Below are 57,671 nucleotides of genomic sequence, written 5' to 3' on the forward strand. Positions count from 1 at the left end.
TCAGTTGTCATTGTTGAAGATGAAGTAGAAGTAGCCCAATTATTGGCGCAATATTTATTACTTCCTCATGGCGTTGCTGGCCAACAAGGGACGCGGCAAACACTGCGTCAGGGGCAGTATCAGGTTGTGGGTATTGCAGGCAATCTTGCCACTGCGAAAGCGTTATTATCGGCGATTAATGCCGATTTAATTTTGCTCGATATTCATTTACCCGATGGTAATGGTCTTGATTTACTCAATGAACTACGCCGCGAAGAAATGAAAAGCGAAGTAATGCTGTTAACCGCAGCAAAAGAAGTAGAAACACTGGAAAAAGCCATGCAGCTTGGCGCTTGTGACTTCTTAGTTAAACCATTAATGCTAAATCGCTTAGATCAAGCACTTGCTCGATTCGAAGCAAGGCAGCAATGTTTATCGGATGCTGATGAAGTAACCCAATCTATGGTCGATACTTTATTTGGATCGCAAGAACAGTTAAAAACACCCGTTAGGTTGCCAAAAGGGGTGGATCAGCTCACTTTGCAAAAGATCTTAAAAGCCTTTAAGGCGAATATTGGCACGACTTTTACTGCTCAGCAAATGGGGGATTTAGTGGGTGTAAGTCGCTCAACGGCCCGTCGTTACCTTGAATATCTGCTTGAAGCAGAACAAGTCGGTGCTGATCAGAGCTACGGAAGCATTGGCCGACCCGAGCGCTGTTATAAAATGACAAGTAGCTAATCACATCATTTAATAACCTAATCATCGCTAAATTAGCGATTTTAGTAGCATAAATTCACTGATCGGCACCTTAAAAAGTGCCGCTTATCTTGACCATAGAAAAATTTTATAAAATTGATTGCATTTTAAGCGACTTCGATGGTGATGTTCGCTTTAAGTAATGCTATACTCCCGCCGAATAATTTTTCGACTTTATTAAGAGTAAAATAATGGCAGATTTATCGAAGTACAGAAATATTGGTATTTTCGCCCACGTTGACGCGGGTAAAACTACCACCACTGAGCGTATCCTTAAGCTTACGGGTAAAATTCATAAGACTGGTGAGGTACACGACGGTGAGTCTACTACTGACTTCATGGACCAAGAAGCTGAGCGCGGTATTACAATCCAATCAGCTGCTGTAACTTGTGAGTGGAAAGGCCACCGCTTAAACGTTATCGATACTCCGGGACACGTTGACTTCACAGTAGAAGTATACCGTTCACTTAAAGTACTAGACGGTGGTATCGGTGTATTCTGTGGTTCTGGTGGTGTTGAGCCGCAGTCAGAAACTAACTGGCGTTATGCGAACGAATCAGAAGTTGCACGTGTAATCTTCGTAAACAAACTAGACCGTATGGGTGCTGATTTCTACCGTGTTGTTGGTCAAGTTGAGAAAGTACTTGGTGCTAACCCACTAGTTATGACTTTACCAATCGGTATCGAAGACCAATTCACTGGCGTTGTAGACGTACTTGAGAAAAAAGCATACGTTTGGGATGACACTGGTCTTCCTGAAAACTACGAAGTACAAGACGTTCCAGCTGACATGGTAGACAAAGTTGATGAATACCATGAGATGCTTGTTGAGTCTGCTGTTGAGCAAGACGAAGACTTAATGATGGCTTACATGGATGGTGAAGAGCCGTCTTTAGAAGATATCAAACGTTGTATCCGTAAAGGTACTCGTGATCTTGCATTCTTCCCAACTTACTGTGGTTCTGCGTTCAAAAACAAAGGTATGCAGTTAGTACTAGACGCGGTTGTAGATTACCTACCTTCGCCTACAGAAGTTGATCCTCAACCTCTAACTGATAAAGACACAGGTGAGCCTACTGGTGAAGTAGCAACTGTTTCTGCAGATGAGCCACTTAAAGCGTTAGCGTTCAAAATCATGGACGACCGTTTCGGTGCACTTACGTTCATCCGTATCTACGCTGGTCGTATGAAGAAAGGTGACACAGTACTTAACTCAGCAACTGGTAAAACAGAGCGTATCGGCCGTATGGTTGAGATGCAAGCTGATGAGCGTAACGAACTTACTGAAGCACAAGCGGGTGACATCATCGCTGTTGTTGGTATGAAGAACGTTCAAACTGGTCACACTCTTTGTGATCCTAAGCACGAATGTACACTTGAAGCGATGATCTTCCCTGATCCAGTAATCTCAATCGCTGTTGCTCCTAAAGACAAAGGCGGTAACGAGAAGATGGGTATCGCGATCGGTAAGATGGTTGCAGAAGATCCTTCATTCCAAGTTGAAACTGACGAAGATTCAGGCGAAACCATCCTTAAAGGTATGGGTGAGCTTCACTTAGATATCAAAGTAGATATCCTTAAGCGTACTTACGGCGTAGACCTAGTTGTTGGTCAACCTCAGGTTGCTTACCGTGAAACTATCACGAAAGAAATCGAAGATAGCTACACGCATAAGAAACAATCTGGTGGTTCTGGTCAATTCGGTAAGATCGATTACCGCATCAAGCCAGGCGAGCAAAACTCAGGCTTCACGTTCTCTTCATCAGTTGTTGGTGGTAACGTACCTAAAGAATTCTGGCCTGCAGTTGAGAAAGGCTTCGCATCAATGATGCAAGAAGGTGTTCTAGCTGGCTTCCCAGTATTAGACGTTGAAGTTGAACTTTTCGACGGTGCTTTCCACGCAGTTGACTCATCAGCAATCGCGTTCGAAATCGCTGCTAAAGGCGCTTTCCGTCAGTCTATCCCTAAAGCGGGTGCACAACTTCTTGAGCCAATCATGAAAGTTGACGTATTCACTCCGGAAGACAACGTAGGTGACGTAATCGGTGACCTTAACCGTCGTCGTGGTATGATCAAAGACCAAGAAGCTGGCGCAATGGGCGTTCGCATCAAGGGTGATGTACCGCTTTCTGAAATGTTCGGTTACATCGGCCACTTACGTACTATCACTTCTGGTCGTGGTCAGTTCTCTATGGAGTTCTCACACTACGCACCATGTCCTGCAAACGTTGCTGAAACAGTAATCGCTGCAGAAAAAGAGAAAAAAGCTGCTAAGTAATTAGCCTCTTAACTTCTTTTAAAAAAACCCGCACTTGTTGCGGGTTTTTTATTGCCTAAAAATCGTAAATGTATTGTCGTAATTTTTTCGATTACAAAATAATCATTTCTTTCCTTTGTATGTTAATTAACCATTCAGCTTTGAGTTATTAATGTACCGGTACAGGCATCGCACTTTTAAAGTATTTTCTAAATAGTGAATACGATTTAAGTGCTGCCGCTCTTGAATTGTACGATTTTAATACAAATTTAATTTTCCAGAAATATATAAGGTTATTAGTATGTTGTAAGCTAATTACTTTGTTCTAGTAAAAAAGTGCTTTTTTGTACCTTGTGTACCTTTTTTAGTCTATGTAAAATGGCGCCCGAATGATTTTTTTAATCATTTTGTATTAAACGTCTGCTTATTAAATATTACAACTATAGAAATATACTCATGAAAACGATTAAGTTAAGTCCTAATTGGACTCTACAGGGAAGCAAGATAGCACTAGCTATTCTTGTTGCATTAAGCGTTAGTTTGCTAGGAGCATCAATTTTGATGCTATTGTTGCCCGTTCTGCTATTTATTACTCTATTAAATTTTTTAGAATTGCGCTTCTTACACTGTTACAAGGCGGGGATTTGTTATTCGCGAGGATTAGGTAAGCGTTACATCAACGCTGAAGATATTGTCACTGTTGAATTTAACCCAATGGCATTCATCACAGTATTTAAAATTACCTTAGCGAATGGTAAAACACACCAGTTTATGAACTGGCAGATTGATGAGCAGCAACAGAGTGACATTGCTAAGCTCTATAAGTCAAAAGCAGGTTGTGCCATAAAGCCTAATCTGCAATGTAAAGCCTAATACTGGCAAGTCTCAATATTGCTAAATAAAGTGAACTGAAATAAAAAAGGCCGCGAAATGCGGCCTTATTCATATGCAGTGTCGTTTATTTTTTCATACGACGACGAAGTGCAAACGGTAAAGCAAGTAAGCTTAACCAAGCAAATGAACCAGAATCATCGTCTTTTGACTCTTCTTCTGTTTCTTCTTCAACTTCTTCAGCTACATCTTCTGCTTCATCATCAGCTTCATCGTTTGTGATGTTGATGTATAGCAGTTGTGCTTCTGATAGGTTACCTGCGCTATCTTCTGCACGGATCATCAGCGTAAGCTTGTCTTCTTCTTCGAAGTCTAGCTCTTTAGCCACTGTGATTTCACCTGCAGCACTGATTGCAATCGCATCAGCATGCTCACCTTCAATACTAAAGCTTACTACTGGGGTGTAATCAGCATCACCATCAGAGAAAACTAGTTGGCCAATCACAGCGCCAATTTCACTATTTTCTACGATTTCGAATGATTGACTCGCTTCGATTACTGGTGCCTGCTCTGCAGGAATAGGCTCTGCAGATTGAATATCAACAATCACTGGGTCGTGATCAGATGCGCGGTATGCATTGTCAGCGTATAGGCTAGCTTGTTGTGTCGATGACTTATACTCAAGGTTGTAGTCTAGGCTAATTGGCTCATCGGCATTGATATGCCAATCCGTAGCAGCAACAACTTTAGCAAGCATAGATTCAGAGACTAGTGCGTGGTCAAGGCTACCAATGCGGCCAGAGAAGCTATAAGAGTAACCTAATGTGTCGCCGTCTAGTTCAGCAACCGCACTCTTCAGACCTTTATCTGCAAATGCGCGGATAGGATCTTCCATCGCATAAGCGTTCATATCACCGACTAGGATGATATCTTCATCTTCAACTTCAGTTGGGTAAGTTGCTAACCAATCAGCATATGCATTTGCACCTGCAACACGGATTTCATTCCAACATGCTTGACCATCGCCTAAGTCAGCATTACTACCTTCAGCACTACCACAGCCGCCTTTAGATTTTAGATGGGCAACGGCAACAGTGAAGATTTCTTCGCTTTCAAGAGATTGGAAGCTTTGTGCAATTGGCGGGCGATTACTATAATCGAAAGGTTCGACTGTAGTATGAGCAGCCTTACCAACTTCAGATACTTTATTTGAGCGATAAATCAGTGCTGTTGTGATTGCATCAGTACCAATTTGGTCAACACCGAAATCAACAAATGCGTAGGTATTTTCTGCATCTTCATCATTAAGTGCAGATACTAGGCTAGCAATAGCGCTATTTTCACCGAAACCGTCATTTTCGATTTCCATTAAGCCAATAACATCAGCGTTAATAGCTGTAATTGCGCTAACTAATTTAGCTTCTTGGCGAATCAGCTCTTCTTCGCTATCTGCACCACGGCTAGTAGGGAAGCCAGCGCCTTGGCCATCACCATTGAAATAGTTTAAGACGTTGAAGCTTGCTACACGTAGGTCTGCACCTTCGTTAAGCTCTGGTGCATCTGTACGAGGGTTAGTCGCAGTGAACTCAGGTTGTACTGTAGGGTGAATACGGTAACGGTCGAAGCTGTAACCCATTACACCAGTAATCGTATTAACAGTATCGCCTAAACGTAACGTGTTATAGGCATCAAGGCCGGTACCTGGGTAGGCAATAGGATCAAGGTTTTGCTTTGTCGAACCATCGTCGATTAAGATTTGTTTTTTCAGGTTTTCAGCTTCAACAGCATTTGCTGCATCGCCTGGTAGCGCAACTTGAGTACCTTGGTATAAACGCTCAGTACCTAAGTCAACTTCACCATAGCGACCAAGACCGTAGTTGTTATTAACGACTAAAGGTTGATCTATGGTTACTAACATACCTTCGTAAGCTTCAAGGTCTGCCACATCAGTAACTGGTAAAGAAATAGCGGTAGCGTCAGTAGATAAACCTGTCGCACAGATCTCAACTTGGCTAACATCGCCTAGTTGTGTTGCGCTGTAGTATTCAGCCACGCTACCTTTAACGCGCACATGGTCACCAACAGCAACGTCGGTATCTGCGAAATAAACGAATACACCTTCAGAAGTAAGTGCATTTTCATCAATATCAGCAGCAAGTGAGCTAATGAAGAAGCCTTTTAGTTGATCATCACCTTGGAAGTCAGCTGTAACAACACCTTCAACTTCTACTTCAGTGTCTATAAGCGGGCTGTCGCCGCCTTCACCTTGAATTGCGCTGATTAAGGTTTTTTCTGCACCACACTCAAGAGGAGTAACTGGCTCTGGTTCAGGCGTTGGCTCTGTGCTCTCACCATATTGACCTATATTGCTGAAATCGTCTTGGTCGAATTGCTCCCACTCATCGCTTGGGTTAAACGCTGAGGTTGCATCAGTACGGCCTGAAGTGATTGAAGCTTTACGGCGAAGTGTTTTATTTTGTGTTGAAACGCCGCCTTCATCCCATGCTGAACCTGGATCTACACCCAGTTGACCAAAGCTATCAACAATTGCACCGTCTTTAGTTAGCACTAATGCGTCATCACCGTTGAAATAAGTGATTGTTGATTCAGTGTCCGCGTTGGCTTTTAACTCATCTGCAGAGCTTGCATTAACAATAACGTAAGTTGCGTTTGCTGCAAGAGTACCGGTTAAAGCTAAGCTATTATTAGGGTCTGCTAGATCGCCGTTACCATTTGAGTATAAAGAGATGGTGTAACCGTCAAGCGATAGCTCAGCACCAGAAGTGTTGTAAAGCTCTACCGCTTTATTGTTAGAGCTTCCTTCAACGTATTCAGAGATGATTAGGTTGGCAGAAGCAGGTGCGCTCAGGCTTGCAATCACAAGCGCGAGCGGCGTTAATTTTGTATTTATCATTATTTTTCCCGTGTATGTATTATTAAAGTCCCAATATGGGACACAGTACTTTAAGAAAAATCTATGACAAATTAAATACAAAATGTTAATAAAATAGGAATAATTACCAATTTTTAGAACATTTACTTTAGATTAGTTATTTTTTAACCAAATAGCTGCTTGTTTTGCAAAATAAGTCAGGATGCCATCGGCGCCAGCACGTTTAAATGCTAGTAATGATTCCATGATTATTGCTTCTTCTGCAAGCCAGCCGTTATCAATGGCTGCTTTATGCATGGCATATTCACCACTTACTTGGTAAGCAAAAGTGGGCACACCAAACTCATCTTTTACGCGGCGTACTACATCTAAATATGGCATACCTGGTTTTACCATCACCATGTCTGCACCTTCTTGTAGATCGAGGGCTACTTCACGAATTGCTTCATCAGAGTTCGCAGGGTCCATTTGATAGGTCTTTTTGTCGGCACCTTTTAAGTTGCCTGCAGAACCTACCGCATCACGGAATGGGCCATAATAGCTAGAGGCGTATTTAGCAGAGTAAGCCATGATACGAGTGTGGATATGGCCTTCGGCTTCGAGTGCTTCACGAATTGCACCAATACGTCCATCCATCATGTCTGATGGTGCAACTACATCCGCACCCGCTTCGGCATGCGATAGCGCTTGTTTAACTAAAATTTCAGTTGTTACATCGTTAATCACATAACCGTCTTCATCGATAATGCCGTCTTGACCATGAACAGTGAACGGGTCAAGTGCAACATCTGTGATCACACCTAATGTAGGAAAAGCTTCTTTAAGCGCGCGAACAGTACGTTGTGCTAATGCATCTGGGTTATAGGCTTCTTCAGCAAGTAGAGACTTTTTATCGCTCGGTGTTACCGGGAAAATAGCGACTGCAGGAACACCTAAATCAACAAGCTCTTTTGCTTCTTCAAGTAGTAAATCAATAGAAAGACGCTCAATGCCAGGCATAGACTCAATAGCTTCACGGCGATTTTTACCTTCTAACACAAATACAGGAAAAATAAGGTCATTAACAGTTAGTTGGTTTTCAGCCATTAGGCGACGAGAGAAGTCATCACGACGCATGCGGCGCATACGTGTATAAGGGAAAAGGTCGAGTCCTGATTGGGCCATGCTTTGTATACTCCTAGTCTGGTAGAGGATAACTCACTACGCGATTTCGACCTGTTTGCTTTGCATGATATAAGGCTTTGTCGGCATAGTCAGTGAATAAACTTGGGTTATTAATGTCTTCAGCAATTGCGCTGTAAACACCTGCACTCAAAGTAAATTTAATCGTTGTTCCGGCAACTATTATATCAGTATTTTGGGCTGCTTTGCGTATTTGTTCGGCAATTTCTAATGCACCTGTCAGTGGCGTATTAGGCAACAGCACGACAAATTCTTCGCCGCCATAGCGCGCCACTTCATCGAGAGGTCGTTTCAGGTGCTGTTTAATGACATCGGCGGCAGATTGAATGGTTTGATCACCGGTTAAATGACCGTAGGTGTCATTAATTGCTTTAAAATGGTCAATATCCAACATGATGATGGCTAAAGGTGTTTGTTCACGTCGCGAGCGACGAATATCCATCAGTAGCTTTTTATCGAAGTAACGGCGGTTCTTGGTTTTTGTCAGCGCGTCTTCCATATTGAGTTGTTCAAGTTCACGGTTTTTCTCTTCAAGCTCGCGTAATGTCACTTGTAACTCAAAGGTACGCTCCTCGATATTCGCTTCAAGGTCTTGGCGAGCTTGTTCTTGCAGTTCAAGGCGCTCGCGCATTAAGGTATCTTTAGCTTTGCTTTCAGCTAAGGCATTTTGTTGTGCTGCAACTTCAGCATCGCGCTGCATCAAAAACAGTTTTATAACTGCATAGCTTAAACTTAAGCTACAAACCAAAAAGCAAATAAAGGTAAGTGAAAGCACCCCGATATTTAAATTAAACGGGTTAAATACCCCAAGTGCGCTGTAAATAATAGCGCAGAAAAAAGCGAATAGGGCTATTAGAAAAGCGCTACAAGGCTGCTTATACTCACGGTTAAACTGCTTTAGAGCAATACTTGCAAAGATGATAAGCACCACAGGTAAACTTAATAAGCAAAGTGTAATTGCAATATGAATTGGTAAGAACCACATTATTACGGTGACAAGCACTACGACCCACGCTAACCAATACTGAAAACGATTTAAGCGAGATTTGGCAAAGCCGAATATATAGCCTTGCAAGGGCACAAATAACGCACCACAAATGAAAAATAGGCTCGGTATGGTGAGTTGTTGAAACGATGAACCGCTCGGTTGTAAGTAACGATAACCATAGCCATAAAGGTAGGCTAACGACAACCAAAGTAAGGTAAGTAATAACCCTGTGTAGGCGAAATAGCGGCGTCTAGAAAAGCCATAAAGTACTAAATTAGTGAGTGCGAGAGATAAAATAAAACCGACTAATAAGCCGTACAATAAATTGAACTTACTTTTATGCTTTAGGTATTCAGAGGGGCTCCAAAGGCTTAGGGGCACTCTTAAACCACCATTGTTTTTAACTTTGAGGAAGATTTCGGAATGGCTGGCTTTTGGAATAGTTAGTGAGGCTAGCAGCGATTCATTTTTAATTTGCCGACTACCTAAAGGAACGGCATCACCTATTTTGGTGTTAAATAACACATGCCCACCTTGCAGATGAAAGACGCTCACTTCATCGAGTAAAGGGTTATCTATCGATAATATCAGGGGTACATCATCTAATGAGGTGTTTTTTATCGATAGCTTGAGCCACAGAGGCTTTAAAGTCATGCCTTGATTTAAGGTTTCACCTCGGTTTTTCAGCCATTTTACATTAGCATTGCTAAATGCTTGTTGTTGAGTAATAGGATCAAGGGTGTACTCAACATTTAGCGTATGTTGAGACTTAAATTGTGAGCTAACAATGAGTGGGTTAGCCAATAAATAAGGAGTAAATAAAAAAACGAAGAGTACGCCACAAAGTGACCATAGGCGCTTCATCTTAACCCTTTATGGAAAATAATTGCTGAAAGTTTAGTGTAGTTTGTTTTGCCACTTCAGTAAATTCACAGCCTTTTAAATCAGCAATTTGCTGACACACATAAGGAAGGTTCTGAGGTTCATTGCGACGAGACTTCGGTCTTGGTCTAATATTTCTTGGCATTAAAAAAGGCGCATCAGTCTCGATTAACAAGCGTTCTAAAGGGATTGATGGCACTAAGGCTTGTAGTTGCTCACCACGGCGTTCATCGCAGACCCAGCCCGTAACACCGATATAAAGCCCCATTGCTAGGTAACTTTGTAGCGCTTTTTCATCCCCCGTAAAACAGTGCAATACGCCTCGTACTTTGAAGTCACTTAAAATTGCGAGCATATCTTCACTAGCATCTCGCTCATGCAAGTACACTGGCATATTTAGCTGCTCAGCTAGCTGCAGTTGGCGTCTAAAAACGCTGCGCTGAACGTCCCGAGGAGAAAAGTCACGATTGTAATCGAGGCCACATTCACCAATAGCAACTACTTCCTGGTTTTGGCTAAGCGTTGTTAAGTGTTCTTCAAGGTGTTCGTCGGCGGTTTTTGCATCATGAGGGTGAACCCCCGCAGTGCTAAATTGCTTAAATTGTTTGGCGAGGTTAAGAGAGGCTTGGCTAGTTTGCAGATCGCAGCCAATAAGAAGCAGCTGCGTTACATTTGCCTCAGCGGCACGTTGTAACACAGCTTCATGAATATCATCAAATTGATGATTGCTTAAGTTGACGCCAGCATCAACCAGCGAAATGCTCATTAGTTAGTGCGCTTAACACGAATCGAACGGTTTTGGCCTTCAATTTTTAAAAGGAAAGAATTGAAAACGCCACGTTCAATAACTACAACATCTTGTTTTTTTAGACGTAAGCTATCAGAGCCAACTTGACGCCATTGTTGACCATTATCAAGTTCGATGATGAGCTCACCGTAAGGGGCTTTTTTCACGCTTTTTACACTAGCGCTAATTTGGTCATCGTTTACTTTAGCAACTTCTTTATGCTCTAAACCAAAGTCTTCATTTTTTGTTCTTACGATTTGTTCATTTGTTGCTCCTGCTGCGGCAACAGGTGCTGCCGTAGCTGCAGCTGAGCTTGCAACAGGTTGTTCAATTTGTTTTTTTGTCGCAGGCTTTGATAGTGATTTACCTGCCATCACGTTGTCGTAACAAAGTAAGCGGTTAAAATCATTTTCAACAAAAGTACACGCTTGTAGTGCTTGTAAGTTAACTTCGTTTGCTTGTGCAGTGCCAGTAATCGTTAACAGTGCAACTAATGGAATGAGTTGTTTTTTCATTTATTCCTCTGATTCCTGTTGAGGTTTGGCGGTATAAAATGCAGCCAAAATTAAACCTAATTCAAATAATAACAGCATGGGTAATGCTAGTAATGTTTGTGACAGTACATCAGGAGGTGTTAAAAACATGGCAACCACAAATACACCTACCACGATATAAGGTCGTTTTTCTTTTAAACTTTTTGTTGTTGTTGCGCCACTCCAGCATAACAGCATGATTGCAACTGGTATTTCAAAGGCAATACCAAAAGCAAAAAATAGCTTTAAAGCAAAACTTAAGTAGCTACTAATATCAGGCGCTAATGTCATCATATCAGGGCCAGTGTTAGTGAAAAACCCTAAAATAATGGGTAGCACTACAAAGTAGCAAAATGCGATACCACTATAAAATAGCAAGATGCTAGAGGCCAAAATTGGCATTAGCATACGCTTTTCATGTTGATACAAGCCAGGTGCTATAAAGCTCCAAACTTGGTGCAGTATCATAGGAATAGCAGCAAATAACGCCACAAATAAGGTGAGTTTAAACGGTGCAAAAAAAGGTGCCGTTACATCCGTTGCGATCATGGTGGCAGTGCTAGGCAAGTTTGCAACAAGTGGTGCTGCAACAAAGCTATATATATCGTTGGCAAAGTACACCAAGGCGATAAATATTAGCAAAATGCTTAACAAAGCTTTCATGAGTCGATTTCGTAACTCAATTAAGTGGCCAACAAAGCCTGTGTGAGCTTGCTCGGTCATAGTTTACTATTCATCATCATTGTTATTGACCACAAAAGCAGAGATTAAATTCACTTTTTTTCGTCATTATTGTTACTTTCTGCTTTTTCAGGCGTGTCTTTTTTGTAACTGTGGGTGACTGACTGAGCAGCCTTTTGAAGTTCGTTTACAGAGTCTTGCAGATCTGGAGATAGTTCTTGCAAGTTTTGTTGCTCTGCTTTTTTTAAGTTTTCGTGAAGCTCATGGATACGGAGTTCTTCGTTCACTTCTGCTTTCACTGAGTTGGCGACTGACTTTAAGGTTTTTACCCAGCGGCTAACCGTGCGAATTGCTACAGGCAAGCGCTCTGGGCCTAATACGATTAGACCCACGATCAGTACGACAACAAGTTCCCACATCCCCATGTTGATTAAGCCTTATGGTCGTCTTTGCTTTTCTCTACGGTTTCTTTGTTTTGCGTGTTAGAAGCTTGTTCTATTTGCTCGCTTTTAGCGCTAGCTTGGTCATCATCAGACACGGCTTTTTTAAAGCCTTTTACTGCGCTACCTAAATCACCGCCGATGCCACGAAGTTTTTTTGTGCCAAATAACAACACGATGATTGCCAAAATAATGATTAATTGCCAAATACTGATACCACCAAAACCCATGGGTTACTCCGTTTTTTCAAATTTATCGAATAGACTTGTCTCGATTATACTCACCAAAACATAAATAGCACTTAGTTTATGCGCTACGCCATGCTGCAATAAAGCCTGCTACAGCAAAGCCTGCGGTAATTGCACTGGCAACTAAGTCATGCTGTAAATAACACAAGCCTGAAACAATCAAACAGCTACCAGCAAAGATGCTAAGTAACAAAGGTTTAGCAGATTGCGGCGCTGGCAATTGTACAGGTTGTTGTTGACGCTTTAAGTTTTGATAAATTAAATCAGGTAATTCAGGCATTTTTTCTGCCCAAAATGGCAAGTTCGCATACATTTTTTTAATTACTGCAAGCGGACCAACTTGTTCTTTGACCCAATCTTCTAGAAAAGGTTTAGCGGTTTTCCATAAATCAAGCTGCGGATACAGTTGTCTGCCAAGGCCTTCAACATACAACAGCGTCTTTTGCAGTAACACTAATTGCGGTTGAACTTGCATATTAAAGCGACGAGCCGTATTAAACAGATTGACTAACACATGGCCAAACGAGATTTCGGCCAGTGGTTTATTGAAAATTGGCTCACACACAGTACGAATGGCAAATTCAAACTCTTCAATGCTGGTATCGGCGGGTACCCAGCCAGAATCAACGTGTAGCTGTGCTACTTGGCGGTAATCACGATTGAAAAAGGCAATAAAGTTCTCTGCTAAATAGCGCTTATCTTCACGATTAAGGGTGCCTACAATACCGCAATCAATACCTATGTATTTTGGGTTATGAGGGTTTTCGCGAGAAACGAAGATATTACCTGGGTGCATATCAGCGTGGAAGAAGCTATCACGGAATACTTGTGTGAAAAATACTTCGACACCGCGCTCAGCTAGCAGCTGCATATTGGTATTTTGTGCCAGCAATGCTTCGGTATCTGATACCGGAATACCGTAAATGCGCTCCATTACTAATACGTTACTGCGGCTGTAGTCGCTGTAAACAAAAGGAATGTAGAGCGAATCTGAGTCTTCAAAGTTACGGCGTAGCTGAATCGCATTCGCCCCTTCGCGCATTAGGTCGAGCTCATCGAGCAAAGTTTTTTTGTACTCGTTTACTACCTCAATAGGGCGTAAACGTTTCGCTTCTTTTAATAGCTTAGCAACTAAGCGCGCGACTTTTTGCATTAGCATTAAGTCGGCATCAATTTGCTCTTTAATGTTAGGGCGAATGACTTTAATCACCACATCTTGTGGCGCGCCATGCTCATCAATTAAGGTTGCAGTGTGAACTTGTGCAATTGAGGCTGATGCTAAAGGTGTTTGCGAAAAATCACTAAACAATTCACTAATATCATTAATACCCAGCGCTTTTTCGATAAGTTGCTGGGCAAGTTCACCTTCAAAAGGTTCAACTTGATCTTGCAGTAGTGCAAGCTCTAATGCGACATCATGAGGGAGTAAATCACGGCGTGTTGAAAGCATTTGGCCAAACTTGATCCATACAGGGCCAAGCTCTTGCAGAGCAAGTCGTAAGCGCATACCTGCAGGTTTATCTTTATGTTGGTTACGTAACCAAAATAAGCTGCCACGGGCGAGTTTGGCAAACCAAGGCACTCGTTTACGTGGAATTAATTCGTCTAAGCCATAGCTCAGTAGGGTTTTAGTGATGTAATAAAGACGAGCAGACGACACACAAGTTCCTTAGCGCATTAGCGAGACTGTAACAGCGCGTTAATTCGCATCTCTAATTGAGATACTTGGCTTTTTAATTGGCGGTTTTGCTGTTTAAATTCAGCAAGCTCAAGAGGGTGTATAGTCACTGCTAACTCATCTTGGCAAAGCGTTGTTAAGGTGTTTTCTAACTTGCTTTTCGTTTGTGAGCCACGACGTTTTAAAGCTTGAATAGAGAGCCACAACTGTTGTGCTGGGGCATCGCCAATGTACCGAGAAAAATGTTCTGGCCAATCAATATCAAGCTCAGCAAATGCATTGCTGAAACCTTGTGCAAGATTTAAGTCGCCTTGTAAGTCGAGCTTATCTTGGCGAATGAGTTGCGTGAGCATTGATGGATCTTTAAGCGCCAACAAGGTGTCGATATCGGCGCTGATCATGCAATCAAAACTACGCTCTTGCGTACTGTATAAGTGAATTTGCTCGTCGCTGTAAACACACAAAATTGACTGTTGCCAATCACGTATCTCAATCAATAGCTGTTTATCAGCAATTGCTGCAAGCTTACCCTTTAACTGAGGGTCTAACTGCAGCAGTTGATTAATGATTCGTTCGACGAGTGATAACAGAGCGTTTGCTAACATCGCGTTACCTACTTAATTTACAGAATTTTTAGTATTTAAAACCACGGTGAAGGGCAACAATACCGCCAGTAAGGTTTTGATAACTGGTTTGTTCAAAACCCGCATCTTCCATCATGCCTTTTAATGTTTCTTGATCTGGATGCATACGAATAGATTCTGCAAGATATTGATAAGACTCGCCATCATTCGCTACCAGCTCACCCATCTTAGGTAAGATATTAAATGAGTAGAAATCGTAGGCTTTGCTTAATATTTCTTGTTCTGGTTTTGAGAACTCAAGCACGAGTAAACGGCCACCTGGCTTAAGAATACGATACATTGAACGCAGAGCTTTATCTTTATCGGTCACGTTACGAAGACCAAAGGCAATCGTAATTAAGTCGAAGCTGTTATCAGGAAATGGCAATGCTTCTGCATTCATTTGAACATATTCGATATTGCCAACACGACCAAGGTTACGAAGTTTCTCACGGCCAACTTTCAGCATTGAAGAGTTAATATCGCCTAAGATAACCTGACCGGTTTCACCCACTAACTGACTAAATTTAGCGGTTAAATCACCTGTACCGCCGGCAAGATCTAATACATAGTGACCTTTGCGAACACCTGAACTTGCAATAGTTTGGCGTTTCCATAAACGATGAATACCGAACGACATAAGATCATTCATTACGTCATACTTTGCAGCGACTGAGTGGAATACATCTGCAACCATTGATGCTTTGTCGTTTTCAGCAACGGTTTTATAGCCAAAATGCGTGGTCTTTTCTTGATTCTCGTTCATGATTAATCTCTATCGTGGCAATAAAGACTAGTGTACTTGATTGTAGCTGTGGGGTGCAATTTGATTATAACTAAATCATCAGATTAGCATGGCTTTTCATGACTTAGCGCAGTTTTGAACTTTATTGGCCGGCAATAAAACTACTTTGTCCAAGTGACTTGGCTTTAGCGGCTGCTAAAGAGGCTTTACGGGCTAAACTGTTAAAGTCGCCATCGCCTTCATGTTTAGCGATACCTAGGGCTAGGGTGATTGCAGGAAGTTTGGTGCCATTTTTTGAGCTGACAAAGCGCAGCTTTTCTACGCCATTTCGTACTTTTTCGGCAATTAAGTTTGCAGTTTCAGGCTCTATATCAGCAAGTAAGATGGTAAATTCATCTTTACTTGTGCGCCCAGGTAAACCGCTTTCTTGTACGTATTTTTGCACTTGCTTGGCGACTTTGTTCAAAATAACTTCACCAATGACATCGCCATAGTTTTCAATAAAATGGTTTAAGTTCTCAATGTGAATAGAGATAGCGCAAACCGCTTTATTTTGGCCGACCCAGAGTTGGGTTTGTTGATTCAAGTAATGGCGCTTGTATAAGCCAGTTTGTTGGTCGGTAATGTGTTGTTTGCGTAATTGAGTGAGTTGTTTTTGAGTTTTTTCTTGCAGCGATTTGGCTTTTGCTATTTCTTGCTTAAATTGACGATGCTGGTTGAGCAGTACTTCTGATTGTTTACTGAGCATTTTTAATGCGTGACGCGTTTGCTCAATATTGTTTTCATCGATTGAATGCACACAGTCACTAACTTGATCAGCAAAGCGCACAATATTTTGTTCGTTATTGCTAGCATTACGCGAAAGAGTGTTAATTACTGAGTCAACGTTGCGAACAATGGCGGTTTTCATTTTATGGCCTTGCTCTATAAAATCGAAATAAAGCTGTTCTACATAGACACAATCGATGGTTTTTCTTTGTGCGATGGCACGGTCAATAGCGGCGTTAAGTTTTGGGTTAGACTGGCTGACGTAGGTGTAAACAACTTGGTAGTTAAGTGGTGACGGCGGTAATGCATGATGTTCTAAAAAGATACATACCTTTGTCATTTTTTCTTGAGCAATAGCCATGGGATCATGGAACATCATTTTTCAATACCACTAAATACGCATATCAACCAATTAATCATCTCTTCCGTAAAGTTTATTTGCTTCCAAGCATAAATACTGAGTCTACAGTAATCTGTAATCAGTCTATTTAAAAGCAAAATCGCTAATTTTGGAACTTAAATTTGTTTCGTTTGTGTCTATTAGCTGATTTTCTCAACAACTTTAACAAGTGTAATTAAAAATTGCTTAAACCTTGCTCATTCTTATGTACACAACGCTGTTAATTTGAGCGTATTTAACCTGAGCTTGGTCGCATTTGCTTGGGTTTTAGCCAGTGCTGCGCTACTTTAGCGATACTGATTAAAACGAAAAAGAATGCTATGAAACAAACACTGTCGCGAACTTTAAACCGTTCTGTTATTGCGGTTGCTTTAGCTTGTACTTTAAGCGCTTGCCAAGTAACAAATATTGATGCTGATCAGCAATTTACTCAAGTAGCCGAAAATATTGTTAATTACCGCCAAAGCATCAGCCCATATGGTAAAGAAAATGGCGTTGATGGTTATTTATTAGAAAATCTATCGGCTGAATTTTTAGAACAAAAATATAAGAAGAATACTGAGTTACTTGCCGAGCTAGACGCTATCGACCGTGATAAGTTATCGGAAGAAAATCGCATTAACCTGACTATTTTGCGTGGCCAAGTGCAAAATAGTGTCGATGAATATGTGTTTAATGCGCACTATATGCCGCTGACATCTGAGTATGGCTTCCATTCTAGCCTATCATTTATGATATCAAGCTCAGATTACACAAAACCAGAAGATTACCAGCTATATCTTGCTAAATTACAGCAAATTCCTCGCTATTTTTCGCAAAATATCGGCTGGATGCGAAAAGGTCTTGAAGTGGGTCTAACCCAACCAAAGGCTGTTTTAGAAGGCTATCAAGACTCAATCACGGCTTATATTGTTGATGATGCGACACAGTCTGAATTTTACAAACCATTTTTAAATAACACGGCAGGTTTAAGTGATAGCGAGTTTGCAGCGCTACAAAAGCAAGCGCAAACCATTATCAAAGAACAAGTTATTCCGGCATATCAAGGTTACTTAACTTTCTTTAACAATGAGTATCAACCGGGTGCACGTACAGATATTGGTATTTCAAGTACGCCGAATGGCAAAGCGTTTTACGAAAATCGCGCTAAGTACTACACCACCACAGATATGACGCCAAAAGAAATCCATGAGCTGGGTTTACAAGAAGTTGCGCGTATTCGTGCAGAAATGGAAAAAATTATTGAGAAAGTAGGCTTTGAAGGCTCGTTTGCTGATTTTGTGCACTTTTTACGTACTGATCCGCAATTTTACGCAAAAACACCTAAAGATTTGCTAAAAGAAGCGTCTTACATCGCCAAGAAAATGGATGCGCAGTTACCTAAGTTATTCCACACCTTGCCAAGAATGCCGTACGGTGTTGCGCCAGTGCCAGAGAGTATTGCCCCTAAATATACAACCGGCCGTTACTCAGGTTCTCGCCGTGATGACCAAGCAGGTTATTACTGGGTTAATACCTATGCGCTAGATAAGCGCCCGTTGTATGTTCTTGAAGCATTAACTTTGCACGAAGCTGTACCAGGGCATCATTTACAAATCTCGCTAAATGCAGAACTTGAGTCATTACCAAGCTATCGCCGTAATGCATATTTGTCGGCATTTGGTGAAGGTTGGGGCTTATATTCGGAGTTTTTAGGTATCGAAGCGGGCTTTTATCAAGACCCATACAGTGATTTTGGTCGTTTGACTTATGAAATGTGGCGTGCAGCACGTTTAGTGGTTGATACAGGTATGCATATGTATGGCTGGAGCCGCGAACGCGCAATGAAGTTTATGAGCGAAAACACAGCGCTATCATTACATAACGTGAAGACCGAAACCGACCGTTATATTTCATGGCCTGCACAAGCGTTGTCATACAAAATTGGTGAGCTAACAATTAAACGTTTACGCCACGAAGCTGAGCAAGCACTTGGTCAAGATTTCGATATTCGCGAATTCCACCATCAAATATTACGTCATGGCTCAGTGCCAATGTCAGTGCTTGAAGAGCAAATTCAACTTTATATTAAAGCTGAATTAGCCAAACGAGCAGCATAGCGGCATAAAATAAACGAAAAGGCGTGACTTACATCACGCCTTTTTTGTTTATTGCACGTAATATAAACACCTTATATGCTTTGAAGGATGTCATTTCGCAAAGGGGCCTTGGATGAGTGATTTTATAATTTTTAGTATCGATGTTTTTGCCAGCTTGTTTATTTTTGCACTCGGCATAGGCTTGCTGGTGATTGTGTGCTTTTACATTAGTGATGTGACGCAATCTAAGCAGGCGATTCGCCGTAATTACCCAGTGATCGGCCGCTTTCGTTATTTTTTTGAACGCCAAGGTGAATTCTTCCGACAATACTTTTTTGCTATGGATAGGGAAGAGCTACCATTTAACCGTGCTGAGCGAAGCTGGGTTTACCGCGCTGCGAAAAATGTTGACCGCACTACGGCCTTTGGTTCAACCCAAAGCCTTGAAGCAACGGGCACTGTGATGTTTATGAACTGTGCGTTTCCAACCTTAGATGAAGATGCACTCGACCCGAGCGAAGTTACGTTAGGGCCTTATTGCCAAGCTCCTTATACAACAAGCTCGTTATTTAATATTTCTGGCATGAGCTTTGGTGCCTTATCTAAGCCTGCGGTGCGCGCACTATCGCGAGGTGCAAAGTTAGCAGGCTGTTGGATGAATACCGGTGAAGGAGGGCTCAGCCCTTACCACCTTGAAGGTGGCGCTGATATTGTGTTTCAGATTGGCACGGCTAAATATGGTGTACGAGATGAGCACGGTAAATTAAGCACCGAAAAACTCAAAGCAATTGCTGAGCACGAACAAGTTAAAATGTTCGAAATTAAAATGAGTCAAGGTGCTAAACCCGGTAAAGGGGGTATGTTACCAGGGCGCAAAGTGACTGCTGAAATTGCAAAAATTCGGGGTATTCCTGAAGGGCATGACTCTATTAGTCCAAATGGTCATCCAGAGATTAAATGCCCAGCAGATTTACTCGATATGATTGAAACGGTACGCAGTACCACAGGTAAACCAACCGGTTTTAAAGCGGTGATTGGTGAATATACTTGGCTCGAAAGTTTGTTCAGTGAAATTAATAATCGTGGTATTGAATCAGCCCCTGATTTTATCACTATTGATAGTGCCGACGGTGGAACGGGCGCTGCCCCTCAACCCTTGATGGATTCAGTTGGTTTACCGCTACGAGAGAGCCTGCCTTTGGTTGTTGATCTGCTAAAAAAACATGGTCTCAGAGAACGAGTGAAAGTGATTGCATCAGGTAAGCTAATCGTACCGTCAAAAGTGGCTTGGGCACTTGCATTGGGTGCTGATTTTATTGTGTCGGCGCGTGGTCATATGTTTTCGCTTGGTTGTATTCAGGCTCTACAATGTAATAAAGATACCTGCCCGACCGGTATTACGACTCATAATGAACGCTTACAGCGAGGCCTCGATGTGACCGATAAGGCACAACGTGTCGCCAATTATAATAAGTTTATTCATTATGGTGCAGGGCTGATTGCTCATTCATGTGGTGTATCAAGTGCCCGCGAGTTAGCTCGCCAGCATGTACGAGTGGTACAAGAAAATGGTTTATCAGAGCCGCTCGATAAAATGTATGAGCACTACAATAAATAATTTAGTTGAATAATTAAAAGGCGCATTAAGCGCCTTTTTACTTTTTGATTATTAGTTTAATAAACTGATTAACAAAGAAAAGAACTCATCTTTATTGTTACAGCTTGTGGCATTGAGCATCAGTTGCTCACCGAGTACAAGCGTTTGTTGTTGTACTGCTAAACGAGCTTGTGCATCTTCAATACCGTCTATATCTGCAACATGGGCTAAACCAATAGTACGGCGAATAAGTTCAGCGCCACAGTAGCCAATCGCATCACGCAATACGTGTTGTAAGTAATCTTCGCTAAAGGCGCGGTTTGCAAAGCTAATATCAGTTGCTTCGCTGCTTGCTAGGTTTAACCAATGTTGCTCAAATTGGCTATAACAGTCTTGTAAGCAGGTTAATAAATGGGTTTGATACTGGCGGCGTTTTGCTTGCTCTGTGATACGGGCGTTTTGGGCACAGTAATTTAGTAGCAAGTTACCCATAAATGAGCCGATATCAAAGCCAACAGGGCCAAAAAAGCCAAACTCTGGGTCGATCATTTTAGTTGTTTTGCTATCAACAAAAATGCTGCCACTGTGCATATCGCCATGCAATAAAGTTTGTGGGCACGATAAAAATTTAGCTTTTAATTTGGCCGCTGCCAGTTTTAAACCGTCATTATTTCGAATACTTTCGACGTGCTCATTAAGCTCAGTTGGGAAATTATTGCGCTCATGCTCAATGTACGGATCAGTAAAGAATAAGTCTTCTGTGATCTTACATAAATCAGGATTAATAAATTGACTGACTTTGGCTTTTTTATCTTCAGCAGATAAGTAAAAGTCTGAGTTATAAAAGCCTGTTCGGCTTAAATAGAGCGCAACATGACTTGCCAATAATGGAAATTGCTCTGCGTTGATTTGTGCGCCACGTAAAATTTGTAACTCACCTAAATCTTCTAACACGGTTAATGCCAGCTCTACATTGTGATGCAATATCGCCACGGTATGCTCTGGGCATAACTTACCATGATTAATCAATACTTCGGCTTCGATTCTGGCGCGGTCTAACGATAATGGCCATGACTCACCTACGCAGCGGGCATAAGGGAGTGCTTGCTTTAGAATTACACTGTTGTTGTGCTGATCAGCAACCCGAAAAACTAAGTTTAAGTTTCCGTCTCCAAACTCGTATGCAGTCAGTGTTGCATCCGCAGGGAAGACTGAAATTAGTTCACTTTTAACAAGTTCTTTAATGTAATCAACAGCATGCTCTGCATTAAAGGCAGTGTATTTAGCCATGGCTCTATCTCGTAATACAATTAACTTCGAGCATTCTATACCTGTAACCGTTTAGATGTCCATACATCTAGCTTGTTAGTTATCAAAACTGATGTAAAATAACTATTCACTTAAATTAGTTATTCATTAGTTATTCGGATTCAGTATGCAAGATCTCATCGCCAGCAGTATTAAATATCAGCAAGGTACGCTAACCGTGCTTGATCAGTATTTGTTGCCACATCAACAGCATTGGCATGTATGTAACGATGTTGAAACGATGAAAGATTTGATTCTGACTTTGAAAATCCGGGGCGCACCTTTAATCGGCTTAGGTGCGAGCTTATTGGTTGCACACTTAGCTGAGCAAGGCATGAGTCAATCAGCACTTGCTATTGCCATTGATGAACTAGAAGCAACCCGCCCAACAGCGGTAAACCTTATGCACTGCATGGCCAAGTTACGTGCAGCGCTTGCAGAGACTGATTATGTTGTTGCTGTTGTTTCTACTGCTGAGCAGTTATTTAAAGAAGATATTGCCCTTTGCGATAGCATGGCAGAACGTGGTGCTGCCTTGGTTGATAAAGGCGATAACATTTTAACCCATTGTAATACCGGTGCTTTAGCGACTGCGGGCGTAGGCACTGCATTAGGTGTGATTTATAAAGCGCAGCAACGCCATAGTGATATTCATGTTTGGGTTGATGAAACAAGGCCGTTACTGCAAGGCGGCCGCTTAACGGCTTTTGAGCTTGAGCGCTGGCAAATTCCTTATACCCTGATTTGCGATAACATGGCGGCCAGTTTAATGGCTGCGGGCAAAGTAGATAAAATCTTTGTAGGTGCAGACCGTATTGCTGCAAACGGTGACTTTGCCAATAAGGTAGGCACATATAACCTTGCAGTGTTAGCGCGTTTTCATAACATTCCATTTTATGTCGTTGCGCCACTTACTACACTTGATACACAAACGGTGTGTGGTTCAGATATCGAAATTGAGCAACGCAGCCCTAATGAAGTGCGCGGTGTTAGTGGTAGTTTTGGTGAAGCAATGTGGGCACCGACTAACGCAAAGGTTTATAACCCAGCATTTGATGTTACACCGGCGAGCCTAGTCACAGGCTGGGTGCTCGATAGCGGAGTTTATAACCAATCCGATATCGAGCAAGGTATTCTAAAGCAGTTAAAGTCGTAAATTACTCAGCACTTTTTTTAGTGTAGAGCTCAATGCTATTTTGATTGTTGGCAGTTAAGAAGGTCACTGCCAGCTTGTCGTTTTTAGCATTAAGGCGCGATATATAGTGAGAAGGCTTCATTTGAAGTACTGACTCAACGCCCTGCATTTTGGCTAAATTAATGCTGAAAACTTCAGTATCAGTGGCGATATACAAGCTATGTAGGTTACTTGCCATCGACACTATAGAAGGCTTTAACTCAGTTAGTTTGTCTGGTGTAGTCAGCTCACTATAGGTATTGTTATCGCTGTCTAAAAGCAGGTATTTATCGTATTTAGAATGCACAATCAGCTGTGTATCGTCATACCATGCAATAGCTAGGGGTGTATCTATAGTGCTTTTGATCACTTCATCGCTGTTGGTGTGAAGAATCATTATTTGATTTAGCTGATTGCTAAGATCGGTATATAGCACGGCAATCTTGTTACCTCTTATAGCTGCCAGCTTGGTACTACCTGGAAGTGTCCAGTGCTTAATTTCTGAGAAATCAGCAGCATTTAATAATGTTAATTGCTGATTGGTTTTATTAAAGCTAACAAGTCGGCTACTGTCACTATTTGCTGCAATTACTGAACTATCTTCACCAATTTTGCCAGTGATATTTATGTATTGGTTTGCTTTTCTGAGCCAGTGTTGTCGTTCTGAAAACTCAAAGTCAGAGAAGTACACATCATTATTGGCTAATGCGACTAAGTCGTCTTCATGCTTATTCGCTGTGGCGATGTAACTCATTGTTTTTGAATTAAGGTCAAAGACTGCGGCATCTTTATCGTGAAGGTCAGTACTGATCAACACACTTTCTTTGCTTAAAGGGTAAGCATAATTTGCTCGTTTTACTGGCGCTTTTATAGCGGGTTGTCGACTCATACTATCAAAAGAGAATGATTCAATAGTTGAGGTGCCGCGGCTATACCAAATTAGTGAGTTGGTCTGCTCATCATATGTGGCTACCCATGCACGGTAATCGTTGGTAGTTAAAAGCTTTAGCGAGCTGCCATCTAAATTCGCCATGTATATCTCTACTTGGCCAACATTATGGCGCTCAAAGATGATGCGGCTCGGGTTTTTTATAGTTGTTAAAATAAAGTCCCCAGTGCCAGTGATATTGGGTGTGCTGATGCGAATTTCTTCACCGGTTTTTAAATCTTGTGCATATAAAGCATATAAATGAGTTAAGCCACGGTAATTATTACGCCTTGAAATTGCGACATCACCCACTTCAATGTACTGACTTGGCTGAGAATTAAGCAAAGATTGGTTGATACGTGGCTTTATTAACGCTTCACTTGATAACAGGTTGCTTGCTTGCCAAGTGATGCAATCGCTGTAGTCTTTGTTTTCACAAGAGCCGTAAAATAATCGCTCTCCATCCTCAGACCAACCCTGTAAAAAGATATTGCCAGAGGCAATCACGTATTCCTTTTTAGTGGTTAGATCGACGACAAAAAGACTTTGACCATCATTTTCTAGAATATAAGCAAGCTTAGTTTTGTCATGGCTTAGCATTAAACGATAGTGAGAGCCTTTATGCCATGAAATGGTTTCAGCTTGCAGGTCTAAAAATGGCGCCTCGTTTTGTACTTCATCATTTGCTTTAGGCTGTTGTGAAAATAACCAAATAGCAGTAATCAATAAACCAAGCACTAACGCTGCAAAAGGCCATGGCCAGCGTGAAGAATTCGCTTTTTGTTCATTAATGGCCGTAGGTTTAACTTGAGTATCAGCGTCTTTATCTACTGTTATTACATTTTCTGTTTTTAGCGGCTCTGTACTCACAGCGTGATCAAGAGGCTTAACTTCAATAAAGAGGCTATAACCTTTGCGATAATGGGTTTTAATGGTTTGCCCGGGCTGTTTTTCTGATTTAAGAACTTTTCTTAGTTCAGAGATGGCACGGTTAATGGCATTGTCATCAACAAAGCTTTGTTGCCAAATATTTTCAACCAGCTCTTGGCGAGTGATAATGCGATCATTATGCTCAATAAAGAAACACAGTAATTTAAATAATAAAGGTTCTAGTTCACGCTTATGAGTGCCATCGCTGATGGTTTGCTGCTGAGTGTTAAGTTGCCACTCACCCACATAAATAACGGTATCGCGTAAGGGTGAAAATGCCGACCCCATGTTTAGTCCTTTAACTAAAAATTTATACCAATGCACTTAAATAAGCGATTTAGTATTAGTAATAATCTTGATGGGGAGGATAATAGCAGCTTTTGTTCTTAATTTGGGTCTTTTTGTTTTATATTTGTAAATTAAAGGCTGTTTTTTGCAACATATAGCCAAGCTTGGTTGTTACATTGGAATGTTTCTGCAATTCGCTGATAATCATCTACTTCGTAAGCATCTGCCTGAGCAAGCTCTTGTTCGGTGATTAAATAAATAGTGCCATTAACAATATCACTTTGTTTGCTTGTTTTGATTAAAGCCGGGTGAAAACGTTGACCACTACTTTTAAGTACGGCTTCGTCGGTGATCTCGACTTCACCAATGACATACCCAGTTAGCGTAGCTGGTTGACCTTCGAGCAAACGCCCGAAGGTATCAAGCTGAACCTGCGGGTACTGTAAGGTACCGTACGAGAATAGTTTTTCCATGTTAGTCCAGCAGTGGGAAGTTGGTAGCAATGGTTGACTCAGTGCTTTTAGCGACCCAACCTTCGGTATTATTGAATAAGCGAATTGCAGTGAATTCAGGGTCGCTGCCCATATCAAACCAATGTGGTGTGAGTTCTGGTACTGAAATTAGGTCGCCTTGTTGGCAAAGCACTTGATACACTTTATCGCCTAAGTGTAAGCAGAATAAGCCTTGGCCTTTCACAAAAAAACGAACTTCATCTTCGCTATGTGTATGTTCAAACAAGAACTTACTGCGTAGTTCGCTGGCATTTGGATTACCCTTAGTAAGCGAAATAACATCCACTGTTTGATAGCCCCCTTCAGCTTTTAAGCGCTCTATATCTTTAGCATAAGCAGTTAAAATTGCGTCATGACTGGTCTCTTGGTCAATCTGTGCTGTTGCTTGCCACTGCTCAAAGCGAACGCCAACTGTATTTAGTTCATTGGCAATAACGCTTAAGTCTTCACTATGAAACAGTATGTCGTTTGCGTTGTTATCGTTATAAATAGTTAGTTGGCTCATGCTAACAGCTCCGCGCTAAATTCCGAAAAGTCGTTGATATATGGGTGAGCATCACTTACCGCTTGGCCATCGCGAACAAGGTGCAAAGTTCCAAGACCAGTAGCTTTGGCAGCATCAAGCTCTGCTACCACATCGCTTAAGAACAATACTTCGGCAGCGTCAAATGGTAGCTCGGCAATAATATTCTCATAAGAGCTTTGCTGTTGTTTCGCACCGACTTTAGTGTCGAAGTAATCACTAAATAAAGGTCTAACATCACCGTAGTCAGAAAACTCAAAAATCAGGTGTTGGGCTTTTACTGAGCCTGAAGAGTAGACATATAAACTTTTACCAGCTTGTTTTTGGGCTTGTAAAAAGTCATAAGCATCTGGGTAAAGGTGGCCAGTAAAATCACCACTTTCGTAGCCTGTTTGCCAAATTAAGCCTTGTAACTGCTTAAGCGGGGTAATTTTTTGATCTGTTTCAATCCAATGAATTAAATGGCTAATAACCGTGTCGATATCGGCTTCGGGTTGTTCAATATGTGCTTTAACGGCCTCAATTTGGGCTGCTACTTCTGGGTCTGTTTGATGTGATTTTACAAACTCAGGTAATTGCCCTGCCGCGTAAGGAAATAATACGTCTTTAACAAATGAGATGCGGGTAATAGTGCCTTCAATATCAGTTAAAATTGCTTTGATCATGGTTGAACTCCAGCTTGAATACCTTCTAGTTTTAGGCGCTCAAGCTCACAGCTAAATAGAAACTCTAATCCTTCTAAATGGCGAAGTACTTCTTTGATATCTCGACCAACGACATATAAACCATGGCCACGAATTAATACAGCATGCTCAATAGGCGTGTGAAGGTGATGATCACTGACTAGTAAGCTTAAACGGTCAATGTCTTGGTCATTATCAAAAATAGGAATAGTTAAGGTATCTAAGTGCGATTTGACACCGCTTAAAGATTTTTGCATTTCGTAGCCATGTAAATTGATAGCATGACCTTTGATCACCCGAGATAACACGGTTGCCGCAACAGAATGAGTGTGCAAAACAAATTTAGCTGATGGGATCAGCTTATACATATTTAAATGTAGCTCAGTTTCAGCTGATGGATTGCCAGAACCTTTAGTACGATTGCCTTCATGATCAAATTCAATAAATGCATGAGTGCCGAGTTGACCTTTATCGAAACCACTTGCTGTGACGACATAACCGCTTGCTGTGCGGGCTGAAAAGTTACCACCAGTAGCAGGGACCCAGCCACGTTGGCTTACCCATTTACCAGCTTCAATTAGTTCTGAAATAGCGGTATTGTTATGCATATATTCCTCGACATTCTAAAAGTTATTTAGACGGCTATACATCTGTTTTAAGCAATGATAGCATCGCTTCGGGCGCAAAACCATCTTTAAGGAACCTCTGTGTTTGAAAGTAAATTGCCGAATTTAGGCACCAGTATTTTTAGTCAAATGACCGCTTTAGCAAATAAGCACCAAGCGCTTAATTTATCTCAGGGTTTTCCTGAATTTGATGCGCCAGAATTACTAAAAAAACAGCTCAATCATTATGTACTTGAGGGGGTAAATCAATATGCGCCTTCAAGTGGGGTTGCAAAGCTACAACAGCAAATAGCGGCTTTGATAGCTAGAAAATACCATAACAACATAAATTACGAGCAACAAGTTACTGTCACTTCGGGGGCAACAGAGGCATTATTCGTAGCAATTCAAGCGCTTGTTAAAGAGGGTGATGAAGTTGTGGTATTTGACCCCGCGTATGACTCGTATCAACCGGCAATTGAACTTGCTGGCGGTCGCTCAGTTCATGTTGCTTTGCATGCGCCAGATTATAAAATCGATTGGCAAGCTGTAGCTGATGTTATTACAGACAAAACACGTGTCATCATCATCAACACGCCACATAACCCAAGCGGTAAAATCTTTAAAACAGAAGATATTAATGCCCTTAAAGCGCTTGTTACTAAGCATGATTTATATGTCATTAGTGATGAAGTGTATGAGCACATCACCTTTGATGGCGCTTTGCATTTAAGTGCGCTGACCGATTCTGAGTTATTTGCACGTAGCTTTGTGATCTCAAGTTTTGGCAAAACCTTTCACAGCACCGGCTGGAAGATGGGTTATTGCATTGCACCTGCACAGTTGATGGTGGAGTTTCGTAAAATTCACCAATATGTGACCTTTTCAAGCTTTACGCCTGCCCAGCATGCACTAGCCGATATGCTCGAGTTAGAGCCAGAACATGTTGATGAACTTAGTTGTTTTTATCAACAAAAACGCGACTTGCTCAGCGAAGCACTAGCGCAAAGCCGTTTTAAAATATTACCAAGTGAAGGCACCTACTTTTTGCTACTCGATTATAGTGATGTGTCTGATCTTGATGATGTTGAGTTTTGCCAATGGCTGGTTGAGCAAGCGGGTGTTGCAGCTGTACCACTCAGTGTGTTTTATAACAGTACAAGCAGCGATAAAGTGATTCGTTTATGCTTTGCAAAAAATGATGACACATTAAAACGTGCCGCGGAGATTTTATGCCAACTTTAACCTTAGCTTTAGTGCAGTCATCACTGCATTGGCTTGATAAAAGCGCCAACCTTGCGAACTTTACAGAGCAGCTTAACAGTTTTAACGAGCAGGTTGATTTAATTGTCTTGCCAGAAACATTTGCCACGGGTTTTACGATTAATCTAGATTGCAGCGAACCAGAACAAGGCGAGGTACTTAGCTGGTTAAAAGCCACAGCTAAGCAAAAAAATGCTGTGGTTGCAGGCTCTGTTTTAGTTGCGAAAGGCGACAAAAAGGCTAATCGCTTTTATTGGGTTTGGCCAAATGGCGAAGTGAAGTATTACGACAAACGCCATTTATTCTGTTTAGGTAACGAAGGCAATTTCGTCGCAGCAGGCGAGCAGCGCGAGATATTCGCTATCAATGATTTTCGCATTTTGCCGCAAGTGTGTTACGACTTACGCTTTCCTGTATTTCAGCGTAATTGCAACGACTACGATGTGATGATCAACGTAGCTAATTGGCCAGCTGCTCGTCGCCATGTCTGGGATACTCTTCTAAAAGCACGCGCAATGGAAAACCTGTGTTATGTCGTGGGTGTGAATCGCATTGGTGCTGATGGTAATAATGTAGCCCACAGTGGTGGTACTGCCGTTTATGATTTTAAAGGCGACACCTTGGCTAAGCTTGAAGATGATCAATCGGGTATCATTATTCAGCGCTTAGAAAAATCACCGCTTGATGACTTTCGAAGAGCGTTTCCTGCTCACTTAGATGCTGATCAATTTCAGTTACTGTAATTGCTCGAAGCCGCATACTCAAAAATTTGTTAAACTCATGGTTGGATTATTTACTATAAGCAATCATGAGTCGCAAAATCACCCCCGTTATTCTTGCTGGTGGCATAGGTTCTCGTTTATGGCCTTTGTCGCGTAAAGCGATGCCTAAGCAGTTTTTATCTTTACTTAGCGAAAAATCACTCTTACAGAGCACGTTGTTACGAGTGGCTGACTCACGATTTAATGCGCCAATTTTAGTGTGTAATGAAGAGCATCGTTTTATTGCTAAAACGCAAATTGCAGAAATCACAGATAACTATACTTTATTGCTTGAGCCTGAAGGTAAAAATACCGCGCCAGCGATTGCCTTGGCCGCTGAATTTGCACTGCAAAATGGTCTAACCGACCCCTTACTAGTCATGCCTGCTGATCACCATATCAGTGATTTTGATAAGCTTATTGCCTGCTTAGATAATGCGATAGCGCTTTGTCAGCAGCAACAATTAGTAACCTTTGCCATTACTCCTACTGAGCCACATACCGGCTATGGTTATATTCGCCAAGGCGAGCAGTTAGCCCATGAAGGTTGTTTTAAGGTGGCTGAATTCAAAGAAAAACCAGCCCTACAATTAGCCGAAAAATACCTTGCCAGTGGTGAGTATGGCTGGAATAGCGGCATGTTTTTATTTTTACCAGATGTGTACTTGAGTGAGCTTAATCGTTTTGCCCCAAAGATTGCTAACAGTGTCGCAAAAGCGGCAAGTTTCACTGCAGATTTAGGTTTTCAAAGACCCGTTGCGGCTGAGCTCACAGCATGTCCTAGTGATTCTATTGATTATGCTATTTTGGAGCGTAGCGCTAACGTTGCTGTTATTCCTGTTGATTTAAATTGGAGCGATGTTGGCAGCTTTTCTGCACTGTCGAAAATCGCAGAAAAAGACCATCATGGTAACTATTTAGCCTCACAAGGGGTGAGTTTAGATAGCGAAAATAATCTACTTATCAGCGAAGCTGACCACACTATTGCGGCGCTCGGCGTGAGTAATCAGGCAATTATACATACTCATGATGCCACCTTAGTGGCAGACAAAAGTGCGCTCGATAAGCTCCCAGATTTACTTAAACAGCTTGCTGTTGTCGATAGCGATAAACTAACCCACCATCAAGCTGTATTCAGACCTTGGGGCAATTATCGAACTTTAATTGAAAGTACAGGCTTTAAAGTAAAGAAAATAATCGTAAACAGCGGTGCAAAACTCTCAACTCAACGCCATCAGCACCGTGCAGAGCATTGGGTTGTCGTATCTGGAGTGGCAAGTGTGCGAGTAGGCGATGACGAATTTGAATTAACAGCTGATCAATCTTGTTATATTGCGGCTAAGCAATTACACAGTCTTGCTAATCAACAAAACACGCCACTGATCGTTATCGAAGTACAAACCGGAGCGATACTTGATGAAACTGACATCGAGCGATTTGATGATAGGTATGGGAGGGAGTAGGTTGGTTTGAGCGGAGCGAAACCCAACGTAAGCGGAGCTATCAGCTTTCAGCCGTCAGACGTCAGATTAGATTGGTGGAGTCGTTTTGTGCGGTGTCTCACTCAGCATTCGCCCTGTTCACTCTTCGGGTAGGTTGGTTTGAGCGAAGCGAAACCCAACGTAAGCGGAGCTATCAGCTATCAGCTTTCAGACGTCAGTTGAGCGGTGGAGTTGTTGAGTGCAGTGTCTTACTCAGAAATAAAATACCGTAGGAGGCACTTTAGTGCCGAATTAGAACCATTCTCACAATTAGGCTTGACCTAGACTCTTTAAACTTTACTCTCGCTAACTCGCTAACTCAGTACCGACATAAAGCCTTATATTTTCAGCATTTGTGTACTGAGTGAATGCCATCGTATTCGCTGTGTTTATCAGTAATTGCTGCTGTTGTTTTTCTAGTTTTAGTTCTGCGCTAAGTAGCTCTTTGCGAATGGTGGGGTAGTCTGAAATCTCGTTTTGAATAGTTTTCAGGTAGGCGCGTGTGGCTCGTAGGGGCTTTAAAGCCTGTTGGTCAAATTCGGCAATGCACGACTCAAGCTCACTCAGTTGAGAGGGTGTTACAGCCAGCTCTAAAGAATCAAGATAATAAAGCAGCAGGCAAAGGTTCACATTTTTGCCTTGCAGGTCTTGATAGCTTTGTAGCTTGGTTTGCATGCCGTCTTTGCTGTAAAGCTTGCATGCAAACTGCCAAAACTGTTCGCTGTTAAGCGGTTTCATCGGCAAAGGCCTGCTCTTTTTCTTCAAGCTCTTCAAGTGCCATGAGTAGCTCTTCTTCAACGTCATTAAGCTTGGGTGTTAAGCTTGCTTGCTTAGCGAGTAGCTCTGTCAGTTTGGCTTTATTTTCATCACTGTATAAGTCATTGTCGGCAAGTGCGTTTTCGATTTCTCCAAGCTCTGTAGAGTACTTATCAAGTTGCTTTTCAAGCTTTTCGATTTGCTTTTTCAACGGCTGCACTGATTTTCTAAACTCAGCTTCTAAGCGCTTTTGCTCTTTGCGGTTAACGCTTGAATGGGCTTTAGGGGCATTGTCTTCAGGGCTTTTAGCAGCTTCTTTATTGGCATTGAGTAGCCATTGGTAATAGGCATCAAGGTCATAACCAAATTGTGTTACTTCGCCATTATCAACAAGGTAATACTCATCAGCGGTATTTTTTAGCATATGACGGTCGTGCGATACGGTAACCATAGCGCCTTCAAAGCCTTGCAGTGCCATTACTAAGGCATGACGCATTTCTAAATCTAGGTGGTTGGTTGGCTCATCCAGTAACAGTAGGTTTGGCTTTTGATATACCAGCATTGCTAGTACTAAACGGGCTTTTTCACCGCCAGAAAATGGCGCAACTGGCTCCAGTGCTTTATCGCCAAAGAACGCAAAGCCACCTAAAAAGTCACGCAGTGATTGCTCAGGAGCTTGCGGATTTAAACGTTGTAAATGGGTCACTGCACTGGCTTTTAAATCAAGTGACTCAAGCTGATGCTGCGCAAAGTAACCAATATTTAAGCCCTGATGCTGAAATACTTCACCTGCTTGGGGTTGTAAATCGCCAGCTAATAATTTAATCAGTGTTGATTTACCCGCACCATTTCGGCCAAGCAGCGCAATACGGCTACCCGGCACAAGGTTTAGCTTGATGCTGTGTAAAATGGTGGTGTCGCCATAGCCTGCTTTGGCTTGGTCGAGAGTCATTAACGGGTTTGGCAGCGCTGTTGGCTCGGCAAATTCAAAATCAAAGGGTGAGTCAACATGGGCTGGGGCGAGCTTTTCCATACGCTCTAAGGCTTTTACGCGGCTTTGTGCTTGCTTAGCCTTACTGGCTTTTGCTTTGAAGCGCGTAATGAATTTTTCTAGATGAGCAATTTGCTCTTGTTGCTTTTCGAACATCGCTTGTTGTTGTAATAAGCGCTCTGCTTTTTGGCGTTCGAATTGCGAGTAATTGCCTTTATAAACATTTATTTTTTGTGCGTCTATGTGCCAAATTTGGTCAACAACGGCATCTAAGAACTCTCGGTCATGGGAAATAAGCACTAGAGTGCCTGTGTAGGCACGTAAAAAGCGCTCTAACCAGTAAACAGCATCGAGATCTAAGTGGTTGGTTGGCTCATCCAGCAGTAATAAATCGGCATCACGAATGAGTGCTTGTGCTAAGTTTAAGCGCATACGCCAGCCACCAGAAAAGGCGCTTACTGGGTTGTCTATTTGCTCATTACTAAAACCTAAACCGTGTAATAGCTCACCTGCTTTTGCCTCAATGCTATAGCCTTGAATATGTTCTAGGCCAATATGTGCTTTTGCCTGCGCATCGCCGTCGTTATTTTGCTCAGCTTCGCGTAGTGCAATTCTTAGCGCGTAATATTCAGGGTGACCTTGTAATACATAATCTAGAGCGCTGATTTCGAGCGCGGGAGTTTCTTGCTTTACAGAGGCAATTGACCAGTCTTTAGGAATTTGGCATTCACCGGCATCGAGTTGCAATTCAGACTTTAATAGCGCGAACAGCGTTGATTTACCACAGCCATTAGCGCCAACAAGGCCGACTTTATGCTCTGGGAATAAGGTTGCAGAGGCCCCTTTTAGTAAGGCGTTACCACCACGTAGAAGTTCGATGTCTGAAATTTGGATCATGAATGTTTACTTGCACAGCACTGATTTAATTGTCGCTATCATAACACGGATCACATTAGCCTTCGCAATCGTATCAAACAGAGAATTATTAGGCTAAAATAGCCGCCTACATGCCACGGGAGATCATCTATGAGACAAAAGAAACGCTTTATTGCTGGCGCATCATGCCCTGAGTGTAAGGCCATGGATACCATGATGCTTTATAAAGAACATGATGTGGAAAAAGTGGAGTGCGTACAGTGTGGCCACAAAATGACGCAACCAGAGCAGGCAGTGCAAGCCTCAACACGCCAATTTGAGCAAGTGATTGGTGTATTTAAGCCGGGCGATTAATTCCCGGCTCTATCACTACCTAATGACTCTATCACTACCTAATTAATAGTGCGGCGGTGGCGGCTCTTGCATTTGTGACATTAAAGATGGCTGCTGCGCTTCTTTAATCTTTTCTGCAAGTAACTCTGTCTGGCGCTTCATTTTAGCCAGCTGCTGTTGGTGCGCTTTAAGCTCATCGTTTAATATTTCAATTGTTTCATCTTGAAAAGCGACTTTCGCTTCAAGTTCCATTAGACGATCTTCAATTGTATTCATTTGATTCTCTTAGATTAAAACTTTCAGCGAATCCGCTGGAGCTTTCGGTTAATAACGCTTGGTTGTTATCAGTAAACGCAACATCTAACACCACGGCTGATTTCGGGCGGCTTCCTTCTCGAGGAATCACTTGCCACGTTTGTAATTTTTTACCCGACTCTAGCTGCCATAAATCAACCAATCGATTGGGTGAACCGGTAGCAATTAAAGTCCCTTCATCGTTAAAACGGACGGCGGTAAAAATTTTCTGACGCGCAATATACGCCAGTTTGCTAACAAGATCACCTGTAGTCAGTTGCCATACATTTGCTTGCTTCATACTGTCTGCGGTAAATGCGTAACGACCTTGTGGATCAAGGGCGACTTGAGTAACGCGGCTAGGGTGATTAAAGCGGTGGATCACTTGCCCTGTGCGAGTATCCCAAAAGTAAGCAACATAATCATTTGAGCCGCTAATTGCGTAGTGACCGTTAGGTGAGAGATCAACAACATTGACTTTTTCTTGGTGGCCAAGGAACTCTATGCGCCTGCCACTCTCTAAGTCGAGGTAAACGACTACACCGTCGGCGCGGCCATATAACACACTGCGCCCTTGGTTACTTATGGCGATATCTCGAATTGTTGAGGCGTGTATTTTGTAATAACCTGTGTTGTTGCCCGTGGCAATGTCCCACACTGCAAAGGTGGACTTCTCAGCGGTAACTGCATGGCTATTGTCGTAAGAGATAGCAACAGTATGAACTAGGCTATCTTGATTTTGTTGTTGAAACCATTGGTATTTTAGCACCTGTTGTTGATTATCCCACAGTGCGACCCCATGGTGTATTGATGAGATTAAGCTGTATTTGCCATCTTGCGACAGCGCGGAGGCGAAGGCACCTTTAGCCGCATGCTCATAGCGTGCAGTTGATTGCTCATGTTGCTCAGAGCAGGCTACAACTAAGCAAAGGCTGAGCAGATACAAAAAAGTACGAAATATCGACATATTACGAGTATTTCCCCTTAACTCTTAGTGATTGAGAGGTTAGACTAGGTCTCGTTGAAGGCCTAGGTTGTTAGTCTAATCGCTGATCATGCATAGGCATGACGTTAGTTATTAGACAAGCAGCCTACCATGTAGGTCGTTAATCTTTAACTAGTAATAATACAATAATTGACAACTGCAAAGTGTGTCGGAGATATAAAATGAGAAAGACGATTAAATTGTCATTGATTGCAGCGTCAGTTTTAGCGCTTACAGCTTGTAATCAGGAAGCAAAAAAAGAACAGCAAGCTGAAGTTAAACTAGAGACTGAAGCTCAACAACAAGCATACGGTATTGGTGCATCTGTTGGTAATTTCTTAAACCAAGACCTTGCTGATAAAAAAGCGCTAGGTGTTGAATTAGACGAAGCACTTCTTAAGCGTGGTTTTGAAGACGCACTAGCGGGTAACGCTAAACTTGATGACGAAAAAATTCGTGAAGTGTTAACGGCGCTTGATCAAAGCATTCGCACTAAACAACAAGAAAAAGCGAAAGTAGAATCTGAAAAGAGCAAAGCTGAAGGCGAAAAATACCTAGCTGAAAACGCGAAAAAAGAAGGCGTTACAGTAACTGAGTCTGGCCTACAGTACGAAGTGATCACTGAAGGTGAAGGCGAAAAGCCAGTAGCAACTGACGTTGTTAAAGTACACTACAAAGGCACTTTATTAGACGGTACTGAGTTTGATAGCTCTTACTCACGTAACGAACCAACTACTTTCCCACTTAACCGTGTGATCCCAGGTTGGACTGAAGGTTTACAATTAATGCCAGTTGGCTCTAAGTACAAGTTCACTATTCCATCTGAACTTGCATACGGTGAGCGTGATCTTGGTAAGATCCCTGCAAACTCAACGCTTGTTTTCGAAGTAGAATTACTTGAAATCCAAAGCGATGACAAAGCTGTACCAGCTGAGTAATATTTAACTCAATAAAAAAGGGCTTTTTAGCCCTTTTTTTATGCGCAAATTTTTATTAACTAAATGCCGCTTCTTTCATTTTTAATGTGCCACTATCTGCATCAAGCTCAACCACGGTGCCAACAGGCAGGATAAATTGGCGCTTAATATGGCCTATCATAGCCCCACGATAAGCAGGAATTCCCAGCGGTTTTATATAATCTGCAAAAATATCATCAAGGGTTAAAGAGCCATAACCTCGGCCAGGCTTACAGTCATTACAATCGCCAAATACAAAGCCTGCAATCTTATCCAGTGCGCCCATAAGTTTTAGTGTGCTCATCATCCTGTCAATTCGATACGGCGCTTCGTCGATATCTTCTAAAAATAAAATTGCGCCATTAAAGTCAGGTAAATAATTCGAGCCTGCAAGGGCTGTCAGTACTGTTAAGTTGCCACCGATTAATCGTCCAGAGGCTTTACCTGGTGTAATCGTTTGGGTCAGGTACTGAGTGTTAACAAGCTCATCATCGGCTTTTGGTAAGTTTTGGAAATGCATCAATTTACGCGCTTCGAACATGCTCTTAAATTGCGCGACATGAAACGGGTTCCAGTCACTCGATGCATTTGGGCCATGAAAGCTGATTAAACCAGCCTGAGACAGTAATGCATTGTGAAGAGCGGTAATATCTGAATAGCCCATTAGAGGTTTTGGGTTGTTACGGATCATTGTGTAGTCGAGCAAAGGTAAAATACGGGCAGCGCCTGAACCGCCACGTAAACACAAAATGGCATCAACCTCTTTGTCGCTGAATAAACTATTTAAGTCGCCGGCTCGCATTGCATCAGTGCCAGCTAAATGCCCACGTCTTGCTAAAATGTTTGGTGCAAGCTTAGCCTTGTAGCCTAGTGCTTCTATAACGCCTTGTGCTAATAAAATATCAGCGTGCGCAGCAGTGGCAGCTGAAGGGCTACATATCCCAATTGTGCCGCCTGTAGGAAGAGCTTTTGGCTTAATTAATGTTTGGGTACTAGCATTCTGTGCCGCTATTAAGGGAGCTGATGTCAGACTTGTGCCAGCGGCAAGGATTGAAAGTGACTTTAAAAATGACCGTTTATTCATAGCGAGCCTCATGTTTTTATAGTATGAGTATCGCATTGAAGAAAATATTTCAAATATTTGTTACTAAATGGAATAGATGATTCTTTTTGGCAAGGCAGAAACACTTCAGCAGAGAGTGTTTCTCTGCTGTGCAACTAAGCTGTTAGCTGGTGTGATTAGAATATAAGTTGTCGATTAACTCATCTTCTAGCTCAAAGCGCAGTTCAAGTGCTTCGCCTAAGATTGATAGGTCTTTATCAAACTCATCAAGCAAGTCATCTTTGTCAACTTCTGCGTATTTGTCGTTAAAGTCGAGTGCTACATCTGTGGTTTCAGAAATGCGCGGGTATAAGGCATTCGCCAGCTTTTGGCTCTCAGGACCTTTTTCTTCACACGCCTTGGCAATGTCGTCGTAAATTTCGAAATGGCCAGCAGAAAGGTAATCCATCAGAATTTGGCAAAAGTTTTGAATTTGCAGCTGATCAGGAAGGGCGTGATCTTTCTTTTCGTACGGTGAAAAGCCTGCAATACGGCAGAACAACACAAGCAGCTCTTGACGTTCTGTGAGCCATTTGTCGATTACAGAGTGACTACCACCCCATTTTTGTTGAGCTTTTTCCAAACGCGTCAGCATATTTCATCTCCTCGCTGAGTAGGTTTTCCTTTGTATATATAAAAAGGAAATATGACACAAAGATCAACTAAATTCTTAGTGTCTAATTGCAACAGATTGTAAAAGTCATTCTAAAGACATACTTTTCAGCATTGAATAGGCCAAAAAATGACCTTGTTTTTAGAGTGGACTTTTTTTGCTCTCATTGCAGTGTATGGGAATTGATTCAAAACTACTAGTATTAATTTTGCAATTTTTATCTAAGCGGATGAGTTGTAATTTGCTGATTTAGAAAAGAAAAAACCACCAAAATTGGTGGTTTAATTCTTTTTCTAAGACTTGTTAAAACAAGCGTTCTTATTATTATGGGAAGATTGTTGTTCTTATTGTTATAAGATTTTTATTATTGTTTTTGTTAACGCGGGATAAGTTATACCAAGCTTTTTTGGATGTTGCAAATTTATTAATAGAAAGTTTTAAATTTATTTTGTTTTCGCTCAAAAAACGCACATTAGGCTTAGGCAGGCTTAAAAAACATGATCTATATCTAGCCTTGATTATCTATCCATAGTGAGACGCGCAATATGGTGATACAATCTGCTCAATTTCATTCAGTTCTAGGATTCTATACGCATGAGCGAATTAAAAAACGATCGTTATTTACGTGCACTACAAAAGCAACCTGTTGATGTCACACCGGTATGGATGATGCGCCAAGCTGGCCGTTATTTACCTGAATACCGTGCTACACGTGCCCAAGCAGGCGACTTTATGAGTTTATGTAAAAACGCTGAACTTGCTTGTGAAGTAACGTTACAGCCATTGCGTCGTTATCCGCTTGATGCTGCAATTCTATTCAGTGATATTTTAACTATTCCAGATGCTATGGGCTTAGGTCTTTACTTCGAAACAGGTGAAGGTCCGAAATTTGAACGTCCGATTTCTTCATTAGCAGATGTTAAAAAAATCCCAAATATCGATCCAACTGATGAACTTGGTTATGTGATGAATGCGGTAAGTACGATTCGTCGTGAATTAAAAGGTGAAGTACCGTTAATTGGTTTCTCTGGTTCACCTTGGACCCTTGCTACTTATATGGTTGAAGGTGGTAGCAGCAAAACATTCGGTAAAATCAAGAAAATGGCCTTCGCAGAGCCACAAACACTGCACCTATTACTTGATAAATTAGCTGACTCAGTAATCGACTATTTAAACGCGCAAGTTAAAGCGGGCGCGCAATCGTTAATGGTATTTGACTCATGGGGCGGTGTATTAAGCCCACGTGACTACAATGAGTTTTCATTACAATATATGCACAAGATTGTTGATGGCTTAATTCGCGAACATGATGGCCGTAAAGTACCAGTGACGTTATTTACTAAAAATGGTGGTCAGTGGATTGAAGCAATTGCAGCAACAGGCTGTGATGCAGTAGGTCTAGACTGGACTATTAACATCGGTGATGCAAAACGTCGTGTTGGAGATAAAGTAGCGCTGCAAGGCAACATGGACCCTGCAATGCTGCATGGCACGCCTGAGCGTATTCGCCAAGAAGTTGCCACTATCCTAGAAGACTTTGGTACAGGCTCTGGCCATGTATTCAACCTAGGTCACGGTATTACACCAGATGTAGACCCAGAAAACGCAGGTGTATTTATCAACGCTGTTCATGAATTCAGTGGTAAATACCACAAGTAAGCAAAAGCTAATCGTAAAAAAGCCCGCATTAAGCGGGCTTTTTGTTATCGTTACTTAAACAAACGATTTAAACCATTTAATGCAGCTACGCGATAGGCTTCAGCCATGGTCGGGTAGTTGAACGTGGTATTTACAAAGTAATCAATGTTATTACCGCCGTTCTTTTGTTCCATAATCGCTTGACCGATGTGAACGATTTCAGAGGCACGCTCACCGAAGCAGTGCACACCCAGTACTTCTTTGGTATCAACGTGGAATAAAATCTTTAAGCTACCCACCTCGGTGCCTGCAATTTGTGCACGCGCTAAATGCTTAAATTGAGCACGGCCTACCTCGTAAGGGACTTTTGCTGCTGTTAACTCTTGCTCTGTTTTACCCACTGAGCTCATTTCAGGGATCGTATAAATACCTGCTGGAATATCAATGATCAGCTTCTCATCACAGTTACCACTTGCAATCGCATCGGCTGCAATACGGCCTTGGTCAAATGCCGCACTTGCAAGGCTTGGGTAACCAATGACATCACCTACAGCATAAATGTTGTCAACTTCTGTTTGGTATGTTTCATTCACTCTAAGCTGGCCACGACCATCCGCTTTTAGGCCTACAGCTTCAAGGTTTAATGTATCTGTGTTACCAGTACGACCATTGGCAAATAAAATACAGTCAGCTTTTACGCGCTTGCCTGATTTTAAGTGCATTACCACACAGTCATCGCGAGTTTCTACGCGATCAAACTCTTCATTATGACGAATAACAATACCGCTATTCCAAAAGTGATAGCTTAGAGCATCTGAAATTTCTGCATCCATAAAGGCAAGTAGGCGGTCACGGGTATTCACTAGGTCAACTTTGGCACCTAAGCCTTTAAAAATAGAGGCGTATTCACAACCAATTACACCGGCACCATAAATCAGCACACGATGAGGGTCATCTTCAAGGCCTAAAATGGTATCGCTGTCGTAAATACGTGGATGTTTAAAGTCTACACCCGGTGGACGGTAAGGGCGCGAGCCAGTAGCAATAACGATTGTTTGTGCAGTAAGAGTTTCAAACGAACCGTCTAGGTGCGTCACTTTGATAGTGTGTTTATCAATAAACTCAGCATCACCTTGATACATATGAATGCGGTTACGCTCATAAAAGCTGCTACGTAAATTAGATTGCTTTGAAATGACGTTACTTGCGTGGTGCAAAATATCTGGGAAAGTTAAGCGGTTAGGGCGCTCACTAATATTAAATAGCGGATTTGCTTTATATTCAATATAACGGCTTACAGAATGACGTAATGCTTTTGACGGGATAGTACCCCAGTGCACACAACCGCCGCCTACCGCTTCTTGACGCTCAATAACAGCGACTTTCTTGTTACTTTTAGATAGATTCATGGCGGTACCTTCACCGCCAGGACCTGTACCTATGATGATCGCATCATATTGATAAGATGGAGTATCTTTTTGCTTTACTTGTTGTTTGGCCACAGCCGCTCCTATGTTAACTAAAAGAGGCTTTTAACAACCTCGCATTTAGTGCAAGCCAAGCCTGCTTTTGGTTTTCCCAAGCGGCTTCAAGCTCGTGATATTGTGTCATTAATGCTGATTTTTCACACTGTTTCATCATTTTATTACGTTTGATTTCTAACACGCGTTTTTGCAAGGCACAGAAGTGTTGCAGTTTTTTCAGCAGTAAATCGTACTCAGATTGTAATAATGTAAGCTTATCTTGCGCTAAAGGCAATTTTGCAAGTCGACCTTGAGTCTTATTCATCAAGGTTTCTGCTTTGGCTTTTTCGATTCGCTCAATCGGTGTGCGCTTTAATTTTGAAGCAAGACCGATTGCCGCTAGAGAGCGGATCATCCACTTAGTTGGATCATAGTGATACCACTTAATGCCATTGCGATAGTCGCTAGCAAAAATGTGATGGAAGTTATGATAGCCTTCACCGTATGTGAATAGCGCTAAAAAACCATTATCACGGGCGGTGTTTTTTTCTGTGTATGGACGTGAGCCCCAGATATGCGCCAGCGAGTTGATAAAAAAGGTAAAATGTTGGCTCAATACTAAGCGCAGTAAACCAACCAGTAATAACATGCCCCATACATCGCCAAGCATTAAACCAAGTAGTAAAGGAATACCAAAATTAGTCGCGACGACTAACTTCATATAGTGACGGTGTTGCCACATAACGACTTTGTTTTTTTGTAAGTCACGGCAGTTACTGTAGTTACCGTATTGCTCGCCTTGATAATCGCGCAGCATCCAACCGATGTGGCTATACCAAAAGCCATTAGTAGCGGCGTAAGGGTCTTTGATTGGATCATCAACTTGACCATGGTGAATACGGTGATCGCTACTCCAGTGCAAAGCACTATTTTGTAATGCAAAAGCACCACCTAAGGCAAAAATAACTTCAATAACAGGGTGCACATCATAGGCTTTGTGTGCCCATAAACGGTGATACCCTGCAGTAATAGAGAGTCCGGCGTAGAACATACAGCCAACAAAGGCTATCCACTGTGTACTGGTGTATCCGTAGCTAAAGCCATACCAAGGAACAAGGGTGATCGCGGCCAAAAATGTAAGGCTAAAAAATAGCACATTGGTCCAAATAATCGGTGGTTTTTTCATCTGAATAAATCTCGGCGTACAGTTGTACGCTAAAATAGTGTTTCATTCTCTCCGCGTCAAGTATTAGACTAGCTCATTAACCGAAAAATCATTAAAAATTCACGCTGGGAGTTTCCATGTCGGGTGTTAGAGCGCAACAGAAACAAAAAACACGACAAGCACTAATCGAGGCTGCATTCAATCAATTGAGTGCCGATCATAGTTTTTCTAATTTAAGCTTGCGTGAAGTTGCCCGTGAAGCAGGGATTGCACCCACCTCTTTTTACCGCCACTTTAAAGACATGAATGAGCTCGGTTTGACCATGGTTGATGAAGCCGGTTTAACACTTCGCCAGCTTATGCGCCAAGCGCGTCGCCGTATTGAGAGCGGTGGTAGTGTGATCACGACATCAATCGTTACCTTTATGGAGTTTATCGATAACTCGAGCAACCAATTTAGATTGTTATTGCGTGAGCGCTCAGGAACTTCAAAAGCATTTCGTGCTGCGGTTGCTCGTGAAATTAAACACTTCATTTTAGAGCTTGCGCATTACCTTGAAAGCGAAACACCGTGCGACCCAACTCATGCATACATTCAAGCCGAAGCCATGGTGACTTTAGTATTTAATGCCGGTGCTGAAGCCCTCGATATTGAAGGGACACAACGCGAAGAGCTGGTTGAGCGTTTGATCTGGCAATTACGTTACATTGCTCGCGGTGCCACTTTATATGTGCGTGATAGTAACCAATCGCAAAAGTTAATCTAAGCAATAGAGGCTTTACCTTCCGAAACTTTAAACGTTCAACACACTCAATGAGGGTTAATTAACCTTAAAAATGCATTTTTGTGGATTTTTAATTTCAGCAAGGTGATTTAAAAATCGATTTTGTGGAAAAATTATGCTTGCAAGCTCGTTTTTTGAATGTTAAAAATACAGCCACTGAACACACATTTAGTAAATTAAGATGCAAATTACACACTCAATTACATTAAAACTAAACCTCTTACTGCTTAAATCAGTGAGCGGGGCTTAGTGTATTTGCATTTGTAGAACATTAAAAAACCCCGCAACCGCGGGGTTTTTTTTATCTCGCTAATGGGTCATTGGGAACGAGGACAGTTTATGAAAGATAAGGTTTGGATTTTTGACACAACGTTACGTGATGGTGAGCAAGCATTAAAAGCAAGCCTAACCGAAGACGACAAAATTCAACTTGCGCATACCATTAGCCGCTTAAATGTGGATGTAATGGAAGTGGGTTTTCCGGTATCTAGCCCGGCAGATTTTCGCTCTGTACAGCGCATTGCGACTGAAGTGAAAGGGCCGATTATTTGTGGCTTAGCACGTGCTGTTGCAAAAGATATTGAAGCATGTGGTGAAGCACTTCGCCCAGCAGAGCAGGGCCGTATTCATACATTTATTGCAACCAGTCCATTACACCTTGAGCACAAATTACGTATGAGCTTAGACGATGCAACAGCAATGGCTGTTAAGTCGATTAAACTTGCGCGTAACTACACGGATGACGTTGAGTTTTCGTGTGAAGATGCAGGTCGTACACCGCATTGGGATTTATGCCGCATCGTTGAAAGTGCTATTGATGCGGGTGCATCAACTATCAACTTACCTGACACCGTAGGCTATGTAACGCCAGACGAATACGCCGCGATGATCCACCACTTAATGAATAATGTGCCAAATATCGACAAGGCGCGTTTAAGCGTGCATTGCCACAACGATTTAGGTTTAGCGGTTGCTAACTCAATCGCTGCAGTACAAGCCGGTGCTCGCCAAATCGAATGTACGATTAATGGCATTGGTGAGCGCGCAGGTAATTGCTCGCTTGAAGAAGTGGCGATGATCATGAAGATGCGTGAAGACCACTTAAAAGTTCATACCGATATTCGCAGTGAAGAGATTTACCGTGCTTCGCGCCAAATCGCGAAGATTTGTAATATGCCAGTGCAACCAAACAAAGCAATTGTTGGTGAAAATGCCTTTGCACACAGCTCAGGAATCCACCAAGACGGCGTATTAAAAGCACAAAACACTTACGAAATTATGTCGCCAGAAAGTGTTGGTGTACCAAATAACCAATTAAACATGACTTCGCGTTCAGGTCGTCATGTTATTGAGCATCGTTTAGAAGAGTTAGGCTATCAAAAATCTGATTACGATATGGATAGCTTATACAGCAGCTTCTTAGCATTAGCAGACCAAAAAGGCACTGTGTATGACTACGACTTAGAAGCGATGATTTACTTTAATCAAATCAAAGATAAAGACGAGAAGTACCAACTTGAGTTTGTTAACTCTACGTCTAACTCACAATCAGTGGCGAGCTCAACAATCGGCATGACAATTGATGGCGAGTCTAAGCAAGAGGCAGCAACAGGTAATGGCCCTGTAGAAGCATCATTCTTAGCAATTGAGCGCTTAACGGGTATGTCGGTCGAAATGATTGAATATAACCTAGAAGCAACGGGCCAAGGTGCCAGCTCCCTAGGACAAGTGAATATTATCGCTAAATACGATGGTCGCCCATATCACGGCGCGGGCATTGCAGCGGATGTGGTTGAAGCGTCGGTACGCGCCATGATCCGCGTTTATAACTTAATTTATCGTGCACAAAAAGTGTCTGATTTAAAACAACAGAGGAAAGCAGGATGAGTCAATCGAATTACAGTATCGCAGTATTAGCAGGCGACGGGATTGGTCCAGAAGTTATGGCAGCAGCAGAAACCGTCTTGGATGCTGTAAGCGAAAAATTTGGTTTTACTTTGACTCGTCATCACCACGCGATTGGTGGTGCTGCCATTGATGAGTTTGGTCAGGCACTGCCGCAAAGCACTCTTAGTGCTTGTGAAAATGCCGATGCGATTTTATTTGGCTCAGTAGGTGGCCCTAAGTGGGAAAACTTACCACCGAATGAGCAACCAGAGCGAGCTTCACTGTTGCCACTGCGCAAGCATTTTGGTTTGTTCTGTAATTTACGCCCAGCACAATTATTACCAGCACTAAGCGCTGCGTCACCGCTTCGTGCAGATATCAGCGCACAAGGCTTTGATATCTTATGTGTTCGCGAGCTAACAGGCGGTATTTATTTCGGTGAAAAAGGCCGCAGTGGCGAAGGGGAGCAAGAAGCCGCTTTCGATACCCAAACATATTCACGTAAGGAAATTGAGCGCATCGCACGCTTTGCCTTTGAAGCCGCTAAGCTGCGTAGTAATCATGTTACCTCGGTTGATAAAGCGAATGTGTTAGCGACCAGCGTACTTTGGCGTGAAGTGGTCTCTGAAGTAAGCAAAGACTACCCAGAGGTAAGCCTTGACTACATTTATGTTGATAACGCTGCAATGCAGTTAGTTAAACAGCCAAGTCAGTTTGATGTATTACTTTGCGATAACTTATTTGGCGACATTCTGTCTGATGAGTGCGCGATGATCACCGGCTCTATGGGCTTATTACCATCAGCGAGTTTAAATCAGTCTGGCTTTGGTTTGTATGAGCCAGCTGGTGGCTCAGCACCTGATATCGCTGGTAAAGGGGTTGCAAACCCAATCGCACAAATTTTAAGTGCTGCGCTTATGCTGCGCTACTCACTAGGTCAAGATGAAGCGGCTCGTACGATTGAAAAAGCGGTAGCAGAAGCGGTTGAAGCTGGTGTTGGTACGCCAGATATCTACCCAAATGCAGGGTACACCACTAGTGATGTTGCTGCGGCAATTGTGGCACGTATTTAATTAAAAATTGTTTGCGCTGAGCTCGTCACTCAGCGTAACTAAAATGAGGGAATAGCAAGTGGCCCAAACCTTATACGATAAAATTTGGCAAGCTCATGTAGTCGCCAGCATAAATGATCAAACCGATTTACTTTATATAGACCGTCACTTAGTTCATGAAGTTACATCGCCGCAAGCCTTTGCTGGTTTGCGTGAGAAAAACCGTAAAGTACGTTGCCCAGAAAAAACCTTTGCGACCATGGACCATAACGTTTCAACAAAAAGTCGCTCATTAGATGCTGCGAGTGAAGTGTCGAAAAATCAATTAATGGCACTGGATGCAAACTGTAAAGAGTTTGGTATTCAACTTTATGATTTAAATTCAATTAATCAAGGTATTGTGCATGTAATGGGGCCTGAGCAGGGCATTACCTTACCGGGCACAACCATAGTGTGTGGTGACAGCCATACCTCTACCCATGGTGCATTCGGTGCACTAGCACACGGTATTGGTACTTCAGAAGTTGAGCATGTACTAGCCACTCAAACGCTACAGCAGAAAAAAGCCAAGTCGTTAAAAATTCAAATTAATGGTCGCCTGCGCCCAACTGTTACTGCCAAAGATTTAATCATGGCGGTGATCGGTAAATTAGGCACTGCGGGTGGTACTGGCTATGTTGCTGAATTTTGTGGTGAAGGGATCGAAGCGCTGTCTATGGAAGCGCGTATGACGCTTTGTAATATGAGTATTGAAATGGGCGCAAAAGCGGGTTTAATCGCGCCAGATCAAACAACTTATGATTATTTAAAAGGTCGTCCATTTGCACCACAAGGTGCAGACTTTGATAGTGCCGTTGCTTACTGGCAAACACTAAAAACTGACGAAGGCGCAGAGTTTGATCATGTGGTTGAATTGGAAGCTGCTGATATTCAACCGCAAGTTACTTGGGGCACCAGCCCTGAGCAAGTGATTGGCGTAGATGAATTCATTCCTGATCCTGAGCAAGAACCAGATCTAATCAAAGCTGATGCAATCCGTAGTGCACTAAAATATATGGGCTTAAAAGCAGGTGATAAATTGTCTTCAGCAACTGTTGATACCGTTTTTATTGGCTCATGCACAAATAGCCGAATTGAAGATTTACGTGCTGCTGCGCAAATTGTTGAAGGTAAGCAAGTTGCAGCGGGTGTTGAAGCGCTGATTGTTCCTGGTTCTGGCCTTGTTAAAAAACAAGCCGAAGACGAAGGCCTTGCAGATATCTTCAAAGCAGCTGGCTTTGAATGGCGTGAGCCAGGTTGTTCAATGTGCTTAGCAATGAATGACGATAGATTAGAAGCCGGTAAACGCTGTGCGTCGACCTCAAATCGCAACTTTGAAGGTCGCCAAGGTCGCGGTGGTCGCACTCACTTAGTGAGCCCAGCAATGGCAGCGGCAGCGGCAATTCATGGTCGTTTTGTTGATATCAGAGGAGAAGCCTAATGAGCGTATTTTTTAGTGGCTTAATGGCCCCGTTAGATAAAAACAATGTTGATACTGACCAAATTATTCCAAAGCAGTTTTTAACGTCGACCAGCCGTGATGGCTTTGATGCGGCGCTTTTCTACGATTGGCGTTATCTAGATAACGGCGAGCCAAACCCTGAGTTTATTTTGAACCGCCCTTGTTACCAAGGTGCGCAAATTCTTTTAACTCGCGACAATTTTGGTTGTGGTTCATCGCGTGAGCACGCGCCATGGGCATTAAAGCAATATGGTTTTGAAGTTATCTTAGCAGAAAGCTTTGCTGATATTTTCTTTAATAACTGCGGCAATAACCAAATGCTTGCTATCGCATTACCTGCAGAAACACTTGAGCAATTATTTGTGCTGAGTGAACAGCATGATGATATTCATATCGAAGTTGATTTAGAAAACCAACAACTTCGTAGCGATAAGTTTGACACTATTCACTTTGATATTCGCCATGACATTAAAGAGCGTTTATTAAGTGGCTTGGATTTTATCGGTGTGACTGAAACACTTAACAGCCAAATTGATGCCTTTGAGCAGCAACTAGCAGCAGAACGCCCTTGGCAATAACCTGTTTTTCCATGTGAACCTAAACGCGGCCAAGGCCGCGTTTTTTTGTTATTTATCGTAATTGTTTTCTTTATGGCCATTAAAGCATTAGCCTAGGCTGAAATTTTATTTAGGGAACACACCATGAAATACTTAGTGGCATCGATGCTCGTGGCAGCATCATCAGTAGCGGCTGCACGACCTGCACCGTTAGTGTCAATTCCAAGCCATGATGGCTTTTTTGATAATATTGCTGCCCATTGCGGTAAAGCTTACGAAGGTAAAGTGAGCGTTGATAACGCTGCTGGCCCGAGCTCATTTGCGGGCAAAAAGTTAGTAATGCATGTACGTCGTTGTAACGAGCGTGAGTTACAGGTGCCATTTCATGTAGGTGATGATGCATCTCGTACTTGGATCATTACAAAAACGGGCAGTGGTTTGAGTTTAAAGCATGACCATCGTCATAAAGATGGCAGCGATGATAAATCAACCATGTATGGTGGCCATACTCTTGATGCGGGTTTTGCTAACGCGCAGTCGTTCCCGGCTGATCAGTACTCAAAAGAGTTGTTTGTGAGCCAAGGTATTCCCCAATCAATGGGTAACACGTGGCAAATGTATATTTATCCTAAGCAATTTACGTATCGCTTAGTGCGTGAAGGGCGTGAATTTCGTGTTGACTTTGACTTAACTAAACCTATCACGCCGCCAAGCGCGCCGTGGGGATATGAAGACTAGTGCTATTTAGCTTCGTCTTCACACTGTAAAACAACCGTTAAAGGTGGCTGATAGGCGCGTGGTTTAGTTGGAAAACGTTCATACTCCTGCACCCCATCAGTCACTCTTAGCATAAAAGGTTTATCTCTACATAAGCGACTTGCATGGCGCAGTAAGAATACGCTTTGATTGCGAAAGTGCTTGTAGTCGTCAGACTGAATTTCGAGGTGGTAGCGGCCGTCGGCCAATTTAGTTTGGTAGTAGTGGACTTTTTCGTCAAAGTCATAGAGCTTTTCGGTTTCGTCTTTTGCTGCCTGCGCATTACTGCACCCCGCTAACATTAAAACGGCGCTGATTAATAGTGCTTGTGTACTTCTCACTTCACTCATAAACACTTAACTCCATGTGATTAATACCTTGTTTCATCGTGATGTTGAACCTGAGTTAGCATCCATAGTCAAACTAAGGTAACGTTACGTCTTACATGTAGTCTAACACCCAAAAAGGGAAAATGTGATGCTCAATAAAATAAAACAGCTGTTTTCAGCGCTGAATGATACCCAATCTAGCATTGCTGAGCATGACCTAAAAACCGCCGTTGCTGCGTTATTAATTGAGGTTATGCGTGCAGATAATGAGTTACAAGATGATGAGCAACAGACCCTGAATGAGACCTTAAAGAAGTATTTCTCGCTCAACGAAGAAGAGGTTCAAGAGTTAGTTGCAAGTGCATCGCAAAGCTTAGATGATGCAATAGATTACTTTCAGTTTTCAAAACAAGTTAATGCCCAGTGCAGTGCCGAGCAGCGTATTGAAATCATCGAGCTGTTGTGGCGTTTAGCCTATGCAGATGGCAATTTAGATAAGCATGAAGAAATGGTTATTCGCCGCGTCGCAAGCTTGCTGTATGTAACTCATGAAGACTTTATCGCTGCTAAGCTAGCAGCGACAAAACTAAGCTAGGGCGTGTTGACCTTTGTGGATTAAAATTTGTTCACTCTAGGGGCGAATTAATCGCGGCGCGAGATTTGTAACCTAGTGGGCTAAGTAAAAATCGAGCAACAAAGAGTTAATCGTCCCTAGGAAGAACCCGAAGGGCAGCGCGTGTTTGGCATTGAGACTGCGTTATCGCCTATTTATGTGGAACAACCACACTACATAGGCTCTGCCTTGCCTAAATACCAAACACACTGCTGCAAAATTAATCAAAAGGTCAACACGCCCTTATATTACTTATTTAATTTGCTCGCTACACTCACAAGTTGCTGGGCAAGGCTGGCAACTTGCTCGGCTGTATCAGCATCGCTGATGCGGCCTTGTTCATCTAATTTAGTGTGGATAGCAGGTACTGCGAGTTGATCTGCAAGTACTAAACTACCAATACCTGATAAAATATCACGCACGTGATTTAAACCACGTAAACCACCTAAACCACCCGGTGAAGATGCATAAAGTGCAGTCACTTTATTACGAAATGCAGGTACTGCGCCTTGCTCTGTACGAGATGCCCAATCGATTGCGTTTTTAAGTGGCGCTGTAATTGAGCCATTATATTCTGGGCTTGCTAATAAAATGCCATCAGCAGCGCGAAGCTTATCTTTTAATAATTGTGCGCCAGCAGGTGTACCTTGCGCTTCAATATCTTCATCAAATAATGGTAAGTCTAAATCACTTAATTTAATCACTTCTACTTCAGCACCACTTTCGAGGGCGAAGCGTGCAGCTTCATTAATCAGTTTTTGATTAAAGCTGTCTTTACGTAGGCTGCCTGCTAGGGCAATAATTTTTGGTGCTGTCATGATGGCTTCCTTTTATAAGCTTCACTGTTGATATACTCACTGTAGCAAAAAACAGCTTGCAGAAAAGCCAAATAAACGCAAAACTTATGTGCGTATATGCACACAAGGAGCCGTTATGGCGATTCAATTTGATGATTGGCAAGATGTAAAAGTCGCTTATGAGGTGGCAAGGCTCGGCACGTTAACCGCTGCTGCCGAATCGTTAGGTGTTCACCACAGCACAGTGCTTAGAAGAATCAATAATTTAGAAGATAACCTTGATGCGCGGTTATTCCACCGCCATGCCCGAGGCTATACAGTGACAGAAATAGGCGCTAAGTTGTTTGCGACTGCAAAATCGATTAACGCTGAACTTGAAAAACTTCACAACGATATTATTGCCGCTGATAGCCAACTGCGAGGCAGTTTATTATTAACTACGGTTAGTGGTTTTATTGATGTGCTTAGTGATGTCTGCGAACAGTTTCAAAGTCTGCACCCTCAAGTGCAGCTCGAAGTTATTCTTGAGCAAAACCGTTTACGCCTTGATCATGGTCAGGCGCACATTGCTGTGCGAGCGGGTCCTCGGCCTGATGAAGGCGACTATATTGCCCAGCATTTAGCTGAACTTTCGTCAGGGTTTTATGCCTCTAGAAGTTATATTGAAAAGTATGGCATGCCAAAGAATATTGAGCAGTTGCAACAGCATAGTTTTGTTTCTGGGGTGGCTGGCTATAACGGTAAAGTGCCTTATTTTGCATGGGTTGATCAACATATTGAACCTTCGCAAATTAAGTTACGGGTGTCTGAAACATCAGAAGCTACAAGGGCGATTGTGAGAGGCTTAGGAATTGGTGGTTTACAGCATGAAGTGGCAAGCCAATACCCTGATCTGCTGCCAGTGCTTCCTAAAGAGCTAAACTGGCCAACGGATCTTTGGCTGGTAACGCATCACTTGGTGCATCGCACAGCCAAAGTCCAAGCATTTAGTCAGCTTTTAAAAGCCTATTTTAAAGATTTAAAAGCTTAAACAGACTTTTTAACGCTAATGCCTAGCCGTTTGGCTAGGCGCACAAGGTTGGCTCTATCAACACTTAAGCTGCGTGCTGTGGCTGCCCAGTTTAGGTTATGTAGTTCAAGTTGTTGCATAATTAATTGATAACTAAAAGCGTCAGTAGCCTCTTTCAGCGATAAGCGAGTGGCTTTTTGTTCGTTAACTGCAACAGGACTTGGTGCAGCAACGGTCGTTTTAGCGATATCACAATGCTCAGGCTCGATTGTGACAATGCTTTGTTGCCATTGCTGCTGCTTGGCTTTGAGTGCTGCGCGGCTGATCACATGTTCAAGCTCTCTCACATTGCCTGGCCAATCATACTGACGCAGTAGTAACTGTGTATCGCTACTAAGCTTAAGTTGTTTAATTGCCAGTTTTTTAGATGTTTGCTCAATAAAAAAGCCTGCCAATAAAATAACATCGTTATCGCGCTCTTTTAGTGGTGCAACATACAATGGGTAAACGCTTAAGCGGTGATAAAGGTCTGCACGAAAGCGCCCCGCAGCGACTTCTTGTTTTAAATCGCGGTTGGTAGCTGCAATCACTCTGACATCAACATAACGGCTTTGATCTTCCCCCACCGTTTGTATTTCACCACTTTGTAATACGCGCAATAGCTTACTTTGCATAGCAAGCGGAAGCTCGCCGATTTCATCTAAAAACAGGGTACCACCATTGGCGAGTTGAAACTTACCTTGGCGCGCAGTATGTGCGCCAGTAAATGCGCCTTTACTGTGACCAAAAAACTCACTTTCGGCTAAGCTCTCTGGTAACGATGCGCAGTTTAAGTGGATCAACGGCATGTCGCGGCGTTTTGAGTTTAAATGGATATTGCGTGCAACGAGTTCTTTACCGACGCCTGTATCGCCTTGTATCAATACGCTGAATTCTGAGGCAGCCACCAGCTGAATATCATTTTTAAGGGTCAGCATTGCTTGGCTATTACCAATAATTTCGACACCTTCTCGTGTTAGCGCTTCAAGATTAAGCTGCTGCGCAACTTGATGGTTGTGCTGTGCATGTTGCCTAAAATGCTGCAAGGTTAGGGCATGCTCAACATAACCTGCGGCTAGCTGTTTTAGTTGATTGAGCTCGTTCATTGCTAAAGCGTCAAAGGCATGTTCATCTAAACTATCAAAGGTCAAAACACCGAGTAGTTCGTTGTTGTTTTTGCTGCTCAGCAGCGGCACACCCATGCAGGCATGAACAGGAAAGTCTCCATGCTGGCTTTGTAATAAACCATCGTAAGGGTCGGGCAGGCCACAATCTTTGGCAAATTTTAGCGGTTCACTACCACGGCATATTTCAAATAAGCGCGGATGCTCCGCTATTTTAAAGCGTCTTCCTAACGTATCGTCCGACAACCCATGAAGGGCTACGGGCTTTAACACATCGCCTTGTTTCAATAATAAGGCAACTGCATCACATTCAAGCCAATCATTAATGCAACTCAATAGATAACTGAAATTATGATCAACACTGCTTGCTTTGGTAAGTGCAAGTGCAACATCAAGAAGGGATTTTTTGAGTATCATGTCAATTTGACCTGAATGTGTTTTATTGATGTTTTTAATGGTGTGTCATTTTGACTTATTTATCAAGTGCCCAAATTTAATGCATTGATATTTAATGGTTTTTATTTTTGGCTTGAAGTGTGCAATAGCTAGGGAAATCAAACGCTGAGAGCACTAATGAAAGTCATTAATTTAACTGAACCTATGCCAACTAAGATCAAATTTTATCAACTCAGCCAGTGGCCGTTATGGGCATTAGCATTTCGGCCTTTTTTCTTGGCGGCAGGTGCCTTAGCTGTATTTGCTATGAGTTACTGGTTTTTAATCTTGGCGGGCTATGCACAGTGGCACCTAACAATGCCCGCAACGCTTTGGCATGCTCACGAAATGCTGTTTGGCTTTGCAGGCGTGGTTGCCATGGGCTTTTTGCTCACCGCCGCACAAACATGGACAGGTGTGGCGAGTGTAAGTGGTATTAAGCTTTGTTTGCTTAGCATGATTTGGCTTGCTGCAAGGCTTAGTTTTTTTATTGAGATTGCGGGGTTCGAGCAGCTAAACCTTTATATTGTTAGTGCTTTACAACTCGTTTGGTGGCTAGCTGGAATTATTATTTTAGCTGACATGCTGATACAGGCGAAAAGCAGCCATAACTACTTATTTGTTGTCATCGCATCTTTGCTCTGTGCACTCAATGTGATTTTTTTGAGCTTAGTTGTACTTAATAAAATGTCGCTGGCACTGGGGGTTGTTGATACCGCTGTACTTATCATGACACTGCTAGTTGGTGTTGTCGCTGGGCGAGTTGTGCCATTTTTTACCTCGCGCGGCCTTAACCTAAGTGAACAAGTTAGAACCCCCAAGCTCGATAAATTAGTCGTATTTAGCTCATTTTTCGCCATTGCGTGGTTTTTTATGAGTCAGCTATTTTTTAGCGCAATGAGCACCGGTTGGGTTTTTGCTTGGCTTGCTTGTTTACATTCAGCTCGGTGTGTTTTGTGGTGGCATAAAGGGATTTTAAAAGTGCCTTTGCTATGGTCATTACACGTGGCTTATTGGGCTTTATCGGTTGGTTTAATACTTATCGCGCTGAGCTATTTCAGCCCTATTATCTTATTCAAAGATGCGCTTCATCTGATCACTGTTGGCACCATAGGTGTGATGATCATCGCCATGATGGTACGTGTCTCTCATGGTCACACTGGGCGCGCATTACAAGCCCCTGCGTACATTAGTTTGGCATTTGTACTCATTGTGATAGCTGCCATTGTACGTTCGTTACTTCCCGTTTATTTAGGTCATCACCTTGCATGGCAGTTAAGTGCGTTGCTGTGGGTTGCTGGCTTTAGCTTATTTTTATTTCATTGTGCGCCCATCTTAGTGAATCGTCGTGTTGATGGTCGCCGTGGTTAATCTCTCCAATAGGAAAAACTATGTTATCTGAAAAAACGATCCAGATTGTTAAAAGTACCTTGCCTTTGCTTGCACAAGCAGGCCCTCAAGTGACTGAGTATTTTTATGATCGTATGTTTAGCTACAACCCGGAGCTTAAAAATATTTTTAATATGACACATCAGCAATCGGGCTCTCAGCAATTTGCGCTGTTTAATGCCTTAGCTGCCTACGCGGCAAATATTGATAACTTGGCAGTGTTAAAAGGTGCGCTGGCGCGCATCAATCATAAACACACCAGTTACCATATTTTGCCAGAGCATTATCCTATTGTTGGTGGACATTTGATTGCGACTTTAAAAGAGTTATTGCCAGAACAATTTACCCCTGAGGTCGAGTATGCATGGCGTGAAGCCTATTCGTTATTAGCTGATGTATGTATTAATGAGGAGATGTCGCTATATCAAAAAACCAAAAAGGCACTGGGAGGTTGGTTTGGTACCCGTACTTTCACTATTACAGAAAAACGTATGGAGTCATCGCAAATTTGTAGTTTCACATTAACGCCTGTCGATACAAAGCCTGTAGTGGCGTATTTACCGGGCCAATATTTAGGGATTAAAGTAACGCCTGCAAACAGTGATTTAACGCAAGTGAGGCAATACTCTTTATCGCAGCAAAGTAATGGTCGTAATTACCGAATTAGCGTGAAAAAAGAAGGCTTAGTATCTAACTACCTACATAGCTTAACTGAGGGTGATGAGGTAGAAATTTACCCACCCGCAGGCGACTTTGTGCTTCGCGAAATTGACTCGCCTGTTGTATTGATTTCAGCGGGAGTTGGTCAAACCCCGATGATGGCGATGCTCGAAACACTATTAAGTAATCAACCTAATCAGCCAATTCATTACCTGCATGCTTGCGACAGTGAGACGCAGTTTGCCTTTAAAGAGTACTTATTTAAGCAACAGCAAGCGCACGCTTCATTACATTGTGTTACCTGGTTTAAAGATGGCAAGGGGGGCGATTTTGCGGGCTTAATGGATGTAAACCACATCGCTGACAGCTTACTAATTAGTAAAGGTGACTTTTACCTGTGTGGCCCAATCGCATTTATGGCAATGATAAAAGAGCAACTACTAGGTATTGGGGTTGCAAGTGAACGCATTCATTATGAGGTGTTTGGCCCTCACCAAAGCCTATGATGTAAAAGGCGCAGCTGAAGCTGCGCCTTTTTGTTAGTTTACTTCGCAATCTACATTAGGAAGTGGAATACGGAGCTCTTTTTTGGGGTAGTAAAGCAGGCATTGCTCGCCCGCCTTTTGCAACACAAACTTCTCTGAAGGAATTGAATGGGCCCCCATAATTGGCAGACCATCAGGCCCTTTGTTGGTGCCGTGGTCAATCAGCAACTCTGCACTTTTAGTAAACACATCATCGGCTAAGGTGACCAGAGCACCGCCCTTAGCAGACTGAATAGCCTGCTGTATATCAGTAATCACTCCCGGGTTTACCCGAACAAGCGTAGCATCTTGCGGTTGCTCCGCTTGAGTACTTTTACAGCCTGCGATGCTTGCCAGTAAGGTGCAGGTTAATAACAATGCTTTATTCATTATCACCTTCCTTAGCTGGTAGCGGACGGGTTAAATCCATATTATTTTTGTAAAGTGTAGTATTGGCTTTTAGCGCAATACCAGCTTCATCAGCAGCATAAGATGAGGTTGTCGCTTGCTTAGCTGTGACACTTTGCGTTACCACTGGGCAACTATCATTCTCAATATGATAAAGCGCTGCACTCAGAAGTGTTTCATCACTATCACCTAACTGGTGGTTAAAGTCGTCATCGAGTTCACAGCCTTTTACATCTGCATCGAATTGCGGTGAAGGAGTTGGTACTAAGCCGTCAGAGTATTCGCCAAAGCCTTTGTAATTCACACCCGTTAGCTGAATGGTGTAGTAAGTGGTTGCACAGTTATGCGTTGGGGTAAAACCATATGGTTTACCGCAGGTTTTACCACCTATTAAAACAACTTCAGTATCTATACCTTTTAAGCCATTGATAAGTGCTTCTGATGCTGAACACGTATTATCAGTGCTGAGTACATAGACTTTCGATAAATTTAAGTCGGGGAGAGTGTTACCTGTTCCCTCGAAAGTAGAATAATCGACTTCAATATCAATAAATGGATATGGATCGCTCTCGGGCTGCTTGTCATTTTCAATGACTTGATAGTAAAAATAGTCACTCGTATTAGCTGGACCTGCAATCATATAGGCAAGTTGTGAAGAAAGCGCTAATAAACCACCGCCATTGTATCTAAGGTCGATCACAAGCTCGTCGATATTGTCGGTTTTGAACTTGTTCACAGCACTTATCAGCTCAGGCTGAGCAATACTTATATGGCTGTTAAACTGCATGTAGCCAACTTTAGTGCCATCTCCTGTGGTAATAGTATCGACATTTTGTACAGGTGTTTGGGTTATATTACCTGCGACTAGAGTAAATGATTTTTCGGTGCCATCATTACTGCGTACAACAAAATTGTGCGAGTCGCCAGCTGTCGGTCCAAATAGCGCTTCATTTAGAATATCTACACCTTGTTGAGTATTAGTGTCAATGCTGACGTCGTCGACCATTAAAATAGTATCACCGCGTTGTAAGCCTGCATTTGCAGCTGGTGAGTCACTCTCTAAATAGGCTACACGTAACTCTCGTGGCGGAACATTACTGATAAATGCCCAGTTAATTCCATAGCCAGAAACCACACCTGATTGCGACTCTTGAAAATACTCTTCTGTTGGCCTGCTGAAATGGAATTGATCTTTATAAGCACCAGAGTCTGTTGTTTCGAAGGTTTTTAATTGATCAAAATAAGCGGCGACAGAGCTGAAGTTATCTGGGTCATTGTCTTCTATTTCATCGTACCAAAGATAGGTTTCGTCACTCCATGAACGTAGCCACATCTTCTCAGTAAACTCAGAGCCTGCTGTATCTGGGTAAGGTTGATTATCGTTATATGGATCATTGCCAGTTCGCGGTACAGCGCATTGATCTTTAAATTCGCTTGATGGCTCAAAAACACCAGCCGTCCAAGTGGGTTCAGAAGTTGTTGGTGGTGGATTCGTGGTATCGGTATTGCTCGATGATCCACCGCCACCGCCGCCGCAGCCAGATAAAGACATGCCTGAAGCCGCTAAGAAGACAGCTAAAGCGAGTTTGTTATTTTTAAACATGGTGCTTCCTTTCTTATATAAATTGTTTAAAAACTAACAATTACTTAATCTGAAAGCAATAAATTATAGTGTCTAAAATGTAAACGAATGTGCTGCTAGTTATAAAGATTTGCGATTACTAATTTCAGCTATTTCAAGCTTTTGCCACGATTCAAATAATTTACGTTGTTTGTCAGATATTTTTAAGCCATAGGTTTTTTGCATATAAAAATAGGTATCGGCTAT

General features: G+C 42.4%; 54 protein-coding genes (2 of these 54 only partly in view). 22 read left to right on the forward strand and 32 right to left on the reverse strand.

From position 1 onward, the window contains the following. The 3 genes from AUR67_RS16540 to AUR67_RS21300 form a co-directional block, all read left to right on the forward strand. A protein-coding gene (locus AUR67_RS16540; RefSeq protein ID WP_058586095.1) for a response regulator crosses the window boundary here: on the forward strand, positions 1-720 show its 3' portion. The gene continues 9 nt to the left of window position 1, outside the view; the window shows 720 of its 729 coding nt (coding positions 10-729); its start codon lies beyond the left edge, outside the window; the stop codon is at positions 718-720. A gap of 209 nt (positions 721-929) precedes the next feature. Beyond that, positions 930-3,017: an elongation factor G gene (gene fusA, locus AUR67_RS16545; protein ID WP_058586096.1), complete on the forward strand. Its 2,088-nt coding sequence runs from the start codon at positions 930-932 to the stop codon at positions 3,015-3,017. 435 nt (positions 3,018-3,452) lie between these two features. Then, the gene (locus AUR67_RS21300; protein WP_152996539.1) at positions 3,453-3,869 is read left to right on the forward strand and encodes a hypothetical protein; all 417 of its coding nucleotides are present in this window, start codon (positions 3,453-3,455) and stop codon (positions 3,867-3,869) included. 85 nt (positions 3,870-3,954) lie between these two features. Here the strand turns inward: AUR67_RS21300 and AUR67_RS16555 are convergent, their stop codons facing one another. The 12 genes from AUR67_RS16555 to AUR67_RS16610 all read right to left on the reverse strand — a co-directional run bounded on the left by AUR67_RS16555 (position 3,955) and on the right by AUR67_RS16610 (position 16,636). Further along, positions 3,955-6,741 carry an ExeM/NucH family extracellular endonuclease gene (locus AUR67_RS16555; RefSeq protein ID WP_058586098.1) on the reverse strand — a complete coding sequence of 929 codons (2,787 nt, stop codon included), beginning with the start codon at positions 6,739-6,741 and terminating at the stop codon, positions 3,955-3,957. 132 nt (positions 6,742-6,873) lie between these two features. Then, on the reverse strand, positions 6,874-7,884 hold the full coding sequence (gene hemB, locus AUR67_RS16560) for a porphobilinogen synthase (RefSeq protein WP_058586099.1): 1,011 nt from the start codon (positions 7,882-7,884) through the stop codon (positions 6,874-6,876). A 13-nt stretch (positions 7,885-7,897) separates the two neighbouring features. Further along, positions 7,898-9,754 carry a diguanylate cyclase gene (locus AUR67_RS16565; RefSeq protein ID WP_082665659.1) on the reverse strand — a complete coding sequence of 619 codons (1,857 nt, stop codon included), beginning with the start codon at positions 9,752-9,754 and terminating at the stop codon, positions 7,898-7,900. 1 nt (position 9,755) lies between these two features. After that, positions 9,756-10,538: a TatD family hydrolase gene (locus AUR67_RS16570; protein WP_058586100.1), complete on the reverse strand. Its 783-nt coding sequence runs from the start codon at positions 10,536-10,538 to the stop codon at positions 9,756-9,758. Beyond that, positions 10,538-11,074 (reverse strand): hypothetical protein, encoded by a 537-nt coding sequence (locus tag AUR67_RS16575; RefSeq protein WP_058586101.1) that lies wholly within the window; start codon positions 11,072-11,074, stop codon positions 10,538-10,540. Before AUR67_RS16575 ends, AUR67_RS16570 begins: the two co-directional genes overlap by 1 nt. After that, positions 11,075-11,815 (reverse strand): twin-arginine translocase subunit TatC, encoded by a 741-nt coding sequence (tatC, locus tag AUR67_RS16580; protein ID WP_058586102.1) that lies wholly within the window; start codon positions 11,813-11,815, stop codon positions 11,075-11,077. It lies immediately after the preceding gene. Between the two features lie 50 nt (positions 11,816-11,865). After that, positions 11,866-12,198 (reverse strand): Sec-independent protein translocase protein TatB, encoded by a 333-nt coding sequence (gene tatB, locus AUR67_RS16585; protein WP_054562925.1) that lies wholly within the window; start codon positions 12,196-12,198, stop codon positions 11,866-11,868. A gap of 5 nt (positions 12,199-12,203) precedes the next feature. After that, entirely contained in the window at positions 12,204-12,443 is a 240-nt protein-coding gene (tatA, locus tag AUR67_RS16590; RefSeq protein ID WP_054562924.1) for a Sec-independent protein translocase subunit TatA, read from the reverse strand. A 76-nt stretch (positions 12,444-12,519) separates the two neighbouring features. Next, on the reverse strand, positions 12,520-14,121 hold the full coding sequence (gene ubiB / locus AUR67_RS16595) for a ubiquinone biosynthesis regulatory protein kinase UbiB (RefSeq protein WP_058586103.1): 1,602 nt from the start codon (positions 14,119-14,121) through the stop codon (positions 12,520-12,522). A 17-nt stretch (positions 14,122-14,138) separates the two neighbouring features. Then, positions 14,139-14,744 carry an SCP2 domain-containing protein gene (locus AUR67_RS16600; RefSeq protein WP_058586104.1) on the reverse strand — a complete coding sequence of 202 codons (606 nt, stop codon included), beginning with the start codon at positions 14,742-14,744 and terminating at the stop codon, positions 14,139-14,141. 28 nt (positions 14,745-14,772) lie between these two features. Further along, entirely contained in the window at positions 14,773-15,528 is a 756-nt protein-coding gene (ubiE, locus tag AUR67_RS16605; protein ID WP_055020565.1) for a bifunctional demethylmenaquinone methyltransferase/2-methoxy-6-polyprenyl-1,4-benzoquinol methylase UbiE, read from the reverse strand. Between the two features lie 121 nt (positions 15,529-15,649). Next, positions 15,650-16,636, reverse strand: coding sequence for a GGDEF domain-containing protein (locus AUR67_RS16610; RefSeq protein WP_054563036.1), 987 nt, complete (start codon positions 16,634-16,636; stop codon positions 15,650-15,652). A gap of 359 nt (positions 16,637-16,995) precedes the next feature. On the opposite strand from AUR67_RS16610, the gene AUR67_RS16615 reads away from it, so the two are divergent. Both AUR67_RS16615 and AUR67_RS16620 read left to right on the forward strand, forming a co-directional pair. Then, a complete protein-coding gene (locus AUR67_RS16615) occupies positions 16,996-18,774 on the forward strand; it encodes a DUF885 domain-containing protein (RefSeq protein WP_058586105.1) in 1,779 nt (592 codons plus the stop codon). Positions 18,775-18,886: 112 nt separating this feature from the next. Continuing rightward, on the forward strand, positions 18,887-20,371 hold the full coding sequence (locus tag AUR67_RS16620; RefSeq protein WP_058586106.1) for an FMN-binding glutamate synthase family protein: 1,485 nt from the start codon (positions 18,887-18,889) through the stop codon (positions 20,369-20,371). A gap of 51 nt (positions 20,372-20,422) precedes the next feature. On the opposite strand, the gene mtnK is transcribed toward AUR67_RS16620, so the two are convergent. Further along, complete coding sequence (gene mtnK, locus AUR67_RS16625; RefSeq protein WP_058586107.1) at positions 20,423-21,640, reverse strand: S-methyl-5-thioribose kinase; 1,218 nt, start codon at positions 21,638-21,640, stop codon at positions 20,423-20,425. Positions 21,641-21,785: 145 nt separating this feature from the next. On the opposite strand from mtnK, the gene mtnA reads away from it, so the two are divergent. After that, positions 21,786-22,814: an S-methyl-5-thioribose-1-phosphate isomerase gene (gene mtnA / locus AUR67_RS16630; RefSeq protein ID WP_058586108.1), complete on the forward strand. Its 1,029-nt coding sequence runs from the start codon at positions 21,786-21,788 to the stop codon at positions 22,812-22,814. Between the two features lies 1 nt (position 22,815). Here the strand turns inward: mtnA and AUR67_RS16635 are convergent, their stop codons facing one another. From AUR67_RS16635 to AUR67_RS16655, 5 genes are all read right to left on the reverse strand, one after another. Continuing rightward, positions 22,816-24,978 carry a winged helix-turn-helix domain-containing protein gene (locus tag AUR67_RS16635; RefSeq protein ID WP_058586109.1) on the reverse strand — a complete coding sequence of 721 codons (2,163 nt, stop codon included), beginning with the start codon at positions 24,976-24,978 and terminating at the stop codon, positions 22,816-22,818. Positions 24,979-25,109: 131 nt separating this feature from the next. Continuing rightward, a complete protein-coding gene (locus tag AUR67_RS16640; protein WP_058586110.1) occupies positions 25,110-25,451 on the reverse strand; it encodes a gamma-glutamylcyclotransferase family protein in 342 nt (113 codons plus the stop codon). A 1-nt stretch (position 25,452) separates the two neighbouring features. Next, positions 25,453-25,995 carry a 1,2-dihydroxy-3-keto-5-methylthiopentene dioxygenase gene (locus AUR67_RS16645; RefSeq protein WP_058586111.1) on the reverse strand — a complete coding sequence of 181 codons (543 nt, stop codon included), beginning with the start codon at positions 25,993-25,995 and terminating at the stop codon, positions 25,453-25,455. Beyond that, the gene (mtnC, locus tag AUR67_RS16650) at positions 25,992-26,678 is read right to left on the reverse strand and encodes an acireductone synthase (RefSeq protein WP_058586112.1); all 687 of its coding nucleotides are present in this window, start codon (positions 26,676-26,678) and stop codon (positions 25,992-25,994) included. The genes AUR67_RS16645 and mtnC overlap by 4 nt, the downstream gene beginning before the upstream one ends. Beyond that, complete coding sequence (locus tag AUR67_RS16655; RefSeq protein WP_055020556.1) at positions 26,675-27,304, reverse strand: methylthioribulose 1-phosphate dehydratase; 630 nt, start codon at positions 27,302-27,304, stop codon at positions 26,675-26,677. The genes mtnC and AUR67_RS16655 overlap by 4 nt, the downstream gene beginning before the upstream one ends. Before the next feature lie 99 nt (positions 27,305-27,403). On the opposite strand from AUR67_RS16655, the gene AUR67_RS16660 reads away from it, so the two are divergent. The 3 genes from AUR67_RS16660 (at position 27,404) to AUR67_RS16670 (ending at position 30,788) form a co-directional block, all read left to right on the forward strand. Continuing rightward, positions 27,404-28,546: a methionine aminotransferase gene (locus AUR67_RS16660; protein ID WP_058586113.1), complete on the forward strand. Its 1,143-nt coding sequence runs from the start codon at positions 27,404-27,406 to the stop codon at positions 28,544-28,546. After that, complete coding sequence (locus AUR67_RS16665; RefSeq protein WP_058586114.1) at positions 28,534-29,307, forward strand: amidohydrolase; 774 nt, start codon at positions 28,534-28,536, stop codon at positions 29,305-29,307. The genes AUR67_RS16660 and AUR67_RS16665 overlap by 13 nt, the downstream gene beginning before the upstream one ends. A gap of 65 nt (positions 29,308-29,372) precedes the next feature. Beyond that, positions 29,373-30,788: a mannose-1-phosphate guanylyltransferase/mannose-6-phosphate isomerase gene (locus AUR67_RS16670; RefSeq protein ID WP_201024599.1), complete on the forward strand. Its 1,416-nt coding sequence runs from the start codon at positions 29,373-29,375 to the stop codon at positions 30,786-30,788. Positions 30,789-31,112: 324 nt separating this feature from the next. Here AUR67_RS16670 and AUR67_RS16675 read toward each other — a convergent pair whose 3' ends face one another. Together AUR67_RS16675 and AUR67_RS16680 are read right to left on the reverse strand one after the other, a co-directional pair. Continuing rightward, complete coding sequence (locus AUR67_RS16675) at positions 31,113-31,544, reverse strand: TIGR02444 family protein (RefSeq protein ID WP_058586116.1); 432 nt, start codon at positions 31,542-31,544, stop codon at positions 31,113-31,115. Beyond that, on the reverse strand, positions 31,531-33,450 hold the full coding sequence (locus AUR67_RS16680) for an ATP-binding cassette domain-containing protein (RefSeq protein ID WP_058586117.1): 1,920 nt from the start codon (positions 33,448-33,450) through the stop codon (positions 31,531-31,533). Before AUR67_RS16680 ends, AUR67_RS16675 begins: the two co-directional genes overlap by 14 nt. Before the next feature lie 129 nt (positions 33,451-33,579). Between AUR67_RS16680 and AUR67_RS16685 the strand changes: the two genes are divergently transcribed. Beyond that, positions 33,580-33,783: a YheV family putative zinc ribbon protein gene (locus AUR67_RS16685; protein ID WP_054562906.1), complete on the forward strand. Its 204-nt coding sequence runs from the start codon at positions 33,580-33,582 to the stop codon at positions 33,781-33,783. 42 nt (positions 33,784-33,825) lie between these two features. On the opposite strand, the gene AUR67_RS16690 is transcribed toward AUR67_RS16685, so the two are convergent. Both AUR67_RS16690 and AUR67_RS16695 read right to left on the reverse strand, forming a co-directional pair. Beyond that, a complete protein-coding gene (locus tag AUR67_RS16690) occupies positions 33,826-34,038 on the reverse strand; it encodes a SlyX family protein (RefSeq protein WP_054554490.1) in 213 nt (70 codons plus the stop codon). Next, positions 34,025-35,023 carry a WD40 repeat domain-containing protein gene (locus AUR67_RS16695; protein WP_058586118.1) on the reverse strand — a complete coding sequence of 333 codons (999 nt, stop codon included), beginning with the start codon at positions 35,021-35,023 and terminating at the stop codon, positions 34,025-34,027. Before AUR67_RS16695 ends, AUR67_RS16690 begins: the two co-directional genes overlap by 14 nt. 200 nt (positions 35,024-35,223) lie before the next feature. Between AUR67_RS16695 and fkpA the strand changes: the two genes are divergently transcribed. Next, positions 35,224-35,979, forward strand: a complete 756-nt coding sequence (gene fkpA, locus AUR67_RS16700) for an FKBP-type peptidyl-prolyl cis-trans isomerase (protein WP_054562904.1) — start codon at positions 35,224-35,226, stop codon at positions 35,977-35,979. A 55-nt stretch (positions 35,980-36,034) separates the two neighbouring features. On the opposite strand, the gene AUR67_RS16705 is transcribed toward fkpA, so the two are convergent. Together AUR67_RS16705 and AUR67_RS16710 are read right to left on the reverse strand one after the other, a co-directional pair. Next, positions 36,035-37,081: a S66 peptidase family protein gene (locus tag AUR67_RS16705; RefSeq protein WP_201024600.1), complete on the reverse strand. Its 1,047-nt coding sequence runs from the start codon at positions 37,079-37,081 to the stop codon at positions 36,035-36,037. A gap of 142 nt (positions 37,082-37,223) precedes the next feature. Next, positions 37,224-37,694 carry an Rsd/AlgQ family anti-sigma factor gene (locus tag AUR67_RS16710; RefSeq protein ID WP_054562902.1) on the reverse strand — a complete coding sequence of 157 codons (471 nt, stop codon included), beginning with the start codon at positions 37,692-37,694 and terminating at the stop codon, positions 37,224-37,226. 612 nt (positions 37,695-38,306) lie between these two features. Between AUR67_RS16710 and hemE the strand changes: the two genes are divergently transcribed. Then, on the forward strand, positions 38,307-39,371 hold the full coding sequence (hemE, locus tag AUR67_RS16715) for a uroporphyrinogen decarboxylase (RefSeq protein ID WP_054562901.1): 1,065 nt from the start codon (positions 38,307-38,309) through the stop codon (positions 39,369-39,371). A gap of 50 nt (positions 39,372-39,421) precedes the next feature. Here hemE and sthA read toward each other — a convergent pair whose 3' ends face one another. Next, on the reverse strand, positions 39,422-40,852 hold the full coding sequence (gene sthA / locus AUR67_RS16720) for a Si-specific NAD(P)(+) transhydrogenase (protein ID WP_058586120.1): 1,431 nt from the start codon (positions 40,850-40,852) through the stop codon (positions 39,422-39,424). A 13-nt stretch (positions 40,853-40,865) separates the two neighbouring features. Next, entirely contained in the window at positions 40,866-41,999 is a 1,134-nt protein-coding gene (locus AUR67_RS16725; RefSeq protein ID WP_058586121.1) for an acyl-CoA desaturase, read from the reverse strand. A 116-nt stretch (positions 42,000-42,115) separates the two neighbouring features. On the opposite strand from AUR67_RS16725, the gene fabR reads away from it, so the two are divergent. From fabR to AUR67_RS16755, 6 genes are all read left to right on the forward strand, one after another. Then, on the forward strand, positions 42,116-42,745 hold the full coding sequence (fabR, locus tag AUR67_RS16730) for an HTH-type transcriptional repressor FabR (protein WP_054562898.1): 630 nt from the start codon (positions 42,116-42,118) through the stop codon (positions 42,743-42,745). 357 nt (positions 42,746-43,102) lie between these two features. Beyond that, positions 43,103-44,650, forward strand: a complete 1,548-nt coding sequence (leuA, locus tag AUR67_RS16735) for a 2-isopropylmalate synthase (protein WP_054562897.1) — start codon at positions 43,103-43,105, stop codon at positions 44,648-44,650. Continuing rightward, the gene (gene leuB, locus AUR67_RS16740; protein WP_054554475.1) at positions 44,647-45,723 is read left to right on the forward strand and encodes a 3-isopropylmalate dehydrogenase; all 1,077 of its coding nucleotides are present in this window, start codon (positions 44,647-44,649) and stop codon (positions 45,721-45,723) included. Before leuA ends, leuB begins: the two co-directional genes overlap by 4 nt. Positions 45,724-45,781: 58 nt before the next feature. Further along, positions 45,782-47,182, forward strand: coding sequence for a 3-isopropylmalate dehydratase large subunit (leuC, locus tag AUR67_RS16745; protein ID WP_058586122.1), 1,401 nt, complete (start codon positions 45,782-45,784; stop codon positions 47,180-47,182). Continuing rightward, positions 47,182-47,781 (forward strand): 3-isopropylmalate dehydratase small subunit, encoded by a 600-nt coding sequence (gene leuD, locus AUR67_RS16750; protein ID WP_054562894.1) that lies wholly within the window; start codon positions 47,182-47,184, stop codon positions 47,779-47,781. The genes leuC and leuD overlap by 1 nt, the downstream gene beginning before the upstream one ends. A 123-nt stretch (positions 47,782-47,904) precedes the next feature. Further along, positions 47,905-48,498 carry a hypothetical protein gene (locus tag AUR67_RS16755; RefSeq protein ID WP_054562892.1) on the forward strand — a complete coding sequence of 198 codons (594 nt, stop codon included), beginning with the start codon at positions 47,905-47,907 and terminating at the stop codon, positions 48,496-48,498. Between the two features lie 2 nt (positions 48,499-48,500). Here the strand turns inward: AUR67_RS16755 and AUR67_RS16760 are convergent, their stop codons facing one another. After that, entirely contained in the window at positions 48,501-48,866 is a 366-nt protein-coding gene (locus AUR67_RS16760; protein WP_058586123.1) for a hypothetical protein, read from the reverse strand. A 127-nt stretch (positions 48,867-48,993) separates the two neighbouring features. Here AUR67_RS16760 and AUR67_RS16765 point away from each other — a divergent pair, with 127 nt between their 5' ends. Beyond that, positions 48,994-49,440, forward strand: coding sequence for a TerB family tellurite resistance protein (locus AUR67_RS16765; protein ID WP_058586124.1), 447 nt, complete (start codon positions 48,994-48,996; stop codon positions 49,438-49,440). Positions 49,441-49,706: 266 nt separating this feature from the next. Here AUR67_RS16765 and AUR67_RS16770 read toward each other — a convergent pair whose 3' ends face one another. Continuing rightward, entirely contained in the window at positions 49,707-50,276 is a 570-nt protein-coding gene (locus AUR67_RS16770) for an NADPH-dependent FMN reductase (RefSeq protein WP_054562889.1), read from the reverse strand. A gap of 115 nt (positions 50,277-50,391) precedes the next feature. Here AUR67_RS16770 and AUR67_RS16775 point away from each other — a divergent pair, with 115 nt between their 5' ends. Next, positions 50,392-51,285, forward strand: coding sequence for a LysR family transcriptional regulator (locus AUR67_RS16775; RefSeq protein ID WP_058586125.1), 894 nt, complete (start codon positions 50,392-50,394; stop codon positions 51,283-51,285). On the opposite strand, the gene norR is transcribed toward AUR67_RS16775, so the two are convergent. Continuing rightward, positions 51,282-52,844, reverse strand: a complete 1,563-nt coding sequence (gene norR, locus AUR67_RS16780) for a nitric oxide reductase transcriptional regulator NorR (RefSeq protein ID WP_058586126.1) — start codon at positions 52,842-52,844, stop codon at positions 51,282-51,284. The two genes, AUR67_RS16775 and norR, sit on opposite strands and share 4 nt — an antisense overlap. Positions 52,845-53,000: 156 nt before the next feature. On the opposite strand from norR, the gene AUR67_RS16785 reads away from it, so the two are divergent. Further along, the gene (locus AUR67_RS16785; RefSeq protein ID WP_058586127.1) at positions 53,001-54,233 is read left to right on the forward strand and encodes an NnrS family protein; all 1,233 of its coding nucleotides are present in this window, start codon (positions 53,001-53,003) and stop codon (positions 54,231-54,233) included. 20 nt (positions 54,234-54,253) lie between these two features. Further along, on the forward strand, positions 54,254-55,417 hold the full coding sequence (gene hmpA, locus AUR67_RS16790) for an NO-inducible flavohemoprotein (protein WP_058586128.1): 1,164 nt from the start codon (positions 54,254-54,256) through the stop codon (positions 55,415-55,417). Between the two features lie 33 nt (positions 55,418-55,450). Here the strand turns inward: hmpA and AUR67_RS16795 are convergent, their stop codons facing one another. From AUR67_RS16795 to AUR67_RS16805, 3 genes are all read right to left on the reverse strand, one after another. After that, the gene (locus AUR67_RS16795; RefSeq protein WP_058586129.1) at positions 55,451-55,825 is read right to left on the reverse strand and encodes a hypothetical protein; all 375 of its coding nucleotides are present in this window, start codon (positions 55,823-55,825) and stop codon (positions 55,451-55,453) included. Beyond that, positions 55,818-57,446: a S41 family peptidase gene (locus tag AUR67_RS16800; RefSeq protein ID WP_058586130.1), complete on the reverse strand. Its 1,629-nt coding sequence runs from the start codon at positions 57,444-57,446 to the stop codon at positions 55,818-55,820. Before AUR67_RS16800 ends, AUR67_RS16795 begins: the two co-directional genes overlap by 8 nt. A gap of 99 nt (positions 57,447-57,545) precedes the next feature. Continuing rightward, a protein-coding gene (locus AUR67_RS16805) for an endonuclease (protein ID WP_058586194.1) crosses the window boundary here: on the reverse strand, positions 57,546-57,671 show its 3' end. 528 nt of this gene lie beyond the right edge of the window; only the last 126 of its 654 coding nucleotides appear in the window; its start codon lies beyond the right edge, outside the window; it ends in the stop codon at positions 57,546-57,548.

This window comes from Pseudoalteromonas sp. XI10, from assembly GCF_001469895.1.
GTDB lineage: Bacteria > Pseudomonadota > Gammaproteobacteria > Enterobacterales > Alteromonadaceae > Pseudoalteromonas.

What these genes read in the sequence shown, in the direction of transcription:
- fusA (WP_058586096.1), top strand. Translation starts at nt 930, where the DNA reads ATGGCAGATTTATCGAAGTACAGAAATATTGGTATTTTCGCCCACGTT.
- AUR67_RS21300 (WP_152996539.1), top strand. Translation starts at nt 3,453, where the DNA reads ATGAAAACGATTAAGTTAAGTCCTAATTGGACTCTACAGGGAAGCAAG.
- AUR67_RS16555 (WP_058586098.1), bottom strand. Translation starts at nt 6,741, where the DNA reads ATGATAAATACAAAATTAACGCCGCTCGCGCTTGTGATTGCAAGCCTG.
- hemB (WP_058586099.1), bottom strand. Translation starts at nt 7,884, where the DNA reads ATGGCCCAATCAGGACTCGACCTTTTCCCTTATACACGTATGCGCCGC.
- AUR67_RS16565 (WP_082665659.1), bottom strand. Translation starts at nt 9,754, where the DNA reads ATGAAGCGCCTATGGTCACTTTGTGGCGTACTCTTCGTTTTTTTATTT.
- AUR67_RS16570 (WP_058586100.1), bottom strand. Translation starts at nt 10,538, where the DNA reads ATGAGCATTTCGCTGGTTGATGCTGGCGTCAACTTAAGCAATCATCAA.
- AUR67_RS16575 (WP_058586101.1), bottom strand. Translation starts at nt 11,074, where the DNA reads ATGAAAAAACAACTCATTCCATTAGTTGCACTGTTAACGATTACTGGC.
- tatC (WP_058586102.1), bottom strand. Translation starts at nt 11,815, where the DNA reads ATGACCGAGCAAGCTCACACAGGCTTTGTTGGCCACTTAATTGAGTTA.
- tatB (WP_054562925.1), bottom strand. Translation starts at nt 12,198, where the DNA reads ATGGGGATGTGGGAACTTGTTGTCGTACTGATCGTGGGTCTAATCGTA.
- tatA (WP_054562924.1), bottom strand. Translation starts at nt 12,443, where the DNA reads ATGGGTTTTGGTGGTATCAGTATTTGGCAATTAATCATTATTTTGGCA.
- AUR67_RS16600 (WP_058586104.1), bottom strand. Translation starts at nt 14,744, where the DNA reads ATGTTAGCAAACGCTCTGTTATCACTCGTCGAACGAATCATTAATCAA.
- ubiE (WP_055020565.1), bottom strand. Translation starts at nt 15,528, where the DNA reads ATGAACGAGAATCAAGAAAAGACCACGCATTTTGGCTATAAAACCGTT.
- AUR67_RS16610 (WP_054563036.1), bottom strand. Translation starts at nt 16,636, where the DNA reads ATGGCTATTGCTCAAGAAAAAATGACAAAGGTATGTATCTTTTTAGAA.
- AUR67_RS16615 (WP_058586105.1), top strand. Translation starts at nt 16,996, where the DNA reads ATGAAACAAACACTGTCGCGAACTTTAAACCGTTCTGTTATTGCGGTT.
- AUR67_RS16620 (WP_058586106.1), top strand. Translation starts at nt 18,887, where the DNA reads ATGAGTGATTTTATAATTTTTAGTATCGATGTTTTTGCCAGCTTGTTT.
- mtnK (WP_058586107.1), bottom strand. Translation starts at nt 21,640, where the DNA reads ATGGCTAAATACACTGCCTTTAATGCAGAGCATGCTGTTGATTACATT.
- mtnA (WP_058586108.1), top strand. Translation starts at nt 21,786, where the DNA reads ATGCAAGATCTCATCGCCAGCAGTATTAAATATCAGCAAGGTACGCTA.
- AUR67_RS16635 (WP_058586109.1), bottom strand. Translation starts at nt 24,978, where the DNA reads ATGGGGTCGGCATTTTCACCCTTACGCGATACCGTTATTTATGTGGGT.
- AUR67_RS16640 (WP_058586110.1), bottom strand. Translation starts at nt 25,451, where the DNA reads ATGGAAAAACTATTCTCGTACGGTACCTTACAGTACCCGCAGGTTCAG.
- AUR67_RS16645 (WP_058586111.1), bottom strand. Translation starts at nt 25,995, where the DNA reads ATGAGCCAACTAACTATTTATAACGATAACAACGCAAACGACATACTG.
- mtnC (WP_058586112.1), bottom strand. Translation starts at nt 26,678, where the DNA reads ATGATCAAAGCAATTTTAACTGATATTGAAGGCACTATTACCCGCATC.
- AUR67_RS16655 (WP_055020556.1), bottom strand. Translation starts at nt 27,304, where the DNA reads ATGCATAACAATACCGCTATTTCAGAACTAATTGAAGCTGGTAAATGG.
- AUR67_RS16665 (WP_058586114.1), top strand. Translation starts at nt 28,534, where the DNA reads ATGCCAACTTTAACCTTAGCTTTAGTGCAGTCATCACTGCATTGGCTT.
- AUR67_RS16670 (WP_201024599.1), top strand. Translation starts at nt 29,373, where the DNA reads ATGAGTCGCAAAATCACCCCCGTTATTCTTGCTGGTGGCATAGGTTCT.
- AUR67_RS16675 (WP_058586116.1), bottom strand. Translation starts at nt 31,544, where the DNA reads ATGAAACCGCTTAACAGCGAACAGTTTTGGCAGTTTGCATGCAAGCTT.
- AUR67_RS16680 (WP_058586117.1), bottom strand. Translation starts at nt 33,450, where the DNA reads ATGATCCAAATTTCAGACATCGAACTTCTACGTGGTGGTAACGCCTTA.
- AUR67_RS16685 (WP_054562906.1), top strand. Translation starts at nt 33,580, where the DNA reads ATGAGACAAAAGAAACGCTTTATTGCTGGCGCATCATGCCCTGAGTGT.
- AUR67_RS16690 (WP_054554490.1), bottom strand. Translation starts at nt 34,038, where the DNA reads ATGAATACAATTGAAGATCGTCTAATGGAACTTGAAGCGAAAGTCGCT.
- AUR67_RS16695 (WP_058586118.1), bottom strand. Translation starts at nt 35,023, where the DNA reads ATGTCGATATTTCGTACTTTTTTGTATCTGCTCAGCCTTTGCTTAGTT.
- fkpA (WP_054562904.1), top strand. Translation starts at nt 35,224, where the DNA reads ATGAGAAAGACGATTAAATTGTCATTGATTGCAGCGTCAGTTTTAGCG.
- AUR67_RS16705 (WP_201024600.1), bottom strand. Translation starts at nt 37,081, where the DNA reads ATGAATAAACGGTCATTTTTAAAGTCACTTTCAATCCTTGCCGCTGGC.
- AUR67_RS16710 (WP_054562902.1), bottom strand. Translation starts at nt 37,694, where the DNA reads ATGCTGACGCGTTTGGAAAAAGCTCAACAAAAATGGGGTGGTAGTCAC.
- hemE (WP_054562901.1), top strand. Translation starts at nt 38,307, where the DNA reads ATGAGCGAATTAAAAAACGATCGTTATTTACGTGCACTACAAAAGCAA.
- AUR67_RS16725 (WP_058586121.1), bottom strand. Translation starts at nt 41,999, where the DNA reads ATGAAAAAACCACCGATTATTTGGACCAATGTGCTATTTTTTAGCCTT.
- fabR (WP_054562898.1), top strand. Translation starts at nt 42,116, where the DNA reads ATGTCGGGTGTTAGAGCGCAACAGAAACAAAAAACACGACAAGCACTA.
- leuA (WP_054562897.1), top strand. Translation starts at nt 43,103, where the DNA reads ATGAAAGATAAGGTTTGGATTTTTGACACAACGTTACGTGATGGTGAG.
- leuB (WP_054554475.1), top strand. Translation starts at nt 44,647, where the DNA reads ATGAGTCAATCGAATTACAGTATCGCAGTATTAGCAGGCGACGGGATT.
- leuD (WP_054562894.1), top strand. Translation starts at nt 47,182, where the DNA reads ATGAGCGTATTTTTTAGTGGCTTAATGGCCCCGTTAGATAAAAACAAT.
- AUR67_RS16755 (WP_054562892.1), top strand. Translation starts at nt 47,905, where the DNA reads ATGAAATACTTAGTGGCATCGATGCTCGTGGCAGCATCATCAGTAGCG.
- AUR67_RS16760 (WP_058586123.1), bottom strand. Translation starts at nt 48,866, where the DNA reads ATGAGTGAAGTGAGAAGTACACAAGCACTATTAATCAGCGCCGTTTTA.
- AUR67_RS16765 (WP_058586124.1), top strand. Translation starts at nt 48,994, where the DNA reads ATGCTCAATAAAATAAAACAGCTGTTTTCAGCGCTGAATGATACCCAA.
- AUR67_RS16770 (WP_054562889.1), bottom strand. Translation starts at nt 50,276, where the DNA reads ATGACAGCACCAAAAATTATTGCCCTAGCAGGCAGCCTACGTAAAGAC.
- AUR67_RS16775 (WP_058586125.1), top strand. Translation starts at nt 50,392, where the DNA reads ATGGCGATTCAATTTGATGATTGGCAAGATGTAAAAGTCGCTTATGAG.
- norR (WP_058586126.1), bottom strand. Translation starts at nt 52,844, where the DNA reads ATGATACTCAAAAAATCCCTTCTTGATGTTGCACTTGCACTTACCAAA.
- AUR67_RS16785 (WP_058586127.1), top strand. Translation starts at nt 53,001, where the DNA reads ATGAAAGTCATTAATTTAACTGAACCTATGCCAACTAAGATCAAATTT.
- hmpA (WP_058586128.1), top strand. Translation starts at nt 54,254, where the DNA reads ATGTTATCTGAAAAAACGATCCAGATTGTTAAAAGTACCTTGCCTTTG.
- AUR67_RS16795 (WP_058586129.1), bottom strand. Translation starts at nt 55,825, where the DNA reads ATGAATAAAGCATTGTTATTAACCTGCACCTTACTGGCAAGCATCGCA.
- AUR67_RS16800 (WP_058586130.1), bottom strand. Translation starts at nt 57,446, where the DNA reads ATGTTTAAAAATAACAAACTCGCTTTAGCTGTCTTCTTAGCGGCTTCA.